This is a genomic window from Embleya sp. NPDC059237 (genome assembly GCF_042754105.1).
Lineage (GTDB): Bacteria > Actinomycetota > Actinomycetes > Streptomycetales > Streptomycetaceae > Embleya.
In genome coordinates, this window is record NZ_JBHZAE010000006.1 from 191,811 (window position 1) to 247,540 (window position 55,730).

A 55,730-nucleotide genomic window follows, 5' to 3' on the forward strand; every position below is an offset into this window, starting at 1 on the left:
CCGCGGTCTGTCCGAAAGCCGGGAAAAGCCCCAACACCCGGTCGCCGACGGCAAATTCGGATACTCCGGGACCTGCCTCGGTCACCACGCCCGCGCCTTCGCCGCCCATCGTCGCGGCATCCGGATACATGCCCAACACGATCAGCACATCACGGAAGTTGAGCCCCGCCGCCCGCACCGCGATGCGCACCTGCCCTGATCGCAGGGGCTCCAGGGCCTCCGGCGCGGGCACCGGTGCCAAGTCCGCCGGCGTGCCGGCCCCGGGCGTGTGCAACCGCCAGGCGCCCGACGGCAGGATCAGCGCGTCGTCGGCGCCGGCCCGGGCCAGCCGGGGCACGAGCATGTCGCCATGGCGCAACGCGAGTTGCGACATGCCGCTGCGCACGGCGGCGTCGAGGAGCGCCGCCGACGCCGGGCTGTCGTCCGTGTCCACCAGCACGAACCTGCCCGGGTGTTCGGTCTGCGCGGACCTGACGAGGCCCCACACCGGCGCGTGTACGAGGTCCGTGACCACATCGGCCGGTCCTGCCGCCACCGCGCCGTGGGTCACCAGGACCAGCCGCGACTGTGCTTGCCCCTCGGCCGCGAGCCATCCCTGGATGCGTGCCAACACCTCGGCCGTCGCCGCCGCAATGGTGTCCGCGAGCCCGTCGCCGAAAGCCGACGGGGCGCAGTCGAGCAGGGTGATCTCGTCCCCGCCCGGCTGTTCGACCACCTGGGTCGGGATCCAGTCCAGGTGAAAGAGACTGTCGGCCGTCTCGTCGGCGGCGTGGGCGAGTCGGTCGGCGATGATCGTCCGAAGGGTGAGACTTTGTACGGAGAAGACCGGTTCGCCGGTGCCGTCGGTCGCCTCGATGCTCACGAGGTCGCCGTCGTCCACGGACAGTCGCACCCGCAGCGACGACGCGCCGGAGGCCGACAGGCGTACGCCGCTCCACACGAACGGCAGCCGGATCGCGGTGCGGGCATCGCCGATGCCGGTCAACGCCGCCACCTGTACCGCCGCGTCCAGGAGCGCCGGGTGAATCCCGAAGCGGTGGGCCTGCTCGCGTTGTTCGGCGGGGAGGGCCACTTCGGCGTACACGTCCTCGCCGACCCGCCAGGCCGCGCGCAGCCCTCGGAAGGACGAGCCATAGGCGTAACCCGCCTCGGCCAGATCCGGATAGAAACGATCCAGCTCGATCGGCCGCGCACCGACGGGCGGCCACGCGGTCGGCGCGGTGCCGGTGTCGGTCGGCGCGCCGGCATCGGGCAGGAGGAGGCCGCCGGCGTGCCTGGTCCACTTCCGATCGGTGTCGTCGTCGACGCGCGAGAACACGGAGACCGCCCGGCCACCGTCGGCCCCCGGTGCCGCGACCACGACCTGGATCCGCACACCGCCCTGTTCGGGCAGCACCAGCGGTGCTTCCAGGGCCAGTTCGGCCAGCAGGCCGCATCCCACGGAATCCCCGGCCCGCACGGCCAGTTCGACGAAGGCCGTACCGGGCAGCAGCACCGTCCCGCCGACCGCGTGATCCCCGAGCCAGGCGTGCGTGGACAGCGACAGCCGCCCGGTGAGCAGGAATCCCTGCCCGTCCGCCAGGGACACCGAGGCTCCGAGGAGGGGGTGGTCCTCGCCGGTGAGCCCGAACCCGGCCGCATCCTCGGCGCCGTCGGTCATGACGTCGCGCAGCCAGTATCGCCGCCGGCGGAACGCGTAGGTCGGCAACTCGACCTCCCCGGCCGTGTGTTCGCCCACCAGGGGTGACCAGTCCACGGTGAGGCCGTCGACGTACGCCTGCGCCAGCGCGGCGGTGAAGTCGTCGAGGCCGCCCGCGCCCCGGCGTAGCGTCCCGAGCACCACCGCTTCGGCGTCGGCGGCTTCGATGGTGCTCTCGATGGGCGTGGTCAGCACCGGGTGGGCGCTCACCTCGACAAAGGCGTCGAACCCCTGGGCCAGCAGGAGCCGCACGGTCTCCTCGAAACGCACCGTGCACCGCAGATTGGCGTACCAGTAGTCGGCGTCGAGGGCCGTGGACTCCAGCCGTTCGGCGGTCACCGTCGAAAAAAACGGCACCGACGGCGCCACCGGCTCCACATCCGCCAACTCGACAAGCAGCCGGTCACGGATCGACTCCACCCGCACCGAATGCGACGCATAATCCACCGGCACCCGACGCGCCCACACCCCCCGCGCCTCACACACCGCGACCAACTCGTCCACCGCACCCGCATCACCGGACACCGTCACCGACGCCGGCCCATTCACCGCCGCCACCGACAACCGACCCTCGAACGCACCCAACAACTCGACCACGTCCACACACGCCAACGACACCGACACCATCGCCCCGGAACCCGCCAACGCCCCAAGCGCCCGACTCCGCAACGCCACCACCCTCGCGCCATCCGCCAAGGACAACGCCCCCGCCACACACGCAGCCGCAATCTCCCCCTGCGAATGACCCACCACCGCACCCGGCACCACACCGAACGAACGCCACAACTCCGCAAGCGAAACCATCACCGCCCACAACACCGGCTGCACCACATCCACCCGGCCCTGCCACACCCCCGACCCCGACCGCAAAACCGACACCAACGACCAATCCACAAACGGCGCCAACGCCACCTCACACTCCGCAACCCGCGCCGCAAACACAGGAAACACATCGAGCAGCTCCGCACCCATCCCCACCCACTGCGACCCCTGCCCCGGAAACACCAACACCGTCCGCCCCGAAGAGCGAGCCACACCCGAAACGACACCCGGAAAGGACTCCCCCGCAACCAGCGCCGCCAACCCGGCGCTGAGTTCGGCCCGGTCCGAGGCCAGTACGACGCCCCGGCGCGCCAGCAGCGATCGCGACGTGATCAGTGCCGACGCCAAGTCGGCCAACCCGAGCTCGGGTTCGTCCCCGACGAACCGCGTCAGTCGGGCCGCCTGCGCCCGCAGACCGTCGCGGCCGTGCCCGGACACCACGAAGGGGAGCAGCGCGCCCATACGCGAATCGGGCAGTGGCACCGCCTGCACGCTCTCGGCCGTCGCCTGTTCGACGATCACGTGCGCGTTGGTCCCGCTGATCCCGAACGACGAGATCCCGGCCCTGCGCGGACGGCCCGCCTCGGGCCACCCCCGGGCCCGGGTCAGCAACTCCACAGCACCCGCCGACCAGTCGATGTGCGGGGACGGCTCGTCGGCGTGCAGGGTCTGCGGCAGGACGCCGGCACGTATCGCCATGACCATCTTGATCACCCCGGCCACACCCGCGGCGGCCTGGGCGTGGCCGATGTTCGACTTCAACGACCCGAGGTACAGCGGCCGTTCGCCGTCCCGGTCGCGGCCGTAGGTGGCGATCAGCGCGTGCGCCTCGATCGGGTCGCCGAGCGTGGTGCCGGTGCCGTGTGCCTCGACCGCGTCGACGTCGGCGGCCGAGAGTCCCGCATTCGCCAGCGCCTGCCGGATGACCCGCTGTTGCGAGGAACCGTTGGGCGCCGTCAACCCGTTGCTCGCGCCGTCCTGGTTGATCGCCGTACCGCGCACCGTCGCCAACACCCGATGCCCGTGCCGCCGGGCATCGGACAACCGCTCCACGAGCAGCACGCCGACGCCCTCGGACCAACCGGTGCCGTCCGCAGCAGCCGAGAACGCCTTGCACCGGCCGTCCGGCGCCAGCCCCCGCTGTCGACCGAACTCGACGAACATGCCCGGGGTCGACATCACCGTCACTCCGGCCGCCAACGCCATCGAGCACTCGCCGGCGCGCAGGGCCTGCGCCGCGAGGTGCAGGCCGACCAGCGAGGACGAGCACGCCGTATCGACCGTGACGGCCGGGCCCTCGAAGCCGAACGTGTAGGCGAGCCGTCCGGACAGGACCCCGGCAGCGCTTCCGGTGAGCCGGTAGCCCTCGGAGCCGTCGACGGCAACGTCGAGCCGGGCGCCGTAGTCCTGACCCATCGCGCCGACGAACACACCGGTCCGGCTGCCCTTCAAGGCGGCCGGGTCGATGCCGGCCCGTTCGAAGACCTCCCACGAGGTCTCCAGCAACAACCGCTGCTGCGGATCCATCGCCGACGCCTCGCGTGGCGAGATCCCGAAGAAGTCCGCATCGAAGTCGGCGGCGCCGGCCAGGAAGCCGCCGCGCCGGACGTAACCGGTGCTCCCGAAGCCGGAGTCCGGGTCGTGGAGCACCGCCGGGTCCCACCCCCGGTCGTCAGGGAAGGGCGTGATGGCGTCGCCGCCCGTGGCCACCAGTCGCCACAGGTCCTCGGGGGAGGCGACGCCGCCGGGCAGGCGGCAGGCCATACCGACGATGGCGATCGGATCGGTGTCGGTCGGCTGTTCCGCCGCCACGTCCAACTCGGGGCGCGAGTCGTCGGGGGTCGTGTCGAGGAGCAGGCCGGCCAGATGCCGCGCGACCGCGGCCGGCGTGGGGTGCTCGTAGGCGAGCGTTGTGGGCAGGCTGAGCCCGGTGTCGGTGTTGATCCGGTTGCGCAGTTCGACGGCGCCCGGAGAGTCCAGGCCCAGGGCCTCGAACGTCAGCTCACCGTCGGCCGCGTTCAGTGCGGGCCGGTCCAGCACCATCGCACTGTGCGCGAACACCAGTTCGTATACGGTCTGTTCTCGCTCCGCACGGGCGAGCCCGGCCACCCGATCGGCCCACGCGGACCGCGCCCGCCGACGGACCCCGACGGGTGCGTCGGCCGTACCGCCGACCCTGAAACGCTCGCGCTGGAACGCATACGTGGGTAGATCGACCCGACGCGCTCCCGGGGCCCGGAGCGGGTTCCAGTCGACCGCGACGCCGCAGGTGTACGCCTCCGCGAGCGCGGTGCGGAAGCGCTCGGGGCCGCCCTGACCGCGGCGCAGCGTGCCGAGCGCCGCGGCGTCCGCGCCGGCGTCCGCGATCGTCTCCAGGACGCTCGTGGTGAGCACGGGGTGTGCGCTGGATTCGATGAAGACGTCGTGCCCTCGGCCCAGGAGGGTTCGGACGGCCTGTTCGAAGCGCACGGTCCGGCGCAGGTTGGCGTACCAGTACTCGGCGTCGAGGGTGGTGGTGTCCACCGGCTCACCGGTCACCGACGAGCAGAACGGGATGCGGGACGGGCGCGGCCGGATGTCCGTCAGGTCGCGGAGCAGCGCGGCGCGGATCCCGGTGACCTGGGTGGAGTGCGAGGCGTAGTCGATCGGGACCCGCCGGGCCCGGATCCCCCCGGCCGCGCAGGCGACGAGGAGTTCGTCGAGTACGTCCGGCTCGCCCGACACGACGACGGACGCCGGGCCGTTGACCGCCGCGACCGACAAACGTCCGTCGAAGGGGGCGATCAGTGCGGTGATCCGCTCGGCCGAGACGCCCACCGAGACCATGCCACCGCGGCCGGACAGGTGGAGGAGGATACGGCCGCGCAGCGCCACGACCTTGGCGCCGTCGGCGAGGCTGAGCGCGCCGGAGACGCACGCGGCGGCGATCTCACCCTGGGAGTGGCCGAGCACGGCGGCGGGTCGTACGCCGAAGGAGGCCCACAGTTCGGCGAGCGAGACCATGACCGCCCAGAGCACGGGTTGTACGACGTCGGCCCGCTCCAGCCAGTCGGCGGACGCCGAGCGCAGCGTCGACACCACCGAGCGGTCGACGTAGGGCGCGAGCGCCGCGTCGCAGTCTGCGATCCGTGCCGCGAACACCGGCGCGGAGTCGAGGAGTCCGGCGGCCATGCCGAGCCATTGTGACCCCTGGCCGGGGAAGACCAGCACCGTGCGCCCGGCGGTTCGGGCCCGCCCGGACACAACACCCGGCACCGGCTCGCCGGCGGCGAGCGCCCGCAGACCCGTGACCGCGTCGGTCCGACCGCCGGCGATCACCACACCCCGATGCTCGAACACCGACCTCGTCGACAGGAGCGAGTGCGCGATGTCGGGCAGACCGAGTTCCGGCCGGTCGCCGACGAAGCGGGCGAGCCGGGCCGCCTGGGCACGCAGCGCCTGGTCGGTACGGCCGGAGACGACCAGGGGCGACACGTCGGGGGCGACCGAAGCCGGGCCACCGGCGGCGTGGGGCTCGGTCTCCGACCTGCTCTCGGGCGCGAACTCCGCCTCCGAGAGGACCACATGGCAATTGGTCCCACCCATGCCGAAGGAACTCACCCCGGCGATCCGCGGCCCCGCCGACTCCACGGCGTGCACCGGCCTCGGCCACGCCGTCGACTCCGTCGCCACCGCCAACCGCAACTCGGCGAACGGGATCTCCGGATTCGGCTCCGCGTAATTCAGACTCGCCGGAATCTCCCCATGGGAAATCACCAGCGCCGCCTTCACCAACCCGATCACCCCGGCTGCGGCCTCCAGGTGACCGACATTGGTCTTCACCGACCCCACGGGCAGCGCCCGGTCCGCATCGCGTCCGGCCCCGAGCACCGCGCCCAGCGCGGCGGCCTCGACCGGATCGCCGAGCCTGGTTCCGGTTCCGTGCAACTCGACGTAGCCGACCCGGGTCGGGTCCACGTCCGCGTGCTCGTACGCCCGGCGCAGCACGTCCCGTTGCCCGCTCGGGTCGGGCGCGGTCAGCGTCTCCCCGCCCCCGTCGTTGTTGACGGCGCTGCCGCGCACGAGGCAGTGGATCCGGTCGCCGTCCGCGAGGGCGCGCCGTAGCGGCTTGAGCACCACGACGGCGCCGCCCTCGCCGCGGACGTAGCCGTTGGCCCCGGCGGCGAAGGTGTGGCAGCGGCCGTCCGGGGACAGTGCGCCGAAACGCTCCAGGCGGTCGGTGGATCGTGCGGTCAGGATCAGGTTGACCCCGCCGGCCAGGGCCGTCTCGGATTCGCCGGAGCGCAGGCTTTCGCAGGCCGTGTGCACGGCGACCAGGGACGAGGACTGGCCGGTGTCCACGGTCAGACTGGGGCCGCCGGCGCGCAGGAAGTAGGAGAGCCGGTTGGCGACCATGCTGCGGTGCTGACCCGTGACGGCATGCGCGGTGGCCGGGTTCGGCTCCTCGGCCCCGAGCAGCAGCGCGTAGTCGTCGGAACCGGCGGCGACGAACACGCCGGTGCGGGTGCCGGCCAGGGTGTCGGCGACGATGCCCGCGTCCTCCAGTGCCTCCCAGCCCAGTTCGAGCATCAGCCGCTGATGGGGGTCCATCGTGGCGGCTTCGCGCTCGGAGATGCCGAAGAAGGCCGGGTCGAAGCCGTCGATCGAGGCGAGGAAGGATCCGCGACCCGACACCCCGCCGAGGCCCGGACGGTCCGCGGGCGGCGGTCCGATGGTGTCCGCGCCCGCGCGCAGCAGCCGCCACAGGTCCGCCGGACCGTGCACGCCCGGCAACCGGCACGCCATGCCGACGACGGCGATCGGCTCGGGCCGGCGCGGACCGGAATCCCGGTTCGCGGACGGGACGTTGCCCGGGCGGTCCGCACGTACCATGTCAAGCCTTTCGGTTCTCGGCCGAGGTGGTCCGCGGTCGGGCCCGGCGACCGACCCGGTCGGGCACACCGGCTCCTGCCGGACGGGCGGACTCACGGTCGACCAAGTCTTCGATCGCTCCCGTGGCCGGCAACACCCCTGTTTCCAACCCCTGCGCACCCCGACGTCCGCCCCGCCGGGCAACGAACGCGCATTGGAACGGTTTTCGGGCCGCCGTCAGGCTTGCGTCGAGGATTCTCCAACGGCCCCGAGTTCCCTGTTAACGTGACCGATGCCAACCGTTTTGCGAGCCGGCGGATCCCGATGCGGGAGTCCCCGGCCGGTCGCGCGGTCGGCGACCGGGACGTCGGTGCCACCGCGTGGCACCCGTCGACGTTTTCGTGTCCCCATCACTGGTGTGAAGGAAGGTACATGGAGACCATCGAGCGCCATCACCGTCAGCCGAGCACGTCCACCGCATGCACGCCACCCCTGTTCGCGGGAGTACCACCCCGGCGACCACCCCATCGCCCGGCACCGGCCGACGCCCGTCACGACGCGAGCGGCACATGAACGCGCGGGATCGTTCGCACGCGAGCGCCGCACTGGCCGAACTCCTCGACGACGCGCTCGCGGGAAAGAGCGGCATCGCCGTCGTCGGCGGCTCCGTGGCCATGGGCAAAACCACACTGCTGGCCACGTTCACCCATCGGGTACGGGCGGCCGGCGGCCTGGTCCGGTCGGCCGTGGGGTCCGAGGCGGAGGCCGGCGTCGTGCTCGGCGTGGTCGCCCAACTGCTTTACGAGGCAACGCCGTCCGGCTCGGACGGCACGCGCGTGGACCGACTGCTCGCGATCGCCCGGGCGCATCTGGCGGCCTCGACGCACGGAGCGTCGGGCAGGTTGTCCGCGGTGGACGCCGAGATCGTGGAGTCGTTGTGTGCGGTCCTGCTCGGTCCGGCCGAACCCCGCCCTCTGGCCATCGTGGTCGACGACATCCATCATGCCGATCCGGCGTCGCTCGCGTGTCTGGCCTATCTGGCCCGCCGCCTGCACACCGCCCCGCTGTTGGCGGTGTTCGGTCACGCCGACGGGACGAACGAGCAAAGTGCCGCCTTCGTGGAGCAGTTGCTCCGACTGCCGCACGTGCGCGGTGTGCGCCTGGCGCCGCTCGACCCGGATCAGGTACGGGTCGCGGCGACGGCGGCGGGGCTCGGCGCGGACCGGGCGGAGCAGGTCGCGGTTCGAGCGCAGCGGTTGAGCGGAGGCAACCCGCTGCTGCTCGACGGGATCCTCGACGACTTCCGGCGCGGCGAACACGCGTCGTCGCCGGGATACTCGCGGGCGATGCTCTCGTGCCTGCACCGGAGCCCGACGCCCACGGCGGCGGTGGCGCAGGCGCTGGCCGTCCTGGCGGGCCCGGAGTCGATCGGCCGGCTCCTGGGTCTGGAGGCGGATACGGTGGCGCGGTGTCTGAGCGTGCTCGACGCCTCGGGTGTGCTGGAGCGGGGCCGGTTCCGGCATCCGGTGGCGGCAGCGGCGGTCCTGGCGGATCTGGGCCCCGAAGGCACGGCCGCGCTGCACCGGGACGCGGCGGAACTGACGTACGCGGACGGCGCGGACTCGACCGTGGTCGCCGAGCATCTGCTGGCGGGCCGGGGAGTGCGGGCGCCCTGGGCGGTGCGCGTACTGGACGCCGCCGCGTCGTCCGCGCTGGCCGAGGGCCGGAGTGCCCGGGCGGTCGACTGTCTGCGTCTGGCCTGTGCGTTGAGCGAGGACGGGGGCGAACTGGCGCGGACCACGGTGGCGTTGCTCCGGGCGGAGCGGCGGTTGGAACCCGGGATTCCGGATCGACGGATTCCCGATCTGCTTCGGGCGGTATGTGCCGGTGGCCCGACGGGCGGCCCGGACGATGGCCCGGACAGCGGTGAAATCCTGTCCGTGGTCCGGGCGTTGGTGTGGGCCGGGCGCTTCGAGGCAGCCGGCGAGGTGATCCGGCATCTGGCCGCATCGGGTCGGGCGTCGACCCCCGAGGCGGCGCCGGAGTTGCGCGCCGCCCGGATGTGGATTCGTTGCTCGTATCCCCCACTGCTCGAACTGCTGCCCGAGGTGCGGGAGTTCGACGCGGCGACACCCGGCCTGCCCGGCACGACCGAAAGTCGGCGTCACCACGACGCCACGGCGGTGCTCGACTCGGTGCTGACCAGGGGTTTCAGCGAGGCAGCGGTGCATACCGCCGAAAGGATTTTGCACGGTGTCCGGCTGCATGGCACCGATCTGGACACCGTCGAGTGCGCGCTGCTCGCGCTGACCTACGCGGAGCGTCCCGCGTCCGGGCTGCCGTACTGCGACGAACTGATCGCCGCCGCGTTACGGCGGGGCGAATCGGGCAGCCAGGCCCGGCTGCACGCGGTGCGCGCGGAGATCTGCGTCCGTCTCGGCGACCTGCCCGGGGCCGCGCTGCACGCGACCACGGCGTTCGACCTGGTCCCGATCGGCGCGTGGGGCGCGGCGGTCGGCGCGCCGCTGTCCTGCCTGTTGAACGCGCTCACCTCGATGGGCCGTCGGGACGAGGCGGCCGAATTGCTGTATCTGCCGGTCCCGGAGCGTATGCTCCACAGCCGCCCCGGCCTGCACTACCTGCACGCGCGGGGCCGGTACGGCATGGCCGTCGGGGACTGGGAGGGTGCGCTGGCGGATTTTCGGGACTGTGGCGAATTGATGGTCCGCTGGGGCATGGACGTACCGGGCCTGATCGCGTGGCGCAACGACGCCGGCGAGGCGTGGTTGCGGATGGGCGAGCGGGACCGGGCCCGGGCCGTCCTGGAGGAGGAGGCGAGCCGCGGCGGGCACGGTGGTTCGCCGCGCACTCGCGGGGCGACGTTGCGCCTGTTGGCGGCGACCCACGAACCGCACCGGCGGCCGACCCTGTTGCGCCAAGCCGTCGACGCGTTGCAGGAGAGCGGGGACCGCTACGAGTTGGCCCGCGCGCTGGCCGACCTGACCGACATGTACAACGCGATCGGCGAGACTCGGCGGGCCCGGGTGATCGGCTCCCAGGCCAGGATCATCGCGGACACGTGCCGGGCGGAGCCACTGAGCAGGCTGCTCCCGGCCGACCGGGACCGTCCCGACGCCGAGTCCAAGGCCCCGTCGGCGCTGCTCACCGACGCGGAGCAGCGCGTCGCCGACCTGGTGGCGCTCGGCCACACGAACAGCGAGATCGCCAAACTCCTCTACATCACGGTCAGTACCGTCGAACAACATCTGACGCGTATGTATCGCAAGGTCGGCGTCAACGACCGCGCGCAACTGGCCTCGGCCCTGTTCACCGGACCGCATACGCAGGCAGTCGGCGCCTGATCCGGCAAAACAGGCCACCGACGCGGCGGCGCCTGCCCGAAGGTTCGTGGACCGCCGGCTGCCGGGCCGGGCTGCCGCACACACCGCACGCCGGCGTCGGGCCGGACCGCGACGGCGATCCGACTGTGGCAGGCGCCGTCGCGGGACGGCGGCCGGGCGCGCGGCAGCCCCCGATGGTCGCGGTCGGCGAGGAGCGGATCACCGAGTGGCCGACCGGTTCCGCACGGTGACCGAACCGGGCGCCGGCCGGGCGCCGTTTCCCGTCGACCTCACGGGGCAGCCATGAAACATACGGCAAACGTCCTTTTATGGCATTCGCACGATATGACCGCTGCTCTGTCGTCGTGCGAGCGTTGACGGGAGGCAAGCATGTTCAGAGCCATAGGTGACGTCCTGGGCAAGATCGGGAGCGCCATCGCGACCGTTGTCACGTTGCCGTTCCGCGCCTTGGCCCGCCTGTTCGGCGGCGCCTCGGACTCCGCGCACGGGCGGCACTGAGCCGCCGACGGCACGCGCGATCCGACGCCGCGGGCGGCGGTCAGGCGAGCGCCCGAACGCCCCGCCCCTGCCACGCCCATCCACCGCCGAGCACCGCGCACGCCCCGACCGTCACCAGCCCACCCGCGAGGAACGTGCCCCGCACGCCGGCGAACGGCAGGATCAGGCCGCCGAGCGCGGCGCCGGCCGCGATACCGGCGTTGTAGGCACCGGAGTTCGCCGCGAGTGCGATGTCGGTACGCCCCGGGGCACACAGCAGCATCGCGTTCTGCGCAGCCATGAACACCGGCCCGAGCGCACCGCCCATCAGCACCACGAACACCACCGCCGCCACCGGATGGGTACCGAACGCGTACAGCCCGAGCAGGCCGACGGCCTGCGTGCCCATCGCCGCAGCGAGCGCGGCATACGGAAAACGGTCGAGCAGTGCCCCGGTAATGCCCACCCCGATCAGACACGCGACCCCGAACACCACCAGGAGCACGCCGACCGTGCTCGCGGCGAACCCGCTCACATCGTCCAGGAACTTCACGATGTAGGTGAATCCGGCGAATGCCCCGCAGGCGGACAGGGTCCCGGCCGCGAGCACGATCGCGAACCGGCGGACGTCGGGAGCGGTTCCATAGGCGGCCTGCTCCTCCTCCGGCCGCGAGGTCGGCAGCAGTACGGCGATCGTCACCAGGGAGGCGAGCCCCAGACCGGCCGGCACGGCCAGCGGCACCTGCCGGCCGCTGTGCCGACCCAGCCAGGTCCCGGCGGGAACACCGAGTACGAGGGCGAGCGACCCGGCGACGGACAACGCCCCGAGCACCCGTCCGCGCACCTCGGCCGCGAACAGACCCACCGCGACCGGCGCCATCACCGCCCAGAACAGCGCCTGCGCGAGCGCGGTCACCAGTCGCGCCCCGAGCAGCAGCCCGTACGAGGCCGCCGACGCCGCGACCAGACTGGACACGACGAGCGCCGCCAGCACACCCGTGAGCACGTGCCGCCGGGGCACCGCCCGTACGACGTGCGCGAGCGGCACGGAAGCGACGGCCACGGTCACGCCGTAGCCGGTGACGAGGAGGCCGACCGCCGGCACCGACACGTGCAGGCCGTCGGCGATCGGCTCCAGGAGGCCCACCGGCAGGTTTTCCGCCGTGTTGAAGGTGAAGGCGGCGAGCATCAGCGCCGCGAGGATCGCCGTCCTGTGCCACGGAGCCGGTCGTACCGCGCCGCCACGGGTTGCTTCCGCCCCTGCTCGCGTGCGCGCCGTGACACCGTCCATGACGCCACTCCACCCGGCGCGCCGACCCCGCCGCAACCGAAATTCGTCGGGCGGACGGCCCTACCCGTGTCCGTCAGGGCCTCGTAGCGGCTTCGGGTACATCGGATTCGCCCGCGTCGACGGCATGCTCCTGTGTCCCGAAGAGCTTCCGCGCGATGACCGTGGTGCCGGGTGCGTCGCGCCCGCCCGGGCCGGGAAGCACCTCGACCGCCTCGTCGACGAGCTTTTCGCCGCAGTGATCGCACGTCACCGTGGGTGTGCACGGCTGTCCGCAGGTCTTGTGCACCAGCCGCATCGGGACCCCGTCCACGGCCAAGTGCCGGTCGCCCCAGGCCAGGAGGCTCAGGACGACGCCGTAGAGGTCGCGGCCCGCGTCCGTGAGGTGGTACTCGTGCCGCACGGGGCGCTGTTGGTAGGGCTCCCGGACCACGAGTCCGGCGGCCCGGAGGCGGTCCAGGCGATCGGCCAGGACGTTCGTGGCGATGTCGAGATCGCGACGCAGTTCGTCGAAACGCGCCAACCCCAGGAACAGGTCACGCAGGACCAGCAGCGCCCATGGGTCCGCGATCAGGGCGGCAGTACGGGCCACCGAGCAGGACATGTCCGCGAATCGGTCTTTGTTCACCCAGGTCAGGCTAGTGCCTTGTATTCGGCAAGTCACTGCGCCTACGGTAACTTGCAGACAACAAGTCACTGGTTCGAGGCCGGAGGCCGGCATGTACCACACGATCGTGCGCGCGAAGACGCGAAGGATCTGGGCCCGCATGGCCCGAGGCGACTACCGCGCGGCGGTGGAGACGGCCGCGCCGACGGTGCGTTTTCGCTTCGTCGGGGATGCCGCGCCCGCCGCGGAACTGGTCGGCCGGGACGCGTTCGAACAGTGGTTCGCCGACCTGTACACGCTCCTGCCCGATCTGCGGCTGCGGCTGACCGACGTGGTGGCCAAGGGGTGGCCGTGGAAGACGACGGTCGTGGTCCGGCTGGCCGTCAGCTCGACCCTGGCCGACGGCAGTCGCTACGAGAACGAGGGCATCCAGTGGGTCACCCTGCGGTGGGGCCGCATGGTCGACGACTATGTCCTGGAGGACACGGCCCGCCTCGCCGCCGCGATCGAGCGCCAACGCCGCGCCGTCGCCCAGGGGGCGGCCGGCCGCTGACCGCAGCGGGCGCGGCGGTTGCCGAGAACCCGACCGCCCGTGCGCCACCGACACGCCGGCCGCGCCCGGACTACCGGGGCGCGGCGGTGTCGAGAGCCACCATGGGGTCATGGCCACACGCGGGAAGCCGACTCGCCAGGACGCCGGCATCGACGAGGACACGATCGTCGACGAGTTGTACGGCCTCGCCCCCGACGAGTTCGTCGCCGCCCGCGACGCACGCGCCCACACCGTCCGGACCGCCGGCGACCGGGCCATGGCCGGCCGGATCGGCGACCTGCGGCGCCCCGTCCTGGCGGCCTGGCTCGCGAACCTCCTGGTCCGCGAACACCGCGACGAAATCGACGCCTTCCTCCGACTGGGCACCGCGATGCGCGACGCGCAGGAGCAGCTGCAAGGCCCCGAACTGCGCGAACTCTCCCGCCAACGCCACCGCGTGATCGACGCGCTCCAACACCGGGCCCTCGCCCTCGCCGCCGCCCACGGCCACCCCACCGTCGGCGACACCACCCTCCGCGACCTCCAGGACACCCTGAACACGGCCCTGGCCGACCCCGAAGCCGCGCAACGCCTCGCCGCCGGCCGACTCACCGCCCCACTGCACCCCGAGGGCACCTTCGCCTCCGCGCCGGCAGGCCGAACGACCAAGCAGAGAAAGGCCACTCCGCCCGCCGGAGTCGGGAAGACAGGGGAAGCCACCAGGGCAACCAAGGCCACCAAGGCCACCAAGGACGCGAACGCCCCGAAGGGCGCCGAGTCCGCGAAGGGCAACCACGCGGCCCAAGCGCGCGCCGCCCGCGAACGCGCCCGCAAACAATACGAATCCGAACTCGCCCACGCCCGCACCACCGTCGAGGCCGCGGAGAAGTCCGCCCGAGAGGCGACCCGCACGGCCCGGGAACGCCGTACCGCCGCCGAAAAGGCCCGAGCTCGCCACACCGAAGCCCTCGCCGACGTCGAAGCCCTGGCCACCCGCCTCGACAAGGCCCGCACCACGGCCACCCGCCTCGGCACCGCGGCCGACAAGGCCGAAGCCGAACACGAACGTGCGGACCAGGCGGCCCAAGACGCCTCGACCGCGGCCCGATCAGCCCGCGACAACCTCGACCACGTCACCGCCACGCGCCCCGACTGAGCGCGGATCACCCATCAAGGAATCGCGACAACTCCCCGGCCACGAACCGCGGGTTCTCCTCGACCAGCCAGTGCCCCGCGTTCGGCACGTCCACCGCCCGCACGATGTCCGTCATACGCGGCGCCACCGTGCCCCGGATCGCGTCCAGTTGCCCCTGCGCGGTCATCAGCAGCGTCGGAACCCGCACCGGTGCCGCCGCCACGGTGTCGCGAACGTCCTTCTCCAATGCGCGATAAAGCTCGAAACCGCCCGACAGCACACCGGGCCGGCGATAGGTACGCGCATACTCCTCGACCTCCGCGTCGCTGAACGGGGATCGATCCGAGTTTCCTCCGAACGCCGAGCCCCCGAAGGCGACTTGGGGGTAGAACAGCGCCAAGTACGCTCGGACGTCATTGCCCACGACCGCCTCGGGAACCCGTCGCTGGGAGTGAAACGCGATGTGCCAACTCAGCGTTCGATACGTGGACGCGTCGATCGCGGGGCCGGGCAGCGGCAGATCGAGGTAGCCGAGCCGCGCGGTGTCGCCGGGGAACTGCCCGGCGTACTGGAACGCCACCGCGGCGCCGAAGTCGTGCCCGACGACGCGGGCGTCACGCACGCCGAGCCGATCGGCGATCAGCGTGTGGATGTACCGCGCCAGGGTGGCCTTGTCGTACCCGGTCGGCGATCCGGTGCTGTCGCCCAGTCCGGGCAGGTCCACGGCGTACACGGTGTGGCGCTTGGCGAGTTCCGGCATGATCGGCCACCAGCCGTACCAGGTCTGCGGCCACCCGTGTATCAACACCACCGGCGTACCGCTGCCACCGGTCACATAGTGCATACGGACACCGTCGACATCGGCGAACTCATGCCGAAACGTGCCCTCGAAGCCGCGATCACCGCGAGTCGCGGCGGCGTAGGAGGGCACATCGTCCCCGCTCGACGCCGAACAGCTCGCGAGGCCGACCGTGAGCAGGAGCGCAAGCACGAAGGCCACCACCACCCGCCCGGATCGAAGAAGGCGGCGCGGCAACAACCCTGGTCCGAAATTCATGTATTCCTGCCCTCGGGACGGGGAATCACCAGCCGTCCGCGAAACCGCCCGACGGCACTCGGTGACTAGGGGAAGCGAACGAGCCCGGCAACCACCGGCCCGTTCGACGCACCCCAGCCTCGCCGGCCCACACCACGGCGGCACGAAAACTTGCGGTTATGGCAAGTCCGGCCGATACGAGGGCGGTAACCCCGGTGCGCGATCGTGGTGCCTCCGACCTCGGAAGCGGAGGCACCACGATCGGCGTGGGTCAGGACTGGCGGCGCTCGATGGCGACGGACTGGATGACGATGTCCGTGAGCGGGCGGTCGTTCCGGCCGGTCGGGGCCTTCGCGATGGCGTCGACGACCTCCCGGCCCTCGACCACCTCGCCGAAGATCGTGTGCCGGTTCGTGAGGTGCGACGTCGGGGCGACGGTGATGAAGAACTGGGAGCCGTTGGTTCCCGGTCCGGCATTGGCCATCGCCAACAGGTACGGCCGGTCGAACTGCAGGGCGGGGTGGAATTCGTCCTTGAACTCGTATCCCGGCCCGCCCATACCCGTTCCCTGGGGATCGCCGCCCTGGATCATGAAGCCGCCGATCACCCTATGGAAGATCGTTCCGTTGTACAGCGCTCCCTTGCCGGGCGCACCGGTCGACGGATCACGCCACTGGCGAGTGCCGTCGGCCAGTCCGACGAAGTTGGCGACGGTTTCCGGCGCGTGCTCGGGAAACAGTCGCACGACGACCTGCCCGAGCGTCGTGTTCAACGTGGCGATCAGTTCTTCGGCCATCGGTATTCCGTCCTTTCGTGCGTACCCCCTGCGGGCCGCCCGCCACATCGAAGCACGCGAACACCCACCGGAGACCCCAGCGACGCCGGAACGACAACGGATTTCCGGCGAAAAGCCCGGGCACCGGCCCGACCCACACCCGAACAACCCACCCACACAAGGCAAATCACTGTTCCCGGCGATGGCCTCCCACGGTGGGGTCGGCGGGTCGGTCGGGTGTCAGTCGTCGCTGGGCTGCGTGAGCCGGGCGAGGGTCAGGACGTTGCCGCCGATGCCCCAACCGCCGTCGGGGACCTCCTCGATGAGGACCAGCGTGGTGGCGCGGGCTCGTTCGCCGTAGATTTCGACATACAGCTCGGTGGTGCGGGTGACGATGGTTTCCTTGGCCTTTTCGTCGAGGGTTCCGGCGGGGATCTTGAAGTTCGCGAACGGCATGGGTTTTCCTTTCGAAGATGGTCTGTCGGGGTTGCCGGGCGGTCAGATGATGCCGCCGTTGGCGCGGATGACCTGGCCGTTGACCCAGTGGCCGGCCGGTGCGGCGAGGAAGGCGACGACCTCGGCGATGTCGGCCGGGGTGCCGAGGCGTTCCAGCGGCGGTTCGGCGGCGAGTCGGGCGATCGTCGCGGCGTCCTTGCCGTCGAGGAACAGGTCGGTGGCGGTGGGACCGGGGGCGACGGCGTTGACCGTCACGTCCCGGCCGCGCAGTTCGCGGGCGAGGATCAGGGTGAGCGCTTCGACCGCGCCCTTGCTCGCGCTGTAGGCGGCGTAGCCGGGGAAGGCCAAGCCGGTGACCGAGGTGGAGAAGGTGACGAACGCGCCGCCGGGGCGCAGGGTACGAGCGGCCTGCCGGGCGACCACGAACGTGCCCCGGATGTTGGTGCGGTGGGCGGCGTCCAGCTCGGTCAGGTCCAGATCCGCGACCGGTGCCAGGTACATGCGTCCCGCGGCGTGCACCACGACGTCGACGCCGCCGAACTCCGACTCGGCGACGGCGAACAGCGCGGCCACCTCGTCCTCGTCGGCGACGTCGGCACGCACGGCCACCGCGCGACCACCGGCGGCGACCACGGCCTCGGCGGCGGCTTCGGCCGCGTCCCGGTTGCCCGCGTACCCGACGACGATGTCGTATCCGTCGGCCGCCAGTCGGTGCACGGTCCCCCGGCCGATGCCGCGTGAGCCACCGGTGACGACGGCGACGCGGGGCCGGGCCGGACCGACGCCCGCCGCGTCCGGCATCGCGGCGTGCTCGGCTTGCCGAGCCGGCATCGGGATCTTCTCGGTTTCCTCGGCGGACATGCGAACTCCTGCGGTGGATGAGGGGAGGGATCGACGAGCCGGCCGCCGCGAGTGCGCTTCGGCGCGGCCGGCTCGCTGCGATCCCAGCCTGGGCCGACGGACCCGGTCCGACCACGGCTGTGTTTACCCTGGGGTCGCCGACCCCTGGATCCCCGTGGCGGCATGTCCGAGGATGGTGGCGTGAACGAGTCCGAGTTGGCCGCATTCCTGAGGACCCGGCGCGATCGGGTCCGGCCCGCCGACGTCGGACTGCCCGTCGGCCCTCGGCGCCGGGTCCCGGGCCTGCGGCGCGAGGAGGTCGCGCAGTTGGCCGGACTCTCCGCCGACTACTACACGGAACTGGAACGCGGCCGCGGCACCCGACCCTCCGCCCAGGTTCTTGCCTCCCTGGCCCGCGCCCTGCGGCTGAACGGCGACGAGCGGGACCACCTGTTCCACCTCGCCGACCGGCCGCTCCCACCGCCGCACGGCCCGGCCGCACACGTACAACCCGCCCTGCTCGGGCTGCTCGACCGGCTCGCCGACACACCCGCGCAGGTCATCACCGACCTGCACGAAACCCTCGTCCAGAACCCGCTCGCGGTCGCCCTGGTCGGACCGGCGCCGGCGCTGCACGGTCCCGCGGCAAGCTTCGTGTACCGCTGGTTCACCGACCCGGGCGCTCGGGCGATCCACCCGCCCGAGGACCATCCCCACCACTCCCGCGTCTTCGTCGCCGACCTGCGCGCGGTCGCCGCACGGCGCGACCGCGACAGTGCGGTCCGACGCATCGTCGCCGTACTGCAACGCCGCAGCGAGGAGTTCGCCGACCTGTGGGACACCGGCGACGTCGGGCTGCGGCGGACGGACCACAAGCGCATCGTGCACCCGACCCTGGGCGTGATCGAACTCGACTGCCACAGCCTCTTCAGCGAAGACGGACGCCAACGCCTGCTGTGGTTCACCGCCCCGTCGGGCACCGAGGGCGCCGCCCGCCTCGAACTGCTGTCGGTCATCGGCAGCGAGGACATGTCCCCGGACGGCTCCGGGGCACCACGACCCTGACCACTCGCCCGCCCGCTCGGCGCCCCTCGGCCCGAGTGCCCGGCGCGCGATACTGGAACCACATCCCACTTCTCCGACACTCGGGGACGGGAGGCGCGTCATGACCGCGCACGACAGCGGTGGGCCGGTCTTCTCCGGCTCGGCCACTGCCTCGTTCACCGCGACCCCGCGCGCGGTCTTCGACCTGGTCACCGACGTGCGTCGGCTGCCGGAATGGAATGCCGCCATCACGAAGGTGCTGGAGCGTCCGGCGATTTTGGAACCGGGAGCGGAGTGGCTGGTCGTGGTCAAGCCGGCCGGCATGCCGTCGTGGCGAAGCCGCTCGCGCCTGACCGCGATCGACGCCGTCCACGGCGTGTTCCGACACCGCTCGGCGACCGACGACGGCAATCCCGGCTACGTCGAGTGGAACTGGCAGGTGGTCGAGGAACCCGCCGCCACCCGGCTGACCGTCGAGTGGACGCTGCATCCGCGGACCTTCTGGCGCAAACACCTGATCGCCCCCTGGCGGGCCCGAGTCCTGCGCACCCGCGAGGTCCCCGACTCGCTGACCGCCCTGCGCCGAGCCCTCAGCACCACCCACGCCTGAATCCGCCCGCCGCACGACCCGTAGCCGAACGGCACCAGTCGGTCACTCGCGGCGGCGGCCGGGGGCGCTCGCCGCCTCCGGCCCCCGCTCCCGTACACGTCAGCCCAATGCCTCCGCCAGCGCCGTCGCGGTCTGGGCGAGCAGCGGTTCGTCGGCCGGCGCCGCGGCGTCGTCCTTCGTGGACAGGACCGCCATCACGATCGGCCCCCGCCCCGGCGGCCGGACGATACCCACGTCGTTGGTGGTGCCGTAGCCCCCGGTGCCGGTCTTGTCCGCGACGACCCAGTCCCCGGGAAGCCCCGCCCGCAGTCGTTTGCCGCCGGTCGTGTTGGCCAGCAGCCATCCGGTCAACCGCTCGCGGTCCCGCGCATCGAGCGCACCGCCCAGCGCGAGCCGGGCGTAGGTCCGGCCGAGCGCACGCGGACTCGACGTATCCGTCACCCGCCCCGGCTCCGCCGAATTCAGCGCGGGCTCCCACCGGTCGAGCCGGGTCACCCCGTCCCCGACGGACCGACAAAAACCGGTCACCGCGCCGGGACCGCCGAGCAGGCGAAGCAGCAGATTCGCCGCCCCGTTGTCGCTGTAGGCAATGGCGGCGGCGCACAGGTCCGCGACGATCATGCCGTCGGCCAGGTTCTCGGGCCGCCCCGTGATCGGCGCATACCCGGCCTCGGTGACGTCCTTCTCGGTGTACCGGATGCGCCTGGCCAGGAACTCCCCGTCCCGATCGAGGTCCCGCAGCACGGCGGCCACCGCGATGGTCTTGAACGACGAACACATCGGGAACAGTTCATCCGCGCGATGGACCACGGTCCGCCCCGAAACCACATCACACGCGAACACCCCGAGCCGTGCCACATGCGCCCGCTCCAGCGCCCGCAACCGCCCGACGACCTCCCGGTCGTCCACACCCCGCGCGACGGCGCTTCCCGCACCCGGAACAACAACGGCAAGGACCCCCGCGGCAACCCCACCGAGAACCCCGCGCCGACTCGGACCGAACTCCACAACCATCTCCCTCGCCTCGAACATCAACCGGCGAACAGGCCGCCGACCTTCCCGCCTGCCCTCCCCCAAGATCCCGCACACCCGAAACCCACTCGCCACCCGACACCGCGGAGGGCCGGGTCTCCCCCTACGGGTCCGCGCCGGGCCCCGCATGCTCACCGTCAACCGTCGATGCGGTACCGCGCCCAGAACGGCGTCAGGTCCCGCGAAGTGGTCGCCCTGGCCGCCTTCTTGAACTCCGCCGTGGTGGAGATTCCGTACCGGTGGGCGGTGGCATAGTCGCGCAGCAGGATCTCCATCGCGGGTTCGCCGATCAGCCGTCGCAGTTCGTGCAGCGCGCACTTCCCGTAGTCGTAGACCACCGTCTCGTAACGTGTCGGGTGCGCGTCCCAGTACCGCATCGAGTTGGTGATCCGCTCCGTCGACGCAGCCCAGGAGAGTTCGCTCCCGCACCCCTCCCCCGTCTTCCCGAGCGCGAGGTCGGTCGCGTATTCGGCGAACGACTCGTCGAGCCACGGGCCGCCGTACTCGTCGTTGCCGACGATCCCGTACCACCACTGGTGGGCCAGTTCGTGTACGAGCGCCGTGGGCCGCACGCGGTCCAGGACGAAGCCCGGATACTCCATGCCGCTGAACCACAGATCGTCGTCCAGGACCACGTCCAGCTCGGTGTACGGGTACGCGCCGAAGCGCCCGGCATGGGCGTCGACGGCCGCCCGCGCGACGTCCAACATGGCCCGAACATCGGCCGGTTCGATGCCGCCGTCCGCGTACACGTTGATCTCGACGCCGGTCGAGGAGGTCCCGGAGATCCCGGTGAACGGCCCCGCCGCCCAGGCGAAGTCCCGCACGTCGCGGGCCGTCGCGGTGGTGACCGTGCGCCCGGGTGCGCCCGGACGGTCGACCGAGGTGCCGGTGGCCGGTACCCGCAGGTTCGACGGGTGGTCGAGCGTGACGTCGAAGTCGGCGGCGAGCGAGTAGAAGGACTCGCCCGTGTTCGTGTACGGGTCCAGGTGCCGGCCCGTCCCGTCCCGAACCGCCAGCACCGGCAGCGCGTTGCCGACGAAGGCGTGGTCGCCGTCGTGGCCGAACCGGTCGATACCGGCCGGGACCCGGATCCGCAGCCGGAAGCCGATCGTGGCGCCCTCCCCGCGACGCAGCGGCCTGCCCAACTCGATCCGCAGGGCCGTGCAGCCGACCGACAGGCCCGCCGGGACACCACCGGTGACCTCGAAGACCTCGATCGGTGGCGCGGAACACGTACCGTGCGCGTTGCCCCACAACCGCAGGTACACCTCACCCAGCGGAGCGGCCGACACGTTGGTGAATCCCACCCGCTCGTGACCGGTCCACCCGCTCCCCGAGGCGTCACCGGCCAACTCGACCGTGTAGCGGGGCGCCGCCGGGGTGCGCACCGCCTCCGCCCGCGCCGCCGGGAACGCTCGTGCCCCATCCGGGCGCACCGACCCGGAGCCGGCCATGCCCCCCGCGACGAACGTGGCCAAGGCGGCGAGCGCGGCCACGGCGATTCTCATCGAACCCCCGTCCCCATAGTGATCCCCATCCCGTCCCCGTCCCCGTCCGATCGGCCACGTGCGGAGGCGGGTGGCCGGGCCTGCGCCCGACCACCCGCCGATGCGGCAACGCGCCGGTCAGCTCTCGCCCTTGCCGGTGCGCTCGCGGTGCCGGGTCACCGCCCGGTGCAGCGCCGCGTCGACTTCGGGCAGGTATTCCGCGATGTCCCGGCCCTGCGCGTACTCCACGTACTCCACCGTGGCCACGGTGTGCAGCCCCTGGACGAGGAACGTGTACTCCCGTCCCTCCTCCAACATCAGCACGATGGGCTTGTCGAAGGCGCTGGCCCAGCCCATCTCGATGTGGGTACCCGGGGAAGCCGGGAAGCCCGGGAGCGCGACGAAGACGTCGGCCTTGCGGATCTCGTCCTGGTCGAGGCCGGTGCACTGGTCCGGGCGCATCAGCTCGGCGCCCCACGCCTCGCGGCGGTGCGCGTTGTGCACGGCGAGTCCGCGTGCCTCGAAGTGTCGGATCAGGATGTCGAAGGGCGCCCGTGCGTGCTCCGGCATCTCGCCGGTGGCCGGGTCCAGGAGTTGGATGAACGGCCCGGCCAGGAACAGCGAACTCACGTCGAGGCCGCACAGTCGGTCGGTCGAGGGGGCGATGGTCATGCGGCTGCCTCCGGAATGAGATCGTGGGAACGGAACGGCGTGGTCAGGTCTTGCGGAAACACTGGATGTACGCCTGACCGCTGGTGCCGTACGTGTACTCGGTGCCCTCGTACGCCTGGTACGGATGCGACTCGACCCGGATGCTGCGGAAGTGCGGCAGGTATTGCCACCGCAGTTCCGGCCGGGTACTGAAGAAGGGGATGAACACCCCGCCGGGGCGCAGCGCTCGAACGACCTCGGGCATGGTCCTCGCCCACAGCGCCTCGTCCTTCCACACCTCCATGTCCAGGGCGGGGTCGAAGAACATGCCGTCGATGCTCTCCGACGGCAGTTCGAAGACACGTTGAAAGAAGTCGCCGCGCTCGATGGCGAGGTTGTCGGGCAGCGTCGGGTGCTTGCTTCGGAACAACTCCTCGACCTCGTCGAAGAGTTCAAGCACGGTGTGGCTGCGGGTGGCCGGATTGCCGGCGATCCGCAGCGCGGACAGCCCCAGACCGAGGCCGACTTCGTAGAAGTCCCGGCCGTATTCGCACAACATGTCGGCACTGGCCCACATCAGGTCGCGCTCCCAGGCCTGCATGGCCTGTTCGCCGCCGATGCTCAGGGTCAGCTCGCCGTTCTGCTCGACGAGTTCGATCTCGGGCTTGTCTCGGGTTTCCATGGCATCCGTCCTTTGTGATGACGTGGGAATGGGGTTCGGGGCGGATCCTCAGGTCCGGCGCGGCACGACCCCGAAATGGCGGCGTGCCGTCGAGACGGCGAGGTCCTGCACGGCGAAGACCGTGAAGTAGTAGGCCTGCGGCGCGGTTTCGGCGGCGAACCGGACCCGGAAGGCGACGTCCTGGGGGCGGTCGTCCACGGCCCGGATCCGGACGGTGGCCGGTACCACGGTCGTGTCCTCACGCAGGTACGTGGGCACGAACAGGCCCAGTCGCACCGGTCCCGGCCGGGCGGCCGTGAGCACCGCACGCACCTCCAACTCCCCACCCTGCGCCACCTCGTCGGCCGCGTACGCCAGCAGGGACGGCGCCTCGGGCACCCGGAAGGTGACGTCGCCGCACCGCATGCAGACCGCGCAGATCGTGTCCGAGACGTGCGGGAGCAATCCGCGCCGGGTGAACTCCTGGGCGGGGCGCCCGCAGTGGCAGGTCACCTCGCGCACCTGCGGATCGAGCGAGCTGCGGTCGCCGAAGTGCGCCGGGTAGCTCATGATCTCGTTCTCGGGGTTCGCCACGACCTGTTCGGTGATCACGTGGTCGAGCGACTGGAGGTCGGCCGTGAGCGAGGAGCGGATCTCCTCGGGCGACTGGTCGGCGAGATGCGTCGGCCGGGCGAGCCACAGGTCCACCTTGCGCGCGAGCTTGACCAGCCTCGGGCGCAACGCGTGGTTGTGCGGCAGCAGTTCCGAGGTGAGCAGGGTGGTCAGGCGTCGTCCGGCGGTGAGCACGAGCGGGTCGGGGCGGTGCTCGGAAGGGGTCGGCGCGGGCATGTCCCGGGGGGTACGGGGCAGCCCGAAACGCATGAACGCCGGGTAGGGGTGTGAGCCGGCGAGGCCGGCGTTCAGGGTGTCCACGGAGTCCGCGCCGGCCAGGGCCGCGCGCATCCAAGCGACGTTCTCCGGCCGATCGGAGTCGTGCACGGAGACGGCGGAGACGATCGTGCGGGCCGGTCCGTCGAGGGCGTTGAGCAGCAGCTGATACCGGGGGTCGTACAGCGCGAGGTCGGCCAGCGGGCCGCTGTTGCAGGCGCTGAGCACCACCTCGGCCGCCTCCACGCGGTTGAGCGGGACCAGCTTGTCCTCGGGCTTGTAGCAGGGCAGCCCGTACGCGCAGCGCGGCCCGAGCAGGCCGGCCCGGGGCGGGACGGCCGCGTTCAGGCCGCAGATCGTGAACTCGCCGAGGTTGACGCTGTCGTCCTTGCCGTGTCCCTGGAACGCCACCCGATGCCAGCGCGTGCCCAGGATCTCGGCCTGAATGTCGACGCGTTCGAAGTCGCGGTCGTCGAACACCCGGACCCCGGAGGGGTGCGGCGGGCGGTCGGTGTCGGTGAACAGGCCGATCGCGTCGACCCCGGCGGCCGGTGTCGAGGTGTACTGCTTGGCCACGTTCCAGGCCACCGAGGCCGCGTCGCGTCCGCTCAGCAGGGTGAGGCCGGGCTCGCGGCCGCGATAGGTGGTCAGCAGCAGGCCGCGGATCGGGTCCAGGTTGAGCCGGTCGTAGCAGCCGACGAGCAGCAGCGTTCCGGGGTGTCGACGCCGGAACGCCTCGGCCGTGCCGCAGAGTTCGTGCTCGGTCACCCAGGTGCGGGCGAGCGGGCGGGCGAGCGCGGGCAGACCGTCGGGCAGGTCCTCCGCCCCGAGCAGGATGCCCACGTCGAGGGGTTCGGGGAGGGCGATCCCGGCGTACAGGCGCGAGGCCAGTTCGACGGCGTGCGCCAGGTCCGGGCGTTCGGCGCACGCCACGGGTACGGGGGTGTGCGCGGGCGCGGCCAGGAACTCGGCCACCGCCTGCGGCAGTCGGTCGAAGTCGACCACGGTGAACAGCGCGCCGGCGGGCGTCGGATCCGGGCGGTCGGGTGCTGCGGCGACAACGGGAGCGTTCATGACGGGTGACCTCGTGTGTGATGTGGATTGGCCCGGTCGGGCACGGGGCGAACCGGGTGGGGCGGACGGGACTTCGCCGGCGGTCGGCGGCCATCGCGGGGCCGGAGCGGTCGAAGGAGGCGGTCAAGTCGCGCACTGCACCGGGAGCGCGGCCTCGGGGACGAGCACCCTGCGTCCCGCGAAAGCCAGTCCCGCGCCCACCAGGGCCACGCCGAACGCGACCGTGAACACACCGCGTGGGCCGATCGGGTCCATCAGCAGACCACCGACCTGTTGACCCACCGCGTCCCCCAGGACCGTTGCCAGCGACGCCCACGTGAACGCCTGTGCCAGCAGCCGCGGGTCCGCGAGGGCGCCGACGAGGGTCATCTCGCCGGCCGACACCAGGGCCATCGGCATGCTCCCGACGACCAGGGCGATGCCCAGGGTCACCGGGGAGGTGGTGGGCACGGTCAGCCCCGTACCGATCGCGTACGCGAGCACCAGCCGGGGGAAGCGCACATGCATCGCGACCCGCGACGGGGCGCGCCCCAGCCACAGCGCGCCCAGTGCGCTGCCGACCCCCCAGCAGGCGTACACGACTCCCGTGCCGTCGCTCGATCCGTGCGCGGACACCGAGGCCGGAATGGCCAGCGTCATCAGGCCGATCGGGACGGCACTCGCCGCCATCACGCCCATCAGCACGAGCATCGGCGGATCGCGCAAGGGGTGGCGCGGCGCGGCGCGGGCGTCGGCCCCCTCCGAGCCGGGATCGGCCACCGCTTCCGGGTTGGTGGGCACGCGCACGCAGGCCAGGCCGAGGGCGCCCGCGCCGCCGACGACGGCGACCACGGTCAGCGCCGCTCCGGCGGAGCCGCACACCATCAGGGCCGCGAGCATCAACGGTGCACCGATGACCAGGATCTCGGTGAGCAGGGCCTCCCACAGGTAGGCGGTCTCCCGTTGCGCGTCGTCGAGCGGCATGCGCGCCCACAGCGCCCGCATGCACGCGTTCGTCGGCGGCAGCGCGATGCCCGAGGCGACGGCCAGGACGGGCTGCGCCCAGGAGCCGGGTCGGGTGGCCCACACCAGCGCGGCGAGCGTGGCCGGATAGGCGAGGCCGGTCACGATCAGCACGCCTCGGCGGCCGTCGCGGTCGAGCAGGCGGGCGATCAGCGGACTGCCGAGGGCCATGCCGACCGTGTACAGCGCGGCGATCAGCCCGGCCTGCGGGTAACTCCCGCCCTGCTCGCGGATCGTCAGCACCATGGCCAGCGACATCAGGTAGACGGGCAGCCGGGCGACGACACTCCACCAGGCCACGCCGGCGACGCCGGGGCGGGTGAGCAGGGCACGGAAGCGGGTGAACAGCCCGCCGCCGGGCCCGGAGGCCGCCGCCGGCGCCGAGTTCGCGGCGGCCGGGCCCGGGTCGACCACGGATCCGGCGTCGGTCCCGGTCTCGGTGTCGGTGTCGGTGTCCTCGCGACGCGGAGCGGCGGTCATCCGGACACCGGATCGGGTTCGCGGACCGGGGCCACCTCGATCGTGAAGGCGTCCAGGACCGCCCGCATACGCCGTTCGACCTGCCCGATCGACTCGCCCACGACGTGGACGTGTCCCGAGGCGTTGTGCGACGCGCGGCGGGCCGTCACCGTGTCGCCGACCCCGGCCCGCACGACCGCGTCGACCACGCCGGGCAGGCGCAGGAGTTCGTCCGCCGAGGTGACCCGGCGTACCGTTCCCGATCCGGGCAGCGGCAGCAGCAGATCGCCGGCGCACCGGCGTTCGCGGTAGTCCAGGCGGGGGCGGCGGCCAAGGTACACGTCCAGCGTGGCCGCGAAGACGTCGAATCCGTAGGCGTGTCCGTGGTTGGCGGGGATCTCGCAGCCGGCCAACCGGATCCCGATCTCGCCGGCGTAGACCTGCCCGTCGACCACGAAGAACTCCATGTGGGCGTATCCGTGGTCGATGCCCATGCCGGTGACGATGCGCTGGAGCAGGGCGGGCAGGTCCACGGCCGGGCCCTCGTCCGTACCGACGCTGATGTTGGCGTTCATCGCGCCGTCGACGATGGCCAGCGGGCGGTAGGGCATCGCGCTGGGCCAGGCGCTCAGTACCTCGCCCTCGTGGATGAGCGCGCACACCTCCCATTCGGTGCCGCCGAGGTACTGCTCGACCATGAAGTCGCGGGCGGTGAGGTCGATGTCGCGCACCGCGTCCCGGTCGCGCAGCAGGTGGGTGTCGACGCACGCGAACGAGTCCACCGGCTTGAGCACGAGCGGCCATCCGTGTTCCGCGGCGAACCGCTCCACGTCCGCCGCCGACCGCACGTGGCCGAAGGCGGCGGTGCGCAGGCCGAGTTCGCGGAACCGCCGCTTCATCGCGGCCTTGTCACGCACCCAGGCCACCTGGTGTTCGCCGAGGTGGGGCAGTCCGGCCAGGGCGGCGAAGCGCTGTGCGACGTGCTGGCGCGGCTCGGAGGGGTTGCAGAAGCGGGTGGGCGGTGTGGGCAGTTCGGCGGCCCACTCCCGGTAGCGCCGGGCCTCCTCCGCCAGGGGCACACCTTCGCGAACCCAGAACGCCGGCAGGTGCGCGGTCTCGCTCAGGTAGTCCTCGCGCAGATCGCCACGCAACTCGGCGAACCGCAGCAGGACCAGGCCATCGGGCAACGCCCGTGCCGCGTAGCGGGTGAACGACGAGGCACGATCGTCCACCATCAGCAACACGGGCGCCCGCCCCGCGCTCACACCGCCTCCAGGACGCGCCGGATCGCCTTGACCGCGGCGACCTGTTCCGCCTCCGGCAATTCCGGCGCCAGCGGTACGCACAGCGTGCGGTCCAATCGATCGCGGGTACGCGCGAATCCGTCGTGGCTGAGCATGAGCGAGCCCTCGGGGGCGTGGTTCCACGGGAAGCCGTCGGCGTAGAGCGAGCGGCGGCCGGTGAGTACCGGGTGCTCCGGCAACAGGTACTTGTTCAGCGTCCAGTTGGCGATGCCCTCGGCGGTCAGCGCGGCCACGGCGGCGTCGCGCAGCGCGCGGTCGCGGCAGCGAAAGCGCAGGCTGACCTTTGCGTCGCCCGCCGCGCGCGGCCGTACCTCCAGGTCCGCCCGGTCCGGCAGGTCCGCCATCGCGATGGCGTACATGCGCTCCAGCCCCTCGAGGAGTTCGTCGAGGTGGCGGAACTGCTGGCACTGGACCGCGGCGACCTGCTCGCCGGTGACGAAGTTCTCCCCGTAGTAGGCGTCTTCGTTCCAGGTGGGATAACGCCCGGGCACCCGCGCCGAGCCGTGGTCGTGGTAGCAGCGCATCGCCGCCCACGCCTGCTCGTCGTTGCTGATCACCAACCCGCCCTCGCCCGAGGTGAGCACCTTGTTGTGGTGGAAGCTGAAGGTCCCCGCGTAGCCCGCGGTCCCCACCGAACGGCCGTCCGGGAAGCGGGCGCCGAGGGACTGGGCACAGTCCTCGATCAGATACGGCACTCCCTTGGGCAGCGTGGCCACCGCGCCCTCCATGTGGGCCACGATCACCCGTTCGGCGTCGGACGGCAGCAGCGTGGGGTCCAGCGACAACGAGTCGTCGGCGTCGACCAGTACCGGGATCAGCCCGCAGGACAACACGGCGCCGGCCACCGCCACGAACGTGACGGCCGGCATGTACACCCGGTCGCCGATGCGCGGGCGGGTGGCGATCAGCGCGAGTCGCAGCGCCTCGGTGCAGTTGTGTACGGCCAACGTGTGAGCCACGCCCAGGCGTTCGCAGGTGACCCGCTCCAACCGCGAGGCCATGCTCTCGGTTTCGGTCTGGTAGCGGAACAACACCTGGTGGTCGATCACCTCCCGCAGTTCCGTCATGTCGGACCAGTCGAGCCAGTTCGCGCCGTAGGGCAGGAAACGTTGTCCCAGTCGCTTGTCCAGGGTCATCGCGTGTCCGCCTCCGTGATCGGGTACACCGCGTTGTCGACGAGCATTTCCTCGCCCTTGTGGTTGCGCAGGCGCAGGCCGTCGGGGGTGACGGTGAAGTAGGGCCGCGCGATGGGGATCTTGCCGAGGCGGGTGGTCAGCACGTACTGCGGCACCCCGAAGCCGGTGATGTGGCCCTGGAGGCCCTCCATGATCTCCCAGCCCTTGGCCACGGAGGTCATGAAGTGCGAGACGCCGGTGACGTTGTCGCAGTGGTACAGGTAGTACGGGCGGACCCGGATACGCAGCAGTTCCGTCATCAGCGTGCGCATGGTCGCGACGTCGTCGTTGATCCCGCGCAGCAGCACGGTCTGGTTCCCCACCGGGATGCCGTGGCGCAACATGCGGTCCACCGCCGCGCTCGCCTCCGGGGTGATCTCCTTGGGGTGGTTGAAGTGGGTGTTGACCCATACCGGGTGATACCGGGCCAGCATCTCGCACAGTTCGTCGGTGATGCGCTGCGGCAACAACACGGGGAATCGACTGCCGATCCGGATGATCTCCACGCTCGGGATCGCCCGCAGTCCCGCGATGATCTCCTCGAGTTTGCCGTCCCGATAGGACAGCGGATCCCCGCCGGTCAGCAACACGTCGCGGATCTCCGGGTGTTCGGCGATGTAGCGCAGATCCTCGTCGAAGGACTCGCCCTCGTCGTCGCGGAAGTAGGTGCCGTTGACGTCGGTGGTGTGGAACTTGCGCGTGCAGTGCCGGCAGTACACCGGGCATGCCTCGGTGACCAGCAGGATGACCCGGTCCGGATACTTGTGCACGACACGATTGGTCTTGCGGTAGAACGTGTCGCCGACGGGGTCGACCTCCGCGCCGGAGAACTCGACCAGTTCGCCGCCGGCGGGCACGGCCTGTTGCCGTACGGGACAGAGCGGGTCGTCGGGATCCATCAGCGAGGCGTAGTAGGGCGTGATGCTCCAGCGATATCGCCCCGCCACTCCGGCGATCGCCTGCTCCTCCTCGGGAGTGAGGTTGATCCACTGCCGGGCCTTGTCGACGTTGGTGATGCGTCGACGCATGTGCCAGTGCCAGTCGTTCCAGTCCGAGTCGGGGACATCGGGGCGCACGATCGTGGCGGCCTGGGTGTCGGTGTCGAGGGGGATGGCGGACATGGCGGCTCCAGGGTTGACGGACCTTCGGCGACGCGAGGCGTGCGGTCGGGTGCGCGGGGCGGGGCCCGGCCGGTGGTGGTGACGCGGGCGCTCAGCGGGGGCGGTGCGGCCGGGTGGAGACCCGGCGGAAAACCCGGTCGGGTACCGGGCTGCTCACAATGGTGCGAGCGCGAGTTGGCGGAGTGTGCGGGCGACGCGTTGCGCGCCGCGCAGATCGTCCGGTTCGGGGTCGAGTAGGTCCCAAGGCACGGCGCCGTCGGACGATTCCCATACGGAGTCGTGCTCGGGATCCTCGACGAGCGGAATGGGGAGCAACCGCCGCATCCGCGTGGCCAGATCGCGCTGGGCCTCGCCCAGGGCGGGCAGGAACGCGAGCGGCGCACGCCGGGCCCGGGCCAGGGCGACGGCGCCCAACGTCGGTGCGGCCAGCAAGACTTCGGCCTCGGCGTGCAACGCGTCCACGTCCACATCGACCGCGCGGCTCACCCGCACCCGCCGGTCGTCGCCGAGACCGGCCAGCGCAGCGCGGATCGGCTTCAGCCGCGTATCGCAGACCACGTCGCATCGACCGGTCCGGCGCAGCGCCGCCCGAACCAGCGCGGGCACCGTCTCGGCGGCGAAGGTGTCCGCCTCGGCGGCCGGCACCTCCCACGCCGACAACAGCAGCAGGGTTCCGCCGCGTTGCCGCCCGCGCGCCGACCGGGCGGGCGCGAGCAGGCCGGTGGGTCGGGCCTCGCCGGCGCCGGGCGCGGAGTCGGGCAACCATCCGGGCCGATGGACCCGATGCAGCACTCCGTCGACGCGCGCGGGTGGGTCGCCCGGGGGCCGGTGACCCGACGTCAGGTGTACGACCGGCACGCCGGACGCGCGGAGTCGGCCCGTGGCGTCCTCGTCGTCGCAGACCAACACCACGTCCGGCCACGGCTCGTCGGGGGCCTCCCGTACCGGCCGCAGGTCCCCGAGATGGGCGGCGATCCGGCGCCGGGCGAGCAGCGAGTCCAGGTGCTCGTCGCGGGAGACCAGCAGGATCCGCCGCGCGGACTCGGCGGACGGTGCCGCGGAGCCCGGCCCGGGATCCTCGCCGGCCGTTCGTCGCGCGTCGGCTCCTTCCCGGGGAGTCAGTACTGCCATGCCGTCACCGACCCCAGCCGGGCGACGTCGTCGCTGTAGCCGGCCGCCGTGGTGGAACAGCCGTTGCACACCAGGGGCCCGCGTTCGCGGTAGAAGTCGGCGTGCGCACGGAACGCCGGGGTGTCCAGGTCGATCACACCCGCTTCGCGCAGCGGCGCGCCGCCCGGCCCGTCGTCCCCTTCGCGGTGCGGGATGCAGCTGCACGCGTACATCCGCCCGTACTTGCCGTCGATGTAGATGACGTCGTCGGCGACGTGGCACTGCGGCAGCGACGCGCGCGGGGTGACGGATTCGGCGAAGTAGCGTTCCTGTTCCGCAGGTTCGTCACCGTAGAAACGTTTGCCCATCGGCACGAGCAGCACGTTCGGGTCCGCGTCGTAGACGCGGTCGCAGACGCGGCGCACGTCGTCGGGGTCGGGATAGGTGATGCTGCGGTCCAGTTTCAGCGCGGACAACTCCCACTGTCGCACTCCGGCTCGCGTCAACACCTCCTGGAGCAGCGGCATTTCGTGGTAGTTGTGTGGTCCGACCACGGTGTTGACCCGGGGCAGGACGCCGAGGTCGGCGGCGGCGCGCAGTCCGCGCAGCCCGCTGTCGAACATGCCTGGCGATCGGCGATAGACGTCGTGCGTCGCGGCGGACGCCCCGTCGAGGCTGACGATCACCTGGGCCAGGCCCGCCTCGGCCAGCCGCTCGGCCATCCTGGGCAACATCGAGCCGTTGGTGATCAGGGACATCTTCATACCGGCCGCCGCGCCGGAACGCACCAGGTCCACCACGTCCGGGTGCATGAGGGGTTCGCCGCCGGTGAAGCGCACATAGGCCACGCCGGCCGCGCGGGCTTTCGGCAACAGGTCGGCGAAGTCCTCGCGCGAAAAGCGGAATGTGTCGCGCGACAACGCGAAGTCGCACATGAAACAGTCGGCGTTGCAGGCTTCCAGAATCCGGATGAACAGATAACGATGACGCTCACGCACAGGGGACCCCTTCGGGCCGGTCGGAGGCGGGGCGGGCATGGGTGTGGCGGGGCGGGACGACATGAGGGTGTGCGGCGGTCAGGCGGCGCGGGGTACGCCCGGCAGGAGCGCGAGCAGGGCGTCGGCCACGTCCGCGGCCCCGTCGACACCGACGGTCGCGGTCAGCGCGCCCCAGTCGTCGGCCCCGGCGGCGGCGCCGCGCAGCGCGGTCAGGATGGCGTCGCGCAACACGACGGTCGTGCTCCGGACCGCCGTGTCCGCGCCCGCCGCGGCGATTCCGGCATAGATTCGCTCCAGGGCGTGGTCCTCGCCGCGAGTGCGCAGCGACAGCGCCTCCTCTTCGGCGAACACCGCCTTGGGCCAGGTGATTCGGGTCTTCGTACCGATCGCGCGGCTGTGGAAACGGCCGTTGAAGATCTGGCTGAGGTTCTGTGGCGGCAGGCACAGCGTGGGGACGCGCAGCCGGCCGGCTTCGAGAAGGGTGGTCAGGCCCGGGGAGGTCAGCAGCACGTCGCAGCCGGCGAGCCGATCCAGGAACTCGCCGTGTGCGAGCGCGCCCGTGCTCACGTGTGGCGGAGTGATCGACGCGTCCACGAGGCGTCCGGCGAGGTCGGCCGGCAGGTTGCCGGCGAGGTGTACCTCGTGCACCCCGTGGGCGGCGAGCGCTTCCAGGACAGCGGGAACGACGATGCGCGGATAGGCGGTCCAGTCGGCGAGCCGAGGTGCGCGCAGGCCGCCGAGACTGACCAGGGCGGTGCGGTGGGGACCGGCGGCGGAGGCCGCCCGCTCGGCGCGGGGCGGGGTGCCGACGACGGCGCCCACCCAGCGCAGCGCTCGCACGGATGCCAGCACGTCCCGGCATTCGGCGGGCAGTTCGACGCACCTCTGCGCGCAGTAGACCGTCGCCTCCAGGGGCAGCGCCACCCGGTCCCCCTCGCCCCACATGAACGGCAGGCTGTCCACGAACACGGTCGGTACGCCGGCTGCCTCCGTCGCCTTGGCGACGGCACCGTCCAGGACGACGACCGCGGCCACCGCCGCTTCCGCGCCGGTGACGGCGGTGACGGCTTCGGGTACGTCCTCGGCGTCGTCCGGCAGGTCGTACCAGCGCTCGATGGCGTGTTCGGACAACACGGGCCGGCCGAGCCCGGAGGCCAGGCCGACGAATCGCAGCGGCACCGCCGTGCGTTCGCGCAAGGCCGCGAGGATCGCGCCGAGTTTCCCCGAGCTGCCCCAGCCGAATTCTGCTCCGGAGACGATTACGGTTCGTGTACTGGAATCAGTGCGCAATTGAATCCGTCTCGACTTCCCGGTCGGCGGGTTGGCGACATCAATGTAGGTCGCCACCCCGGAGCCATGCAACCAGTTAGTCGAGATTCGCCCGTATGCAGGAATGATATTTCCATCGGGAATTCAACGTTCCGAGAATACGGATCGCTTATATGAGAATCGGCATCGTTTGATTCGACAACGGCTCGCCCACGGGCCGACTCCTGCGAACCCCGCCGGTTCGCCCGTCACGCCCCGGCCGCCTGTCACCTGCCGCCCGGCCTTGTTGGCAAGGTGGTCAACAGCTTATTATCCATCTTGCCAATAGGAGGGTCATGACCGGACGACGCAGGCGCACGCCCGAGCAGGCGCGGGAGGAGATCCTGGAAGCCGCCACCGAACTCATCGCGCAACACGGCCCGGACGGTGTGGGGTTGCGCCGGGTCGCGGAGGCGGTCGGCGTGACGCACGGACTGGTGACGCACTACTTCGGCACCTACCGGGCGCTGGTACGGGCCGTCCTGCAACGCGAGAACGAGCGCAAACGCGAACTGGTCCGCGAACGTATGCGCGCCGACGGGGGCGTGCCCTTCGCGGGCGGCATGACGCGGGTCCTGTTCGACATCGTCGCGGACGAGCGCTACGTACGGCTGTGGGCCTGGTCCCAACTGCACGACTGGGACGTCGAGACGCCCGGGGCGAACCTCTCCAAACTGGTCGACGCCGTGGAGGAGGGGGTACGCAGCGTGCTCCCCCCGCCCCGGGGACCGGATCGGGCCCGGATCGAGATGGTCGTCCTCCTGGCCCTGTCCGGCTCCTACGGCTATGCGATGGGCCGACGGTATTGGCTCACCGACCTCGGCCGTGATCCCGACGACCCGGGCCACGACGAGGCCTTCCGCGCCGCCCTGTCCGCAGTCCTCGCCACCCACCTCGAAGGATGACGCCATGACCGCCGACCCCGGACACCCCGACCCCCAACGGCACCTTGCGACCGACCCGAAGCAGGTGGTCCTCGCCGACGACGTCGATCGATACCGGGCCGAGGAACGCCTGCGCAGCGCCGTCGAGAACGGCCGGCTCGCCGTGGACCGACTGGGGCCCCGGCTCGACGAGGTACACGCGGCGCGCACCTGCGCCGAACTGGAGGCCGCCTGCCGCGGCCTCCCCGAACCGGGCCCCCGGGACACACTCGTGGTGGACCGTGCGCCGACCTCCGGCCGCTTCGTATCCGGGATTTTCAGCGGCTTCGAACGCAAGGGCGAGTGGGTCGTCCCGTCGCGCCTGACCGTCTGGTCGATGTGGGGCGGCGGCCGACTGGATCTGTCCGAGGCCCGCTTCGGCAGCCGGGACACCGAGATCCGGGCCGTCTCGCTCTGGGGCGGCACCAGGATCCTGGTGCCGGACGACATCGAGGTCGAGGTCAGGGGGTTCGGCCTGTTCGGCGTCGTGGACAAACGAGTTGCCCGCAAGCTCGACAAGCCCGGCACACCACGCGTCGTGATCAGGGGCTTCGCCCTCTTCGGCGCCGTCGTGACCCGGAACAAGCAGACCCCCGGATCATCCCCGAAGAGCTGATCCGGCGAACCCTTCGTCCCCCCTGCCTCGGACCCAACCACCGTTCCCCGAGCGGGAGTTCACCATCGCGTGGCTGCATCGAAAGGCGAATGGGGGTGGCTAGGCGACCCGGGTGGATGTGTGGTCGTCATCGGGCAGGTGGATGTCGTCGACGGCCACGTTCACCTCGACCACTTCCAGGCCGGTCATGCGCTCGACCGTGGCGATGACGTTCCCGCGCACCGCCTGACCCAGTTCGGCGATCGGGACGCCGTACTCCACCACCAGGTTCAGGTCGAGGGCGCACTGGCGCTCGCCGACCTCCACGCTCACCCCGTGCGCCACATTCGCCCGACCGCCCGGCACCCGCCGGCGCACCGCGTCCAGCGCTCGCGCCACCGAGCCGCCCAGGGCGTGCACACCTTCGATCTCCCGGGCGGCCACACCGGTGATCTTCGCAATCACGCCGTCGGCGATCGCGGTGCGACCGCGCGTGCCCGCGGCCGTCGGCTCCACCGTTTGCGGCAAGCGGTCCGGCCCGCCCGGCGCGAGTCGCGCGCCGTCGGCGACCTCGGGCGCCACCGCCACCGTATCCGTCACGTTCTTCGACTCAGGCATCACACGCGACCCTTCTTCGGCTACGGCCAGGGCTACGGCTGCGGGTTCGGACCTCGGTTCGTGCCCGCCGGCCACAGCCTCCGTGACCGGCCGTCTGCCCGCGCCGGGCACACTCATTCCTGCCGGCGCGCCCCGGCCTACATGGCGACCCACGGAACGCTGCCCGTGTTCCCCGTACGGCCGTTCTCGGTGCAGTGCGCCGGCGGCGTGGCGCCGTACACGTACTGGATGAAGTCGCGCAGGTCGTTGCGCCAGTAGTCCCAGCCGTGTTCACCGGGACCGGTGCAGTAGCGCGGCGTGAACGACGTACCGATGACCGCGCGCAGTTGGTCGTTCCACGTCTTGATGTCCGACTCCCCCTGCCCGCTGGGCAACCCCTGGCCGTTCGCGCCACCGGAGTACATCGCGAACTTGCCCGAACTGCCCGTGTAGTCCGCGTACTTGCCCGCCGCGGCCAGGCCCACCGGGGTGATCGCCGGCCAGTTCGCCTGGGGCCCGTAGACGGCCTCGGCGCGCTCCAACGGGGTTCCGAACACACGGTAGTTCGCATCGATCAGCCCGTTCCAGGAGGTCGCCGCGCCGTAGCCGAGTATCGAGTCGGCCACCCGGTTCAACGCCCGGTCGTCCGCGAGCGTGGTGCCGCCCGAGAAGGCCCCTACCGCCGAGAACCGGTCCCGCAGATCGGCGGCATAGCGCAGCGCGCCGAGTCCGCCCATCGACACACCCGCGATCGCGCGTCCCGAACGGTTGTCGATCGTGTTGAAGTTCGCGTCGATCCAGGGCACCAACTGCCGCATGTGGAACGTCTCCCACATCGGCGCGAAGTTGCCCTGGGTGTGTCCGGCCCAGTCGGTGTACCACCCGGCCTTGCCGCCCTCGGGCATGACCACGATGCCCTTGAAGGTTCGCCGGTCGATCGTGTTCAGCACGTCGCCCGCGTCCGACTCGGACCACTGCTCGAAGTCGCCGAACCCGCCGTGCAGCAGGTACAACACCGGATACCTCTTGGCGGGATCGGTCGCGTAGTCGTCCGGCAGCCAGATCCGCACCTTGACCGGCACGGTGACCGGGTCGATCGACGGCGTACCGCCGCGCGCCTGCATGATCGCCGAGGTGGTCATCGTGGCGTCGTACATTTTGCGGTCGCTGAGCAGGTTCGAGTTCGTCCACTGGGTGAGCGTGATGCCGTGCGAGTTCGCCGCCGGCAGCGGCGGTGCGGGCGGCGGCGGGAACGCCTGCGCCTGGGTGGGCACGCCCACCACGGCCGCGATCAACGCCGCCGCGACCGCGCACACCATCGCCGCGCGGCGCACGCGACGGCGAGTGCGCCCCGGTGCGTGCGTTCCGTTCGTTCCGTCCTTGTCGTTTGTGCCGTCCACGAACACCCCCGATGGCTCTTCGCCACATCGATGTGCCCCCACGCGGGCCCGACCTGGCGCAACCCTGGCCGACCCGGGACCGCCTGTCCTCCCGCACACGGTGGACATCGCGGGTAAACCTGCGCGGTAGCACTCGACCCGACCTGCACCGACCGCGGTATGACCTCGCCACCCACGCCGCCCGACCCGGATGAAAGAATCCGGTACATGACGCACCAGGATCGGACGGATTCCATACCCAATCTCGACCCGAACGGTCCGCTGATCGTCGTCGCGGCGGCCATCGTGCACGCGGGGCGTCTCATGGTGGTCAGCAAGAAGGCGGCGCCGGACCTGTTCTACCTGCCCGGCGGCAAGCCCGACCCGGGCGAGAACCCGCTACAGACGCTGCGCCGCGAACTGGACGAGGAACTGGGCGCGCGGCTCGTGGCACCGCGCTTCCTCGCCGACTTCGACTCCGTCGCCGCCCTGGAGGGTGTGCCCATGCGACTCACCGTCTTCGAGACCCGCCTGGACCGCGACCCCGTGCCCGCCGCCGAACTCGCCGACCTGCGCTGGACGTCCGGCCGAGACGACCACCTGCGCCTCGCCCCCGCGGTCACCGATCACATCCTCCCGCTGCTGCGCCGCACCGGCGCCCTCGCCGCCTGAGGCAATCGCCCGCCGTCGCGGTGCTCGTCCCCAAATTCGGTCGCGTCGCCCCCGTACCGCGTGCCACGGTGGCGAATCGACACGAGGGAGGTCCGATGGCATCGGTCATCATCTGCGGCGCCGGCGTGGTGGGTCTGACCACGGCCCTGTTACTCGCCCGTGACGGGCACGAGGTGACCGTGTACGAGGGCGACCCATCCCTCCCGCCCGAGGACCCCGCGCAGGCGTGGACCGCGTGGCAGCGTCCGGGCGTGGCGCAGTTTCGCCAGCCGCACAACCTGCTGCCCCGGTTTCGGGGCGTACTCGCCGAGGAACTGCCCGAGGTGATCGAGCGGCTCGTGGCGGCCGGCTGTTTCGAGGGCAGCGCGCTGCATCCGCTGCCGCCGAGCATCACCGATTACGTGCCCCGGCCCGAGGACGACCGTTTCCGCTTCCTCACCGGCCGACGCCCCGTCGTCGAGGCGGTATTCGCGGCGGCGGCGGTCGCGGCCGGCATCCGCGTGCATCGCGGCGTCGGGATCGCCGGCCTGCTCACCGGCGCACCGGTGCTCGCGGACACCACCCATGTGACCGGCGTCCGCACCGCCGACGGCGCCGAGGCCCACGCCGACCTGGTGATCGACGCCACGGGCCGCCGTACACGCTCGGCGCGTTGGCTCACCGACATCGGCGCACCGGAGCCGGCCGTCGATGCCGAGGACGGCGGATTCGCCTACTACACGCGCTACTTCACCGGCCCGCGGCAGCCGGTGCGACGCGGCGCGCCCTACACCGAGTACGACACGTTCGCCCTGCTGACCATTCCGGGCGACAACGACACCTGGTCCGTCACCGTCGTCACCACGTCGGGCGACGCGCCGCTCAAGGTGCTCCGCGATCCCGAGATCTTCACCCGGGTGGTCGCGGCCTGCCCGGCCCAGGCCCACTGGCTCGCCGGTACGCCCCTGACCGACATCGTGGCGATGGCCGGAATCCTCGACTGCCGCCGTCGGTTCGTGGTGGACGGGCGCCCGGTCGTCACCGGCTTCGCGGCCGTCGGCGACGCGTGGGCGTGCACCAACCCCACCGCCGCACGCGGCCTCAGCGTCGGCTTGGTCCAGTCCCAACTGCTGCGCGACGTACTCCGCGAACACGCCGACGCCCCGGCCGAGTTCCCCCTGGCATGGGACGAGGCCACCGAACGCGTCGTCACCCCGTACCACCAGGACCAACTCGTCGCCGACCGCGCCCGCGCCGCCGCGATGAACCCGGACCGCAGCACCGAACCACCCCCCACCCCAAGCCCGTTCGGCGCGGCCGCGTTCCACGACGCCGACCTCTTCCGCGCCCTCCTGGAAACGGCCACGTGCCTGGCCCTTCCCGCGGACGTCCTCACCCGCCCAACCATCCAAGCCAAACTCCGAACCCCCCAGCCCCGAGCCACCCCACCCAACCCCGGCCCCGGTCCCGATCCCGGCCCCCAAGGCCCCACCCGCACCCACCTGCTTCAACTGCTCGCCGACTGACGCCGCCGGCCCCGCGTGTCGCCGACGGGCCGGTTCTCACCTGCTGCCGGAGGGCGACGCCGCCGTGTCGCGGGCGGTTTCCACGTTGCCGTGGAGGTCGTGTGCAGCGTCGGCGACGCCGAGTGAGGTGATGGTGACGCAGCCGGCCAGCAGTATCGCCGCCACCCGGGCCGTGGGGTTGCGCCGTTGCGGGGTGGGTGCCAGCAGCGCGGCGACGCGTCGCGGCATGGGTCCGCTGACCACGGACAGGGCGAGGCGCGAGCGTCGCGGGCCCGTATGTGCGGCGAGTGCCGCACGGGCCAGGGCGCGGGCCGCCGGCCGGCGGTCCGCGACAGCCGCGGCGGCGGTTTCGTCCGCCCATCGCTCCAAGCCGTAGGCGACCACCGTGCGAAACGGGCGCAGGGCTGGGTTGACGGCCACCGCGAGTTCGACCGCCGCGAGAAAGAAGTGGTGTCCGCCGGCGAGGTGGGCGCGCTCATGGGCGAACAGGACCTCGCGCTCGTCCACGTCCAGCGCGCGCAGCATCGCCGTACTGACCACGACACGGGAGGGCCGGCCCGGCAGCGCGTAGGCGATCGCCGACTCGTCCACCACCACGGCCAGTTCGGTACCCCCCGGCGAGACCGGGCCGAGTCGGCGGGCGTCGACCAGGTCGCGCCACAGCACCCACCCCGTGCGTGCCAGGGACAACAGGGCCGCGGTCAAAACCACCGCCGCCAGGACGCCGATCATCGGCCGGTCGGCGAGGGCTCCCTCGCGCACCGCGGCGGGCGTGTAGTCGCCCAGGACCGCCACCACCGGGAGTTGCACCAGCCCGCCGCCGACAAGCAGCGCCAATGCGGCGACCGTCGTACCGCCCAGGACGACGGCCGTCACCGTGAACAGCCAGACCGCCCGGCGTGGAGACATCCCGTCGGCGAGGACCTCCCACCGCGCCACACTCGCCGCCGCCGGGAGCAGGAGCGGCAGAAGCAGGGGGATCCATACGGCGTACGTCACGTCGACCCCCCTTCCGTGCGGTGTCGGGATGCGCCCGGTTCGGATTCGACGGGGGGATCGGCCGCGGCGAGATCCAGAAGTTCGCGCAGTTGGCGTTCCTCGGCGCGGTCCAGGCGCGAGACGAAGCGGGCCAGGACCGTTCGTCGGTCGGGTTCGCGGTCGAGTTCGGCGTGCATGCGGTCGGCGGCCATGCTCGGCAGGTCCGCCACCGGCGCGTACGCAAACGCCCGACCCGCAGGCGTCCGCGTCACCACGCCCTTGTCGAGCAGTCGGGTCAGGATCGTCACCACGGTCGTGCGCGCCAGTGTGTCCCCCAGCGCGGCGCGGACCTCGCCGGGAGTCAACGGCCCCTCGGCCGCGCCGAGCACACCGAGTATCGAACTCTCCAATTCGCCCGCCGCCCGGCGGCCACTACCGGTGGTCACGACACCACCCTCTCGCATCGTCTACAGTTCCTGACGTCTACAGCCTGTAGACACCGAGGCGGAGTCTACGCGACCAGGCCCCGGCGCGCCCGCGCACATCGGCGCGCACCGTCGACCGGAACACGTGGACGAACCCCGATCGGTTCCCCACGCCCGGCGGTGGATCCATACCGGCACCCACCCTTCGAAGACCCGACATGCCCGGAAGGGGCCCTCATCCCGTGACCACACCCATGTACGACCAAGCCATGGACGGGGCTCGGATCGACGGCGGCTGGTACACCGCAGTCACCGACTTCGCCCATGACACCCCCTGGCTCAACGCGCCCGCTCTCGCCTGGACAACCTATGGCGCGGCCCTGTTCGTGCTACTCCTCTGCGTCGGCTGGTGGCGGGCCAGACGCGCCGACGCCGCGACCATGACCGCGGCCCTGGCCGCCATCGCCGCCACGGCAATCGCCTACCTCGTCAACTCCGGCATCAAGGAGGCCCTCGTCGAACCGCGCCCGTGCCGGGCGCTTCCCCACGCCTTCCTCGTGGAGGCGTGCCCCGCGGCCAACGACTACGCCTTCCCGAGCAACCACGCCACCGTCGCCTTCGCCGCGGCCGTCGGCCTCCTCCTGGTCGATCGCAGACTCGGCGTCCTCGCCCTGATCGCCGCCGTACTCATGGGCGCCTCACGCGTGTACGTCGGGGCGCACTATCCCCACGACATCGCCGCCGCGGCCCTGGTCGGCGGCAGCGTCGCCCTGATCACCGTGCTCCCGGCCCGCAGGCTCGCCACCTCGACCGTGGCACGCCTGCGCACCGGCCCACTGCGCCCGATCCTGCTCCACACCCAAGCCCTGCCCGGTTGAAGAAATATGTAGACCGGTCTAGTCTCACACTCCATGGGACGGAAGGGCGCCGACACGCGCGACCGACTGCTGGACGCGACCCGTGATCTGGTCGAGGCCGGCGGCTACTTCGGCGCGGGCCTCAATCAGGTGATCGCGGCCAGTGGCGCGCCGCGCGGGTCGCTCTACTTCCACTTCCCCGGCGGCAAGGACCAGATGGTCGGCGAGTCCGTCCGCCGAGCCGGTCGGTCGATCGGCGACACGATGGAAGGATTGGCCGAATCCGACGCGTCCGCCGCCGAGTTCGTCGAGACCGTGCTGCGCCTGCTGGGCGACCGCCTGGAGGCGTCGGACTGGCTCAAGGGATGCCCCGTGGCCACCGTCGCACTGGAAACGGCCGCCACCAACGACGCGCTGCAGCAAGCCTGTTCGGAGGTCTACACCTCCTGGGAGGCGATCCTGCGCGCCCGACTGGCCGGCCATCCGGACGCCGACGACCTCGCCGTCACGATCCTGGCCCTTGTCGAGGGCGCCCTCCTCCTGGCCAGGGCGCACCGCAGCCGCGACCCGCTCGACCGAGTCGCCCGCCGCATCACGACCCTCCTGAGCTGAACGCACGCCGGATCCACTCCGGTCCACGCCTGTCCGCAAAATATGTAGATCGGTCTACCGATCACACATCACCCAAGGAGCCCCATGGACGCCATCGTCTTCGGTGCGACCGGCTTCATCGGCCGTGCCCTCGTCGCCGAGTTGCTGGGTCGAGGCCAACGCGTGGCCGCCGCCGTCCGCAGCGACACCCTCACCCCCTGGCTCGCCGCCCGAGGCGTCGACACCGGCGGCCTGAGCATCGTCCGGGCCGACATCACCCGTCCGCTCACCGCGCTGCCCGAGGTGTCCGACGTCTACAACACGGCCGGGCGCTACGCTTTCGGCCTGAGCGCGGCCGAGGCGCGCGCCGTCAACGTCACCGGTGCGCTCAACGTGCTCGAATGGGCCGCCTCCCTACCCGGGCTGCGCCGCCTGGTCCACGTCAGCGGATACCGGGTCAGCGCCCCCGACGGCACACCCGACTACGCCGGATCGGGCGCGTACGAGGCGTCGAAGCTGGAGGCGGACCTCGCGATACGCGCCCGCGCCCGCGAATCGGGCATCCCGCTGAGCATCGCCAATCCCGGCGTCGTCATCGGACCGGGCCAGTACATCGGCCTCGCGACCCTGGTCCGCGACCTGTGGCACGGCCGACTGCCCGCGCTGCCCGGCGCGCCCGACACCTTCGTGCCGATCGTCGCCCTCGACCACCTCGTCCGCTTCCTGGCCGAGATCCCGGCAGCGCCGGCGGGCGAACACCACTGGATCCTCGACGACACCACACCCCCGCTGCCCGAACTCGTCCGCACCATCGCCGACCACGCGGGCGTACCGGCCCCACGGCGCAACATCCCCGTCGGCCTCCTGCGCCGACTGCCGCGCCGGCTCACCAACGCCGACCCCGAGACGTTGTCCTTCCTGTCCACCGACCGCTACCCCACCACCTCCGCCCACACGTTCGCGGCCCGCGTCGGCCTGGCGATGCCCCCGGTCGGCGATGCCCTGCGCACGTGGACCGACGACCTGGTGGCCACCCGCTTCGGCACCGCGACGCCCTGGGCAAGCCCGTACGGCTTCCGCACCGTCGCCGGCAGCTCCACGTGGGTGGTCGGCGAACGACACCGCCCCGCCCACGTCCTCCTGCACGGCCTGCCGCTCAATGCCGACCTGTGGGCACCCGTCGCCGCCCACCTCACCGAGCCGTTCCTGGCCGCCGACCTCCCCGGCCTGGGCCGCTCGGCCGACACACACTCGGTGGACGCCTGGCTGGCCGACCTGCTGCGCCCGGTCCGGACCCGCCCCGTCCTGGTCGCGCACTCGTCGGCCTGCGACCCGGCGCTGCGCTTCGCCGCCGCGCATCCGGAGCGCGTCGGCGCACTCGTCCTCGTCTCCCCGGCGTTCCTGCAACCTCCCGCCGCCCGCCTCACCCGATCCGGCGTGGCCGTCCCGAGGCTGCGCCGGGTGTCTCCCGCCCGCCTTGCCGAAGCACTCGGCGTCCCGGAGGGCCCGGAGGTGACCGGTGCGGCGGCCGACCTGCGCCGCCCCGGCGCGGCGGGGCGCGTGGTCCGCGCCCTGCGCACCTCCGTCGCCGAACGCGAGCACTCCCGGACCCTGTTGACCCGCCTCCGGGTCCCGGTCCGGATCCTCGTCGGCTCGGCGGATCCACTCGTCGTCCCGGTCGACCACCCCGTGACCGAGATCGCCGGCGCCGGCCACTATCCGCAACTCGTCGCCCCGGCCGAGGTCGCCCACCACCTCGCCGGAACGGCCGTGGAAGCGTGAAGCGGTTCCCGCCCGCCCTTCCCACTCGCAGACGCCGCGGGCGGGTTCAGCCCAGGGGCGGACGCCGGCGCCCGTAGCGGGTCGCGGCCTCGAAGGCGGCGCCGATCCGCAAGGCCGCCAGGTCCGAGCGCGGCGCGGTGGCGATCTGGAGGCCCACGGGCAGGCCGTCGGGCGTGAACCCGGCCGGCACGGACAGGGCCGGCGCGCCGAGCAGGGTGACGAAGTACGCCGAGCGCATCCAGTCGAGGTAGGTGTGCCGGGCGACGCCCGCGACCGAGCGCGGGTATTCCAGCTCGGCGTCGAACGGCACGACCTGGCTGACCGGGGCCGGCAGGACGTCGTAGCGATCGAAGAAGGCGAGGGAACGCGATCGGCAGTCCGTGCAGCGGGCCGACGGCCTCGTCCCGGGCGAGCGCCGCGTCGGCGGCGGCGAGGGCGCCTTCCGGGTCGAGGGTGACGATGGCGTTGATCGCGGGATCGACCGCCGCGATGCGGTCCAGGTGCGCCTGCACGACCTCGCGACTGGACACCTCGCGCCGCCGGATGCGGCCGGCGAGGTCGGTAGCGTCGAGGTCGGGGATATCGTCGGTCATGGGTGTCCTCACGCGGGTGCGAAGCGACGGTGGCCAACGAGGACGGTATCCGCGAACCGGGTGGGAGCACCGCGATGCGGCCGACCCGGCCTACCGGCCCGGGCCCGGCAGCGAGCGGGGGCGGGTTGCCGGGGCCGCTTCGAGGGTGAGTGCCTGTTCGCGCAGGTCGTGGCCGAAGCCGCCCGGTGCTCGGCAGTCCAGGCGGGCCGAGGTGAGCACGCGGAGGGCGGACGTGCGCAGCACTCGGCGACCGGCCGCCTCCAACGCGTCCACCAATGCTCGATCCTCGCCGACCACCAGTGGCGGGAATCCGCCGACCTCCAGGTACGCGTCGGCGGAGCAGCCGAGGTTGGCGCCGTGCACGTGCGGCGAGCGGCCGGTCCAGGAGTCGTACCGGGCGGTGAACGCCGCCGCGCTGCCCGGCGGGTGTGCGCTCCAGTCGGCCACCCGCACGGTCCCGGCCACCGCGTCCCAGCCCCGGGCCGCCCAGGACAACTGCCGGGTGAGCCAGTCCGTGGGCACCCGGCTGTCCGCGTCGGTGGTCACCAACCACACGTCCGCCGGGTCGAGTCGGCTTCGACCCAGTGCCTCGGCGAAGCCCGCCGCGCGGGCCGCGCCGGCGGCACCCGCGTCGCACTCGACCACGTCGGCCCCCAGCGCCCGGGCGATCGTGGCGGTGCGGTCCAGGCATCGGTCGGCGGTCACCACGATGTTCGTCGCCACGCCGCGCATCGCCAGGCGACCGCATGCGGCGTGCAACGCGCCCAGGCAGCCGGGGAGTTCGTCCTCCTCGTCCCGGGCCGGCACCACCACGATCACGCCGCGCATCCGCCGGCCCGTACGCCCGGCGCTCACCGCAGCCCCTCGCGGGCCGCCGGGGACAGCGTGTCGGCGGGGGCGTCGGCACGGATCAGCACATCCAACAGGAAGTCGGGCTCACGGTGCTCCACCACCCGGACCAGACCGGGCAACGCACGCACGGCGGCATGTACCCGCTCGGCGGAGAGCACGTGCTCCTCGGCCGCCGGCCGCCAGTGCACCGCGACCAGGGTGCCGCCGGGGGCCAGGTCGGCGCGGGCCCGGGCCAACACGTCGGCCAGGCGCGCCGGTTCGAAGTAGTAGAGGAACTCGGAGAGCACCACCAGATCGAAGGGGACCGCGCCCGGCGCATCGGCCGGCGTCGGCCACTGCTCGGGCAGGCGCCGACACTCGACGGTGACGCCGGGCAGTTCGCGGGTGCGCGCCCGTGCCTCGCGCACCGCGATCGACGCCAGGTCGCAGGCCAACAGCCGATCACAGCGTCGGGCCAGCGCGGCCGTCAACACCCCGACCGAGCAGGCCGGTTCGAACGCGCTGCGGTAACGCTCCCGGGGCAGCGCGGCCAGGGTGAGTGCGTACTTGCGCCGGTCGTAGGCACGTTCACTCAACTGCCAGGGGTCCGCGGAGTCCGCGTACATCTCCTCGAACCGGCGCGACGTGGGAGGAATCCGGCTCACCGGAACAGCACCTCGAAGTCCCTTTCGAAATGCGCGAGTTCGTCCGGAGGCAGAATCACCCGGTCGTCCGTGCCCGGCGCCGGCGGCGCGATCTGGCTCACGAAACAGGCGATCGCACGCCGCTTGCGCCGCGCGCCGTCGTCGGTGAGGTCCATCCGCACGGCCCGCGCCCACGGCACACGGGGATCCTCGGGACCGGCCCAGTGCCACATCCAGACCGGATACTCGACCAGCGGCGTCCGGGCCGCCGCGCACGCCGCCGCGGCGATCCGGCCGGCCGCCTCGTGGTCGGCGTGCAGATCGCCGGACCACGGCGCGGCGCACAGCGCGTACCCGGCCAGCAGATCGACCAGCGCCGCACGGGCCGCGACCTCGTGTGCGGCGACGCCGGTGTCGGGCAGACCCAGGCGCACGATCTCGACGGCCGGCCCACCCGCCGAGAGCACCGCGAGCGCACGCGTACTCTCCCCGACCCGACGCGCCGCCAACTCGGCCGGGGGGATCGGGCCGTCCGGATGCGATGCCTCGCCGTCGGTGAGCACGACCACCCGAACCCGCTCGCCGGCCGCCGATGTGCTCGCCACCAGGCCGCCCACGCCCAGGACCTCGTCGTCGGGATGTGCCGCGACCACCACGAGTCCGCCGGCCGCGGGCGGCGCGATCCGGGGCAGCCGGTCCAGCCCGCGCCACCGGATCCAGTCCCGCTCGGGGGTGCCGGGCGCCTGGATCGCGTTCACAGGTTCGCGCGTCGCGTCGACGAGGCGTCCGGGCCGCGCACCGACGCCGCGGCCGACTGCCGGCTCCGAGCTCATCGGACGGTCGCCTTCGCTCGCTCGCCCCCGGTGCGCCCGCTCTGCCCGGCCCGCCCACACGGCGCCGACGCCTCGGCCACGAGCGTGCCGAGCCGCGCCAAGTCCCGTTCCGCGTGGTGTTGGCGAATGTAGACGGTGAGATCGGCGACCGCCCGGGCGTGCTCACCGTCGTGGCACAGCGGGCCGGCGCCCAGTGCCCGCCCCACCCGCTCCAACACCTCCGTACAGGTGCGTTCGACCAGGGCACGCAGCCGCAACGCACGCACCTCGGCGGTGCCGGACCGGTCGGCCGGATCCGCGTCGATCTCCGCCGCGGCGGCGTACAGCGCTCGCTCCGCCGTATGCAGGGCAAGGTCGACCGCGCCCAGCTGCGCCAGGCCGTGTGCGTCCAGCCGCCCGGCCCGCGCGGCGGCCGTCAACGGGCGGGCCACCGCACGGGCACCACCGAACCAGCAGGCCGCGACGCCGGCGCCGCCGTGGTGGAATCCGGGCCGATCCAGATAGGCGCCCACTGCGCCGACCGGCCGGGCGGGCAGCCCCGCCATCTCGACGTCCAGCGTCTGGCTGGCCGCCATGCCCACCGCCGGCCACGAGCCCGGCCGCGGCCGACAGCCGACGTGGTCGAGGTCGATCCGAAACAGCCTCGACCCCTCCCCCGTGTCCGCGGTGACCAGGGCGTGTGTACACATCAGCGCGCCCGAGCAGTAGCGCCGGACACCGTCCAGCACCCACCCCCCGTCCCGAGCCGTCGCGACCAGCCTGCTCCCCGGCGGCTCCGCGGCCCACACGCCCCAGCGTGTCCCGTCCGGCACGGGCCCGGCGTCCGGCGCCACCTCGGCGATGATCGCGAGAGCGTCGGCGTGCCCCTCCGCCAGTCGCCCCAGCGCCAGGTCCCGCTCGGCCGTCGCGACCAACACCCGCCACCGCGCGTGGGTCGCGCCCGCCCCGGGCAGGGCGAGATCCGTCCCCGGACCCGCCGCGAACTCGGCGAACCATCGACCCACCCGATCCGTGTGCCCACCCGGCGACCCGTCACTCACGCCCATGTCGCCGCCACCCCGCGCGCCTCGCACGCCCCTTGGATTCGCATTCACCCCGGCTACCCCCGGGGTCGATCCCTCATGCCACCGGTCCCCGGCCCCGTCGACACGGCGACCCCACCCCACCCCGGCCGGGATACCGCACGGTAACCAACTCGCCGACACGGACCGCCCGTTGGGTGGAGTGCGGGGTGTGGCTCGTGAGGTGCCCGATGCCGGGTGTGCGGTCGGGGCGACCGGGCAGAGGTGGGTGGAGCCATCGGATCCGAGGACGTCGGACGCAGGTCGACAAACGTGCCGCGACGTCGTCGCCGCACGTCCGACCCGGAGGTGCGCGACGGGTGTGCACATCCGGTGCGGCTGTCGTGGTTCGGGCCCGCACCCCCGCGACAGACGTACGCCCGCCGGCAACGACACTCGCCGCCGGTACCGCACCGAGATCCGTCAGGATCGGCTGGAGTCCGACATGAACACCCTTCCCCGCACGCCCTCTTCCGCCCCGGTCCGGATCCGCTTCCGAGTGCTGCCGAACACCCCCGGTACCTCGGCGCGGGTCCGCGCCGAGGTGCGCGGCAGACTCCGTACATGGGGTTGGCCGGAGGAACGCGCGGACGACGTCGTCCAAGTCGTCTCCGAACTCGTGGGCAACGCCCTGCGCCACACCGGTGGCGAGGCCCGCCTGCGGCTGACCCGCACCTCGGACGGCGTCGACGTCGAAGTGGCGGATCACCATCGCGAACTTCTCGTGCTCCGACGTCCCGCGGACGGCGACGGCGGCCACGGCCTCCACCTGCTCGACCTGCTCACCACGCACTGGACCGTCGAGCAGCACACCACGGGCAAACTCGTCCGCGCACACATCCGCCGCTGACCCGACCCGGGGCGGCGGCCCGGGACACCCGGCGTGCCCACCCGCCGGGTGTCAGGCGCGGCGGAACGGGCAGCCGGAGCTGCATGGATCAGTCGGAAACCCCCGTCCTGGACGCCCTGACCGCCTACCACGAACGCGCCTACACGCCCTTCACCCCACCGGGCCACAAACAGGGCAGAGGCATCGATGCCCACACGATGGCCGTCCTGGGGCGGGCCGTGTTCGGCTCCGACGTGCTCGCGACCTCCGGACTGGACGACCGCATGTCCACCGGTCGGGTCCTGGAACGGGCCCAGGAGTTGATGGCCGAGGCGGTCCACGCCGAGCACACCTTCTTCTCCACCTGCGGCAGTTCCCTGTCGGTCAAGAGCGCGATGCTCGCGGTCGCGGGACCGCACGAGAAGCTGGTGGTCTCGCGCGACGCGCACAAGTCCGTGGTGTCCGGGCTGATCCTCTCCGGCGTGCGCCCGATCTGGGTGGACCCGGCGTGGGACCCCGAACTGCACCTCGCGCATCCGCCCCGGGCCGAGGCGTACGAGGCCGCCTTCGCCGCCCACCCCGACGCGCGGGGCGCGCTGGTGACCAGCCCGACGCCCTACGGCACCTGCGCCGATCTGATCGGGATCGCCGAGGTGTGCCATCGGCGCGGCCGCCCGCTCATCGTCGACGAGGCGTGGGGGGCGCACCTGCCCTTCCATCCCGATCTGCCCACGTGGGCGATGGACGCCGGCGCCGACGTCTGCGTGACCAGCGTGCACAAGATGGGCGGTGGCCTTGAACAGAGTTCGGTCTTCCACCACCAGGGCGACCTGGTCGATCCGCACGTGCTGCGCGCCCGCGCGGACCTGCTCGGCACGACCAGTCCCAACGTCCTGATCTACGCCGCGCTCGACGGATGGCGCGCGCACATGGTCGCCAAGGGCCACGAACTCCTGGACGCGGCGCTGGGTCGGGCGCACGACGTGCGCGCGACCATCGAGGACATCGACGGCCTGCATGTGAACCGCGCCGAATTCCTCGGCCCCGACCGCGCCCACGACCTCGATCCGCTGCAGATCATCATCGACATCTCCGCGCTGGGCCCGACCGGCTACGCCGCCGCCGACTGGCTGCGCGAGCAGCACCGGATCAACCTCCACGTATCCGACCATCGCCGGATCAGTGCCCAGCTGACCTACGCCGACGACGACCGCACCACCGCGACGCTCACCCACGCCCTGCGCGCCCTGGCCGCGACACCGCCGATGTCGGCCTCCGAACGGGCCCCGATCCACGTCCCCGATCCGCGTGAACTACGCCTGGAACAGGAGCAGTTGCCCAGGGACGCGTTCTTCGCCGAGACCGAGCAGGTGTCCGCCCGCGCGGCGATCGGTCGGGTCTGCGCCGAAATGCTCACCCCCTACCCGCCGGGCATCCCCGCCGTCCTGCCGGGCGAACGCCTCACCCGCCCCGTCGTCGACTACCTGACCTCGGGAGTATCCGCCGGCATGGTCGTCCCGGACGCCGTGGACCCCGGACTGGACACCATCCGTGTCGTGGCCGACCGTACGAACATCCGGCGCGCGTAGCGGCTCGCTCAGCCCTTCGCCCCGACGGCACACGCCGCCGCCGAGCCCGCGCCCGTCGGCCCGAGCATGCCCGCCCGCAGGGTGGTGAAGGCGCGGCTGAGCAGGCGCGAGACGTGCATCTGGGACAGTCCCAGCCGGTCGCCGATCTCGGCCTGGGTGAGGTCGTCCCAAAAGCGCAGCTTGAGGATGCGGCGGTCGCGTTCGCCGAGTTCGGCGATCAGCGGGCGCAACGATTCGCGGTCGACGACCAGATCCAGCGCGGGGTCGGGGGCGCCGTGCCGGTCGTACCCGGTGCCGCCGCCGTCGCCGCGCTCGGTCTCGGGGGCCGGGGTGTCGAGGGATTCGGTGCGCAGCGCCGCGCCCAGTTCCAGCCCCATGCGCACGGTGTCCCGGTCCAGGCCGAGGTGGCGGGCCAGTTCGGCGTGGTCGCAGTCGCGGCCCAGGCGGGCGCCGAGTTCGTCCCGGGCGCGGACCAGCTTCAGGTACAACTCCTGCTCACCGCGGCACGCGTGCACGGCCCAGGTGTGGTCGCGGAAGTAGCGTTTGAGTTCGCCCGCGATGGTCGGGACGGCGTAGCCGAGGAAGCCGGAGCCGCGACCGGGGCGGTAGCCGTCGACCGCCTTGATCAGGCCGATCGCGGCGACCTGGCGCAGGTCCTCGCGCAGGTCGGTGCGGCGGGTGTAGCGGGCGCAGGCGTAGGCGACCAGGTTGAGGTTGTCCTCGACGATGTCGTTGCGCAGCCTGGCGTACGCGTGGGTGCCGGGTTCCAGGGTCGCGAGACGGGTGAGGTTGCGGTCGGTCTCGGCACGCAGGTGCGCGCGGGCTTCGGCGTTGTTACGGCGATCGGTCATCGCGAAACGGGCCTCCGAACGAGGATGCGACGGACGCCGGGGGCCCTGGGGCGGGTGGACGTCGAGCACGGCCCGGGGCGGGGCCGCCCTTGGATCCCTTCCACCTCACGGCCCGCCCACACCCCGTGAAGGGAGCGGGCGGGCGACGCCCGGCGGCACGGAACCGGCGGGAACGAGGCCCAGTACACGGGGCGCCATCCGGGGCGTCGCCGTATCACGCTGTCCGCCGGCCCGATGACACAGGGACATTTCCAGGGGAACACACAGCCGCCCGAACTTCGCGCCGACCCGCCGCACGGGAATCCGCCGGGGATCGCCGGGGAACGTCGGCGAACATCGAGGCCCGCCGAAAATCGTCGGTAAAACCTTGCCGCCCTCAGGAATGGGTCCCGAAGACCGGGGCACGCACGGAGCGGAGGTACAAACCATGATTCCCCTTCTCCTCGTCCTGCTTCTGGCCCTGATCCTCTTCGGCGCCGGATTCGCGCTCAAGGTGCTGTGGTGGGTCGCCGTAGCCGTCCTGGTCATCTGGCTGCTGGGCTTCCTGTTCCGCTCGACCGGCACCGGTGGGAGCCGAGGCCGCTGGTATCGCTGGTAATCCGAAATACGCGCCCCGACGGCGCGGCCTCCGGAAGGCGGGGCGACGGTGCGTTCGGATTCCGAACATCCGCACCGGCGCACCCGCCTTTCCCGGCTCTCCCGCGCACATCGGTATTCCCACGAGCCTCATGCGATTCCGGCGAGGCACGTGGGAATCCCACATGCCTGGCGGAATTCCGGCGCGCCCCGTGGGATTCCCGGGAGCCCGGTGGGATTCCCGGGAGCCCGGTGGGCCACGGTGCGGATTCGCGCGGCGGGCATTCTCGTACCGGGGCGAATTCCCGTCGATCCGGGTCCGCCGTCCGCGCCGTGGCGCAGGCCACGAAAAAATCACCGCCGCACCCGGTGCCGACCCGAAGTCGGGGTAGCCGTGCGGCATGACAAACGTGACGCCCTTTGCTGCGGTAGGCATCGCCGCCGTGCTCCTGCTCGCCGTCCTGCTCATCATCCCGGTGGTGGCCGGTGTCCGACGCAGGCGCCGCCCGCCGCCCCCGCCACCGCACGGCGGGATTGCCGGCGGCCCGGCGACACGCGACGACATCGGCAGGCGGGAACCCTCCGAGGTTCCTCGGGACGGCCACCGGCGCGGCCCGCACGAGCAGCCCGGCTTCGGCAATCTCGGCTCCCGCCCCGCCGACCCGCACCGGGACGGCCTGGGCTGATGGTCGGGTACCGGCCGGGACCCGGTTTGACGGGACCGGTCTCGGGCCAGACTTCGGGGGTGAACGAGCGTGGGGTGGCGATCGAGGTCCTGCTGGTCGAGGACGACCCCGGGGACGTGCTGCTGACGCGGGAGGCATTCGCTGACGGCGTCCCCAGTTCCCTGCGCGTGGTGGGCGACGGTGTGGCGGCCCTGGACTTCCTGTACCGACGCGCGGGCTACGAGGACGCGCCCCGGCCGGACCTGATCCTGCTTGATCTCCAGTTGCCCCGGATGGGTGGCCGTGAGGTGCTCGAACACCTGAAGGCCGATGCCGACCTGCGGCGGATACCCGTGGTGGTACTCGCCTCCTCGTCCGCCGAGGAGGACATCCTGCGCAGCTACGACCTGCACGCCAACGCGTACGTGACCAAGCCCGTGAACCTGGACGACTTCGTGGCGATCGTCCGCGGGGTCGACGACTTCTTCCGCTCGATCGTGCGCCTGCCCGACCAGATGTGAACACGGGGCAGCGCACCACACGGCCGCGGCCGACGAATCGGCGGCGTGACCGTGAACCGTGAACCGTGAATCGAAAGGCCCGGCACCATGACCGAAAACGACCTGTCCGACCGGCGCGTCCTGGCGATCGTCACCAACTACGGGGTCGAGCAGGACGAACTGGTCGTCCCCGTCCGGGAACTGCGCGAATCCGGCGCGGAGGTGGCCATCGCGGCGCCCTCGACGGAGCCGATCCGCACGCTCGTGAGCGACAAGGACCCGGGCGTGGCCGTGGAACCCACGCTCGTCCTCACCGACGTGGACCCCTCCGGCTACGACCTGCTGCTCGTGCCCGGCGGCACGCTCAACGCCGACTCGCTGCGGCTGAACGACACCGCGCTCGCGATCGTGCGCTCCTTCACCACATCCGGCCGCCCCGTGGCCGCGATCTGCCACGGCCCGTGGTTGCTGGTCGAGGCCGACGTCGTCCGCGACCGCACGCTGACCTCGTATCCCTCGGTCGCGACGGACATCCGCAATGCGGGCGGGCGCTGGCTCGACGAGTCGGTGGTCCGCGACGACACGGGCGACTTCGTCATGATCACCTCGCGCAACCCGGGCGACATCAAGGACTTCCTCGGCCAGATCGAAACGATCCTCGGCCGGTAGCCGGTAGCCGGTAGCCGACCGTCGCAACGCGAAACCGCCCCCGCCGACACTGGTCGATCGGGGGCGGTTTCGCGTTTGCGCGAACACGCGGCCGGGCGGCGCTCAGTTGCCGAGCGCCTGCTGGAGCTGCTTCTTGTTCATCGAGGAACGGCCTTTGATATTGCGGCGTTTGGCGTCCGCGTAGAGCTGGTCGTAGGTGGGCCCGGTGGACCCGGAGTGCGAATGTTTGCCGCCTCGACGACTGGCGGGCATGTCTTTCAACGACGTGCGGCTCGCGGTCTTGGACTCACCCGCCTGGGCACGTTCCTTGTTCACCGTGCGGGCCGCGATCTCCTCGGCGCGCTTGGTGGATTCACCACGCTTCTTCGCACTGTCCTTGATGTGCTCGTACTGCCGTTCCCGCTTGGGACTCGATCCCCTGGGCATGGCGCCCCTCCTGTCTCACCGAGTGAAAATCGGACAACACGGCCCGTACCCGGCCCGACCACGAGCATGCGGCCCGGTGCAGCGGCGCACGATCACCGCCGCGGCCAGGGCGAGGGCCGCCGCGCCGCACAGTGGGGGCCGCGTGGTGGGCCGACCACTGCCGAAGGCTGTGGGCGTGGGCCCGGTCGCCGACGTCGCCGTGGGCGCCGCGGGTGGTTCCGGGCACGTCGTCCAGCGGTCGGTCCGACCTTCTCCGACATGACGTTCCCTTTTCCCTTCATCGGCGCCACCGCGTGGGTACCCGGCGCACCACCACGTTCCGGGAAACGCGATCGTGGCCTTGCTGGCAACCGTGCGACGGCTCGGGAAACAACCCATCGAGACAAAGAGTCGGTAGGCGCCCGCTCGGCGGATCCTCCCGGCGGGGCAGGCATCACCGGCACGATCACGGGTAGCGGCGCAGTCCGGAGGTGGTCTCCCGTGTCCCGTGCCGTCCGCTACGGCGGGTCGTTGTTCGTGGCCTGCCTGGCGCTGTACCTCGTGCAGATCTCGACCGTGGAGCCGCTCGAATGGGCGATCGGCGCCGGCGCTGCGCTGCTCGTGGCGGGGTTCGGGTTCGGCGCCCACCGGGTGGCCGACCCCGCCGTCGACGCGCCGCGCACCGCCTCCGCTCGGGCACTTCGGCTGCCGGCGACATGGTCCCTGGACGCGGTTCGCGAGTGTGCGCTGCTGCTGCGGGTGGTCGCGACCGGCGCGGCGCGGCGAGAGGTGGGCGGCCGGTTCGAGCGGGTACGTCCGGCGCGGGCGGTCCGGCCGGCCACCGCCTCGTTCGTCCTGTCCGCCACGCCGGGTGCGTACGCCGTCGACCTCGACGACGCGGGCGTGCTCCCCGTGCACACGCTGCCCCCGGGACGTTCGCGCACCCGGCGGGTGATCACCGCCGGCGGACGGGCACGGTGAACGCGTGGCTGATCGCGGTCGCCGTGCTGCTCGTGGGCGGACTGGCGCCGTGTCTGGTGGTCACCTCGTTCGGGAGCCTGCCGCGTCGCCTGGTCGGGTTGACCGTCGCCAACACCCTGACGGTGGTGATCCTGCTGCTGCTCGCCGAGGGCCTGCACCGCATCTCGTATGTGGATCTCGCGCTGGTCCTGGTCCTGTTGGGCCCGGTGGGCACGCTGGTGTTCACCCGCTTCCCGGGCCCGGACGACCGGGCGGCCGACGGCGCGGTCGATGCGGAGGGCCGATGAGCGCTCGCCATACCGTGGCGCTGGTGTTGTTGGTGGTCGGCGTCGGCCTGCTGCTCCTGGCGGCGGTCGCCGTACTCGCCCTGCCCGGGGTACATCCGCGCCTGCACGCGGGCGCCCCCGGAGCCGTGCTCGGCGCCCCGCTGGTGACGTTGGCCCTGGCGGTGGAGACGGGGCCCGGTCGGGCGCGCTGAAGCTGCTGCTGATCGGCGTCGCAGCGGCCGTCGGCGGCACGGTCACCACCATGGCGCTGGGACGCGCCGCCGCCCGGGACGAGAGCGGCGTCGACGCGGAGGAGACGTATGGGT

Annotated in this window: 52 protein-coding genes and 1 pseudogene (1 of these 53 only partly in view); 22 read left to right on the top strand and 31 right to left on the bottom strand. The window is 72.0% G+C overall.

What is annotated here, in order from left to right; all coding sequences use genetic code 11:
- Positions 1 to 7,393 carry the 5' portion of an SDR family NAD(P)-dependent oxidoreductase gene (locus tag ACFXKZ_RS20365; protein ID WP_380002281.1) on the bottom strand. Its footprint begins 6,080 nt before the window's first position, so 7,393 of the gene's 13,473 nt are visible here — the first part of the coding sequence; the start codon lies at positions 7,391 to 7,393; its stop codon lies beyond the left edge, outside the window.
- 548 nt (positions 7,394 to 7,941) lie between these two features.
- Between ACFXKZ_RS20365 and ACFXKZ_RS20370 the strand changes: the two genes are divergently transcribed.
- Together ACFXKZ_RS20370 and ACFXKZ_RS20375 are read left to right on the top strand one after the other, a co-directional pair.
- Entirely contained in the window at positions 7,942 to 10,734 is a 2,793-nt protein-coding gene (locus tag ACFXKZ_RS20370; protein ID WP_380002282.1) for an AAA family ATPase, read from the top strand.
- Between the two features lie 369 nt (positions 10,735 to 11,103).
- A complete protein-coding gene (locus ACFXKZ_RS20375) occupies positions 11,104 to 11,232 on the top strand; it encodes an LPFR motif small protein (protein WP_268812575.1) in 129 nt (42 codons plus the stop codon).
- A gap of 40 nt (positions 11,233 to 11,272) precedes the next feature.
- Here ACFXKZ_RS20375 and ACFXKZ_RS20380 read toward each other — a convergent pair whose 3' ends face one another.
- Positions 11,273 to 12,400: an MFS transporter gene (locus ACFXKZ_RS20380; protein ID WP_380002656.1), complete on the bottom strand. Its 1,128-nt coding sequence runs from the start codon at positions 12,398 to 12,400 to the stop codon at positions 11,273 to 11,275.
- Positions 12,401 to 12,575: 175 nt separating this feature from the next.
- A complete protein-coding gene (locus ACFXKZ_RS20385) occupies positions 12,576 to 13,127 on the bottom strand; it encodes a winged helix-turn-helix transcriptional regulator (RefSeq protein ID WP_380002283.1) in 552 nt (183 codons plus the stop codon).
- Positions 13,128 to 13,218: 91 nt separating this feature from the next.
- Between ACFXKZ_RS20385 and ACFXKZ_RS20390 the strand changes: the two genes are divergently transcribed.
- Together ACFXKZ_RS20390 and ACFXKZ_RS20395 are read left to right on the top strand one after the other, a co-directional pair.
- A complete protein-coding gene (locus ACFXKZ_RS20390; protein WP_380002284.1) occupies positions 13,219 to 13,659 on the top strand; it encodes a nuclear transport factor 2 family protein in 441 nt (146 codons plus the stop codon).
- A 109-nt stretch (positions 13,660 to 13,768) separates the two neighbouring features.
- Complete coding sequence (locus tag ACFXKZ_RS20395; RefSeq protein WP_380002285.1) at positions 13,769 to 14,794, top strand: hypothetical protein; 1,026 nt, start codon at positions 13,769 to 13,771, stop codon at positions 14,792 to 14,794.
- A 7-nt stretch (positions 14,795 to 14,801) separates the two neighbouring features.
- Here ACFXKZ_RS20395 and ACFXKZ_RS20400 read toward each other — a convergent pair whose 3' ends face one another.
- From ACFXKZ_RS20400 to ACFXKZ_RS20415, 4 genes are all read right to left on the bottom strand, one after another.
- Positions 14,802 to 15,830, bottom strand: a complete 1,029-nt coding sequence (locus tag ACFXKZ_RS20400) for an alpha/beta fold hydrolase (protein WP_380002286.1) — start codon at positions 15,828 to 15,830, stop codon at positions 14,802 to 14,804.
- Positions 15,831 to 16,080: 250 nt separating this feature from the next.
- Complete coding sequence (locus ACFXKZ_RS20405) at positions 16,081 to 16,605, bottom strand: peptidylprolyl isomerase (protein WP_380002287.1); 525 nt, start codon at positions 16,603 to 16,605, stop codon at positions 16,081 to 16,083.
- A gap of 219 nt (positions 16,606 to 16,824) precedes the next feature.
- Complete coding sequence (locus tag ACFXKZ_RS20410) at positions 16,825 to 17,040, bottom strand: tautomerase family protein (protein ID WP_380002288.1); 216 nt, start codon at positions 17,038 to 17,040, stop codon at positions 16,825 to 16,827.
- 42 nt (positions 17,041 to 17,082) lie between these two features.
- On the bottom strand, positions 17,083 to 17,841 hold the full coding sequence (locus tag ACFXKZ_RS20415; protein ID WP_380002657.1) for an SDR family oxidoreductase: 759 nt from the start codon (positions 17,839 to 17,841) through the stop codon (positions 17,083 to 17,085).
- Positions 17,842 to 18,081: 240 nt separating this feature from the next.
- Between ACFXKZ_RS20415 and ACFXKZ_RS20420 the strand changes: the two genes are divergently transcribed.
- Complete coding sequence (locus tag ACFXKZ_RS20420) at positions 18,082 to 18,945, top strand: helix-turn-helix transcriptional regulator (RefSeq protein ID WP_380002289.1); 864 nt, start codon at positions 18,082 to 18,084, stop codon at positions 18,943 to 18,945.
- Positions 18,946 to 19,045: 100 nt separating this feature from the next.
- Entirely contained in the window at positions 19,046 to 19,534 is a 489-nt protein-coding gene (locus tag ACFXKZ_RS20425) for an SRPBCC family protein (protein ID WP_380002290.1), read from the top strand.
- A gap of 99 nt (positions 19,535 to 19,633) precedes the next feature.
- On the opposite strand, the gene bla is transcribed toward ACFXKZ_RS20425, so the two are convergent.
- The 12 genes from bla to ACFXKZ_RS20485 form a co-directional block, all read right to left on the bottom strand.
- Positions 19,634 to 20,548: a class A beta-lactamase gene (gene bla / locus ACFXKZ_RS20430; RefSeq protein WP_380002291.1), complete on the bottom strand. Its 915-nt coding sequence runs from the start codon at positions 20,546 to 20,548 to the stop codon at positions 19,634 to 19,636.
- Between the two features lie 155 nt (positions 20,549 to 20,703).
- Positions 20,704 to 22,077: a M1 family metallopeptidase gene (locus ACFXKZ_RS20435; RefSeq protein WP_380002292.1), complete on the bottom strand. Its 1,374-nt coding sequence runs from the start codon at positions 22,075 to 22,077 to the stop codon at positions 20,704 to 20,706.
- Positions 22,078 to 22,194: 117 nt separating this feature from the next.
- Positions 22,195 to 22,728 (bottom strand): nucleoside 2-deoxyribosyltransferase, encoded by a 534-nt coding sequence (locus tag ACFXKZ_RS20440; RefSeq protein ID WP_380002293.1) that lies wholly within the window; start codon positions 22,726 to 22,728, stop codon positions 22,195 to 22,197.
- A gap of 43 nt (positions 22,729 to 22,771) precedes the next feature.
- Positions 22,772 to 23,389, bottom strand: coding sequence for a class I SAM-dependent methyltransferase (locus ACFXKZ_RS20445; protein WP_380002294.1), 618 nt, complete (start codon positions 23,387 to 23,389; stop codon positions 22,772 to 22,774).
- A 48-nt stretch (positions 23,390 to 23,437) separates the two neighbouring features.
- Positions 23,438 to 25,330: a hypothetical protein gene (locus ACFXKZ_RS20450; RefSeq protein WP_380002295.1), complete on the bottom strand. Its 1,893-nt coding sequence runs from the start codon at positions 25,328 to 25,330 to the stop codon at positions 23,438 to 23,440.
- A gap of 123 nt (positions 25,331 to 25,453) precedes the next feature.
- Positions 25,454 to 26,812: an MFS transporter gene (locus ACFXKZ_RS20455; RefSeq protein ID WP_380002296.1), complete on the bottom strand. Its 1,359-nt coding sequence runs from the start codon at positions 26,810 to 26,812 to the stop codon at positions 25,454 to 25,456.
- The gene (locus ACFXKZ_RS20460) at positions 26,809 to 28,056 is read right to left on the bottom strand and encodes an ATP-dependent carboxylate-amine ligase (RefSeq protein WP_380002297.1); all 1,248 of its coding nucleotides are present in this window, start codon (positions 28,054 to 28,056) and stop codon (positions 26,809 to 26,811) included. Before ACFXKZ_RS20460 ends, ACFXKZ_RS20455 begins: the two co-directional genes overlap by 4 nt.
- The gene (locus ACFXKZ_RS20465; RefSeq protein ID WP_380002298.1) at positions 28,053 to 29,231 is read right to left on the bottom strand and encodes a DegT/DnrJ/EryC1/StrS family aminotransferase; all 1,179 of its coding nucleotides are present in this window, start codon (positions 29,229 to 29,231) and stop codon (positions 28,053 to 28,055) included. The genes ACFXKZ_RS20460 and ACFXKZ_RS20465 overlap by 4 nt, the downstream gene beginning before the upstream one ends.
- Positions 29,228 to 30,391, bottom strand: a complete 1,164-nt coding sequence (gene blsG / locus ACFXKZ_RS20470) for an arginine 2,3-aminomutase (RefSeq protein WP_380002299.1) — start codon at positions 30,389 to 30,391, stop codon at positions 29,228 to 29,230. Before blsG ends, ACFXKZ_RS20465 begins: the two co-directional genes overlap by 4 nt.
- 153 nt (positions 30,392 to 30,544) lie before the next feature.
- Positions 30,545 to 31,522: a CGA synthase-related protein gene (blsF, locus tag ACFXKZ_RS20475; RefSeq protein WP_380002300.1), complete on the bottom strand. Its 978-nt coding sequence runs from the start codon at positions 31,520 to 31,522 to the stop codon at positions 30,545 to 30,547.
- On the bottom strand, positions 31,510 to 32,499 hold the full coding sequence (blsE, locus tag ACFXKZ_RS20480) for a cytosylglucuronate decarboxylase (protein WP_380002301.1): 990 nt from the start codon (positions 32,497 to 32,499) through the stop codon (positions 31,510 to 31,512). The genes blsF and blsE overlap by 13 nt, the downstream gene beginning before the upstream one ends.
- Before the next feature lie 78 nt (positions 32,500 to 32,577).
- Positions 32,578 to 33,846, bottom strand: a complete 1,269-nt coding sequence (locus ACFXKZ_RS20485; protein ID WP_380002302.1) for a hydroxymethylcytosylglucuronate/cytosylglucuronate synthase — start codon at positions 33,844 to 33,846, stop codon at positions 32,578 to 32,580.
- A gap of 257 nt (positions 33,847 to 34,103) precedes the next feature.
- Here ACFXKZ_RS20485 and ACFXKZ_RS20490 point away from each other — a divergent pair, with 257 nt between their 5' ends.
- Both ACFXKZ_RS20490 and ACFXKZ_RS20495 read left to right on the top strand, forming a co-directional pair.
- Positions 34,104 to 34,712, top strand: coding sequence for a TetR/AcrR family transcriptional regulator (locus ACFXKZ_RS20490; protein WP_380002303.1), 609 nt, complete (start codon positions 34,104 to 34,106; stop codon positions 34,710 to 34,712).
- A gap of 4 nt (positions 34,713 to 34,716) precedes the next feature.
- A complete protein-coding gene (locus tag ACFXKZ_RS20495; protein ID WP_380002304.1) occupies positions 34,717 to 35,346 on the top strand; it encodes a DUF1707 domain-containing protein in 630 nt (209 codons plus the stop codon).
- A 99-nt stretch (positions 35,347 to 35,445) separates the two neighbouring features.
- Here ACFXKZ_RS20495 and ACFXKZ_RS20500 read toward each other — a convergent pair whose 3' ends face one another.
- Both ACFXKZ_RS20500 and ACFXKZ_RS20505 read right to left on the bottom strand, forming a co-directional pair.
- Positions 35,446 to 35,943 carry an Asp23/Gls24 family envelope stress response protein gene (locus tag ACFXKZ_RS20500; protein ID WP_380002305.1) on the bottom strand — a complete coding sequence of 166 codons (498 nt, stop codon included), beginning with the start codon at positions 35,941 to 35,943 and terminating at the stop codon, positions 35,446 to 35,448.
- 137 nt (positions 35,944 to 36,080) lie between these two features.
- Positions 36,081 to 37,322, bottom strand: a complete 1,242-nt coding sequence (locus ACFXKZ_RS20505; RefSeq protein WP_380002306.1) for an alpha/beta hydrolase — start codon at positions 37,320 to 37,322, stop codon at positions 36,081 to 36,083.
- 207 nt (positions 37,323 to 37,529) lie between these two features.
- Between ACFXKZ_RS20505 and ACFXKZ_RS20510 the strand changes: the two genes are divergently transcribed.
- Positions 37,530 to 37,973, top strand: a complete 444-nt coding sequence (locus ACFXKZ_RS20510; RefSeq protein WP_380002307.1) for an NUDIX domain-containing protein — start codon at positions 37,530 to 37,532, stop codon at positions 37,971 to 37,973.
- A 95-nt stretch (positions 37,974 to 38,068) separates the two neighbouring features.
- Positions 38,069 to 39,478, top strand: coding sequence for an NAD(P)/FAD-dependent oxidoreductase (locus ACFXKZ_RS20515; protein ID WP_380002308.1), 1,410 nt, complete (start codon positions 38,069 to 38,071; stop codon positions 39,476 to 39,478).
- A 36-nt stretch (positions 39,479 to 39,514) separates the two neighbouring features.
- Here the strand turns inward: ACFXKZ_RS20515 and ACFXKZ_RS20520 are convergent, their stop codons facing one another.
- Positions 39,515 to 40,477, bottom strand: a complete 963-nt coding sequence (locus ACFXKZ_RS20520; protein WP_380002309.1) for a M48 family metalloprotease — start codon at positions 40,475 to 40,477, stop codon at positions 39,515 to 39,517.
- Complete coding sequence (locus ACFXKZ_RS20525; protein ID WP_380002310.1) at positions 40,474 to 40,902, bottom strand: BlaI/MecI/CopY family transcriptional regulator; 429 nt, start codon at positions 40,900 to 40,902, stop codon at positions 40,474 to 40,476. Before ACFXKZ_RS20525 ends, ACFXKZ_RS20520 begins: the two co-directional genes overlap by 4 nt.
- 221 nt (positions 40,903 to 41,123) lie before the next feature.
- Between ACFXKZ_RS20525 and ACFXKZ_RS20530 the strand changes: the two genes are divergently transcribed.
- The 3 genes from ACFXKZ_RS20530 (at position 41,124) to ACFXKZ_RS20540 (ending at position 44,111) form a co-directional block, all read left to right on the top strand.
- Complete coding sequence (locus ACFXKZ_RS20530) at positions 41,124 to 41,759, top strand: phosphatase PAP2 family protein (protein WP_380002311.1); 636 nt, start codon at positions 41,124 to 41,126, stop codon at positions 41,757 to 41,759.
- A 33-nt stretch (positions 41,760 to 41,792) separates the two neighbouring features.
- A complete protein-coding gene (locus tag ACFXKZ_RS20535) occupies positions 41,793 to 42,350 on the top strand; it encodes a TetR/AcrR family transcriptional regulator (RefSeq protein WP_380002312.1) in 558 nt (185 codons plus the stop codon).
- Between the two features lie 84 nt (positions 42,351 to 42,434).
- The gene (locus ACFXKZ_RS20540; RefSeq protein WP_380002313.1) at positions 42,435 to 44,111 is read left to right on the top strand and encodes an alpha/beta fold hydrolase; all 1,677 of its coding nucleotides are present in this window, start codon (positions 42,435 to 42,437) and stop codon (positions 44,109 to 44,111) included.
- 46 nt (positions 44,112 to 44,157) lie between these two features.
- On the opposite strand, the gene ACFXKZ_RS20545 is transcribed toward ACFXKZ_RS20540, so the two are convergent.
- The 6 genes and pseudogenes from ACFXKZ_RS20545 to ACFXKZ_RS20570 all read right to left on the bottom strand — a co-directional run bounded on the left by ACFXKZ_RS20545 (position 44,158) and on the right by ACFXKZ_RS20570 (position 48,058).
- The gene (locus ACFXKZ_RS20545) at positions 44,158 to 44,421 is read right to left on the bottom strand and encodes an amidase family protein (protein ID WP_380002314.1); all 264 of its coding nucleotides are present in this window, start codon (positions 44,419 to 44,421) and stop codon (positions 44,158 to 44,160) included.
- Between the two features lie 115 nt (positions 44,422 to 44,536).
- Positions 44,537 to 44,704, bottom strand: a pseudogene (locus tag ACFXKZ_RS20550) (amidase); the annotation flags it as partial.
- Positions 44,705 to 44,794: 90 nt separating this feature from the next.
- Positions 44,795 to 45,559 (bottom strand): glycosyltransferase, encoded by a 765-nt coding sequence (locus ACFXKZ_RS20555; protein ID WP_380002315.1) that lies wholly within the window; start codon positions 45,557 to 45,559, stop codon positions 44,795 to 44,797.
- Positions 45,556 to 46,200 carry an SAM-dependent methyltransferase gene (locus tag ACFXKZ_RS20560; RefSeq protein WP_380002316.1) on the bottom strand — a complete coding sequence of 215 codons (645 nt, stop codon included), beginning with the start codon at positions 46,198 to 46,200 and terminating at the stop codon, positions 45,556 to 45,558. Before ACFXKZ_RS20560 ends, ACFXKZ_RS20555 begins: the two co-directional genes overlap by 4 nt.
- Positions 46,197 to 47,012, bottom strand: a complete 816-nt coding sequence (locus ACFXKZ_RS20565; protein WP_380002317.1) for a PIG-L deacetylase family protein — start codon at positions 47,010 to 47,012, stop codon at positions 46,197 to 46,199. The genes ACFXKZ_RS20560 and ACFXKZ_RS20565 overlap by 4 nt, the downstream gene beginning before the upstream one ends.
- The gene (locus tag ACFXKZ_RS20570; protein WP_380002318.1) at positions 47,009 to 48,058 is read right to left on the bottom strand and encodes an acyl-CoA dehydrogenase; all 1,050 of its coding nucleotides are present in this window, start codon (positions 48,056 to 48,058) and stop codon (positions 47,009 to 47,011) included. Before ACFXKZ_RS20570 ends, ACFXKZ_RS20565 begins: the two co-directional genes overlap by 4 nt.
- Before the next feature lie 460 nt (positions 48,059 to 48,518).
- Between ACFXKZ_RS20570 and ACFXKZ_RS20575 the strand changes: the two genes are divergently transcribed.
- The gene (locus ACFXKZ_RS20575) at positions 48,519 to 48,923 is read left to right on the top strand and encodes an ATP-binding protein (protein ID WP_380002319.1); all 405 of its coding nucleotides are present in this window, start codon (positions 48,519 to 48,521) and stop codon (positions 48,921 to 48,923) included.
- 83 nt (positions 48,924 to 49,006) lie between these two features.
- Positions 49,007 to 50,491 carry an aminotransferase class I/II-fold pyridoxal phosphate-dependent enzyme gene (locus ACFXKZ_RS20580; protein ID WP_380002320.1) on the top strand — a complete coding sequence of 495 codons (1,485 nt, stop codon included), beginning with the start codon at positions 49,007 to 49,009 and terminating at the stop codon, positions 50,489 to 50,491.
- An 8-nt stretch (positions 50,492 to 50,499) separates the two neighbouring features.
- On the opposite strand, the gene ACFXKZ_RS20585 is transcribed toward ACFXKZ_RS20580, so the two are convergent.
- Positions 50,500 to 51,342 (bottom strand): sigma-70 family RNA polymerase sigma factor, encoded by an 843-nt coding sequence (locus ACFXKZ_RS20585; protein WP_380002321.1) that lies wholly within the window; start codon positions 51,340 to 51,342, stop codon positions 50,500 to 50,502.
- Positions 51,343 to 51,769: 427 nt separating this feature from the next.
- Here ACFXKZ_RS20585 and ACFXKZ_RS20590 point away from each other — a divergent pair, with 427 nt between their 5' ends.
- From ACFXKZ_RS20590 to ACFXKZ_RS20605, 4 genes are all read left to right on the top strand, one after another.
- The gene (locus ACFXKZ_RS20590) at positions 51,770 to 51,940 is read left to right on the top strand and encodes a hydrophobic protein (protein WP_380002322.1); all 171 of its coding nucleotides are present in this window, start codon (positions 51,770 to 51,772) and stop codon (positions 51,938 to 51,940) included.
- Positions 51,941 to 52,319: 379 nt separating this feature from the next.
- Positions 52,320 to 52,604: a DUF6479 family protein gene (locus tag ACFXKZ_RS20595; protein WP_380002323.1), complete on the top strand. Its 285-nt coding sequence runs from the start codon at positions 52,320 to 52,322 to the stop codon at positions 52,602 to 52,604.
- A gap of 59 nt (positions 52,605 to 52,663) precedes the next feature.
- Positions 52,664 to 53,104: a response regulator gene (locus ACFXKZ_RS20600; protein WP_380002324.1), complete on the top strand. Its 441-nt coding sequence runs from the start codon at positions 52,664 to 52,666 to the stop codon at positions 53,102 to 53,104.
- An 87-nt stretch (positions 53,105 to 53,191) separates the two neighbouring features.
- Complete coding sequence (locus ACFXKZ_RS20605) at positions 53,192 to 53,752, top strand: type 1 glutamine amidotransferase domain-containing protein (RefSeq protein WP_380002325.1); 561 nt, start codon at positions 53,192 to 53,194, stop codon at positions 53,750 to 53,752.
- Positions 53,753 to 53,854: 102 nt separating this feature from the next.
- Here ACFXKZ_RS20605 and ACFXKZ_RS20610 read toward each other — a convergent pair whose 3' ends face one another.
- A complete protein-coding gene (locus ACFXKZ_RS20610; RefSeq protein WP_380002326.1) occupies positions 53,855 to 54,178 on the bottom strand; it encodes a plasmid stabilization protein in 324 nt (107 codons plus the stop codon).
- 480 nt (positions 54,179 to 54,658) lie between these two features.
- Between ACFXKZ_RS20610 and ACFXKZ_RS20615 the strand changes: the two genes are divergently transcribed.
- From ACFXKZ_RS20615 to ACFXKZ_RS20625, 3 genes are read left to right on the top strand one after another with little or no spacing between them, the layout of a single operon-like run.
- Complete coding sequence (locus ACFXKZ_RS20615) at positions 54,659 to 55,138, top strand: hypothetical protein (RefSeq protein ID WP_380002327.1); 480 nt, start codon at positions 54,659 to 54,661, stop codon at positions 55,136 to 55,138.
- A complete protein-coding gene (locus tag ACFXKZ_RS20620; RefSeq protein ID WP_380002328.1) occupies positions 55,135 to 55,425 on the top strand; it encodes a monovalent cation/H+ antiporter complex subunit F in 291 nt (96 codons plus the stop codon). The genes ACFXKZ_RS20615 and ACFXKZ_RS20620 overlap by 4 nt, the downstream gene beginning before the upstream one ends.
- A complete protein-coding gene (locus tag ACFXKZ_RS20625; RefSeq protein WP_380002329.1) occupies positions 55,422 to 55,616 on the top strand; it encodes a monovalent cation/H(+) antiporter subunit G in 195 nt (64 codons plus the stop codon). The genes ACFXKZ_RS20620 and ACFXKZ_RS20625 overlap by 4 nt, the downstream gene beginning before the upstream one ends.
- Positions 55,617 to 55,730 lie beyond the last annotated feature (114 nt).

Excerpts from the sequence above, each read along its gene's own strand:
- ACFXKZ_RS20580 (WP_380002320.1), top strand. The coding sequence starts at position 49,007 with ATGGATCAGTCGGAAACCCCCGTCCTGGACGCCCTGACCGCCTACCAC.
- ACFXKZ_RS20540 (WP_380002313.1), top strand. The coding sequence starts at position 42,435 with ATGGACGCCATCGTCTTCGGTGCGACCGGCTTCATCGGCCGTGCCCTC.
- ACFXKZ_RS20610 (WP_380002326.1), bottom strand. The coding sequence starts at position 54,178 with ATGCCCAGGGGATCGAGTCCCAAGCGGGAACGGCAGTACGAGCACATC.
- ACFXKZ_RS20440 (WP_380002293.1), bottom strand. The coding sequence starts at position 22,728 with ATGACCATCGCCCCCTCGACCGACCGACTGTGCGGCCTCGACGTGAGT.
- ACFXKZ_RS20390 (WP_380002284.1), top strand. The coding sequence starts at position 13,219 with ATGTACCACACGATCGTGCGCGCGAAGACGCGAAGGATCTGGGCCCGC.
- ACFXKZ_RS20375 (WP_268812575.1), top strand. The coding sequence starts at position 11,104 with ATGTTCAGAGCCATAGGTGACGTCCTGGGCAAGATCGGGAGCGCCATC.
- ACFXKZ_RS20510 (WP_380002307.1), top strand. The coding sequence starts at position 37,530 with ATGACGCACCAGGATCGGACGGATTCCATACCCAATCTCGACCCGAAC.
- blsG (WP_380002299.1), bottom strand. The coding sequence starts at position 30,391 with ATGTCCGCCATCCCCCTCGACACCGACACCCAGGCCGCCACGATCGTG.
- bla (WP_380002291.1), bottom strand. The coding sequence starts at position 20,548 with ATGGTTGTGGAGTTCGGTCCGAGTCGGCGCGGGGTTCTCGGTGGGGTT.
- ACFXKZ_RS20450 (WP_380002295.1), bottom strand. The coding sequence starts at position 25,330 with ATGAACGCTCCCGTTGTCGCCGCAGCACCCGACCGCCCGGATCCGACG.
- ACFXKZ_RS20585 (WP_380002321.1), bottom strand. The coding sequence starts at position 51,342 with ATGACCGATCGCCGTAACAACGCCGAAGCCCGCGCGCACCTGCGTGCC.
- ACFXKZ_RS20590 (WP_380002322.1), top strand. The coding sequence starts at position 51,770 with ATGATTCCCCTTCTCCTCGTCCTGCTTCTGGCCCTGATCCTCTTCGGC.
- ACFXKZ_RS20415 (WP_380002657.1), bottom strand. The coding sequence starts at position 17,841 with ATGCCGGACGCGGCGGGCGTCGGTCCGGCCCGGCCCCGCGTCGCCGTC.
- ACFXKZ_RS20410 (WP_380002288.1), bottom strand. The coding sequence starts at position 17,040 with ATGCCGTTCGCGAACTTCAAGATCCCCGCCGGAACCCTCGACGAAAAG.
- ACFXKZ_RS20490 (WP_380002303.1), top strand. The coding sequence starts at position 34,104 with ATGACCGGACGACGCAGGCGCACGCCCGAGCAGGCGCGGGAGGAGATC.
- ACFXKZ_RS20370 (WP_380002282.1), top strand. The coding sequence starts at position 7,942 with ATGAACGCGCGGGATCGTTCGCACGCGAGCGCCGCACTGGCCGAACTC.
- ACFXKZ_RS20515 (WP_380002308.1), top strand. The coding sequence starts at position 38,069 with ATGGCATCGGTCATCATCTGCGGCGCCGGCGTGGTGGGTCTGACCACG.
- ACFXKZ_RS20400 (WP_380002286.1), bottom strand. The coding sequence starts at position 15,830 with ATGAATTTCGGACCAGGGTTGTTGCCGCGCCGCCTTCTTCGATCCGGG.
- ACFXKZ_RS20455 (WP_380002296.1), bottom strand. The coding sequence starts at position 26,812 with ATGACCGCCGCTCCGCGTCGCGAGGACACCGACACCGACACCGAGACC.
- ACFXKZ_RS20495 (WP_380002304.1), top strand. The coding sequence starts at position 34,717 with ATGACCGCCGACCCCGGACACCCCGACCCCCAACGGCACCTTGCGACC.
- ACFXKZ_RS20425 (WP_380002290.1), top strand. The coding sequence starts at position 19,046 with ATGACCGCGCACGACAGCGGTGGGCCGGTCTTCTCCGGCTCGGCCACT.
- ACFXKZ_RS20405 (WP_380002287.1), bottom strand. The coding sequence starts at position 16,605 with ATGGCCGAAGAACTGATCGCCACGTTGAACACGACGCTCGGGCAGGTC.
- ACFXKZ_RS20565 (WP_380002317.1), bottom strand. The coding sequence starts at position 47,012 with ATGAGCTCGGAGCCGGCAGTCGGCCGCGGCGTCGGTGCGCGGCCCGGA.
- ACFXKZ_RS20445 (WP_380002294.1), bottom strand. The coding sequence starts at position 23,389 with ATGGAAACCCGAGACAAGCCCGAGATCGAACTCGTCGAGCAGAACGGC.
- ACFXKZ_RS20380 (WP_380002656.1), bottom strand. The coding sequence starts at position 12,400 with ATGCTCGCCGCCTTCACCTTCAACACGGCGGAAAACCTGCCGGTGGGC.
- ACFXKZ_RS20570 (WP_380002318.1), bottom strand. The coding sequence starts at position 48,058 with ATGGGCGTGAGTGACGGGTCGCCGGGTGGGCACACGGATCGGGTGGGT.
- ACFXKZ_RS20625 (WP_380002329.1), top strand. The coding sequence starts at position 55,422 with ATGAGCGCTCGCCATACCGTGGCGCTGGTGTTGTTGGTGGTCGGCGTC.
- ACFXKZ_RS20535 (WP_380002312.1), top strand. The coding sequence starts at position 41,793 with ATGGGACGGAAGGGCGCCGACACGCGCGACCGACTGCTGGACGCGACC.
- ACFXKZ_RS20575 (WP_380002319.1), top strand. The coding sequence starts at position 48,519 with ATGAACACCCTTCCCCGCACGCCCTCTTCCGCCCCGGTCCGGATCCGC.
- ACFXKZ_RS20605 (WP_380002325.1), top strand. The coding sequence starts at position 53,192 with ATGACCGAAAACGACCTGTCCGACCGGCGCGTCCTGGCGATCGTCACC.
- ACFXKZ_RS20465 (WP_380002298.1), bottom strand. The coding sequence starts at position 29,231 with ATGACCCTGGACAAGCGACTGGGACAACGTTTCCTGCCCTACGGCGCG.
- ACFXKZ_RS20500 (WP_380002305.1), bottom strand. The coding sequence starts at position 35,943 with ATGCCTGAGTCGAAGAACGTGACGGATACGGTGGCGGTGGCGCCCGAG.
- ACFXKZ_RS20595 (WP_380002323.1), top strand. The coding sequence starts at position 52,320 with ATGACAAACGTGACGCCCTTTGCTGCGGTAGGCATCGCCGCCGTGCTC.
- blsF (WP_380002300.1), bottom strand. The coding sequence starts at position 31,522 with ATGGCAGTACTGACTCCCCGGGAAGGAGCCGACGCGCGACGAACGGCC.
- ACFXKZ_RS20395 (WP_380002285.1), top strand. The coding sequence starts at position 13,769 with ATGGCCACACGCGGGAAGCCGACTCGCCAGGACGCCGGCATCGACGAG.
- ACFXKZ_RS20435 (WP_380002292.1), bottom strand. The coding sequence starts at position 22,077 with ATGAGAATCGCCGTGGCCGCGCTCGCCGCCTTGGCCACGTTCGTCGCG.